This is a genomic window from Enterobacter sp. (assembly GCF_977039595.1).
Genome location: NZ_CDRQYH010000015.1, coordinates 1 through 57,143 on the forward strand (window position 1 = coordinate 1; position 57,143 = coordinate 57,143).

General features: G+C 58.3%; 53 protein-coding genes (1 of these 53 running past the window's edge). 31 read left to right on the forward strand and 22 right to left on the reverse strand.

Going from position 1 to position 57,143, the window contains the following annotated elements:
• The 13 genes from ACWYRJ_RS06920 to ACWYRJ_RS06980 all read right to left on the reverse strand — a co-directional run.
• Window positions 1-1,143: protein-disulfide reductase DsbD domain-containing protein (locus ACWYRJ_RS06920; protein WP_455507607.1), on the reverse strand; the 1,143-nt coding region annotated here is incomplete at its 3' end.
• 48 nt (window positions 1,144-1,191) lie between these two features.
• A complete protein-coding gene (locus ACWYRJ_RS06925; RefSeq protein WP_111963594.1) occupies window positions 1,192-1,560 on the reverse strand; it encodes a hypothetical protein in 369 nt (122 codons plus the stop codon).
• Between the two features lie 87 nt (window positions 1,561-1,647).
• On the reverse strand, window positions 1,648-2,208 hold the full coding sequence (locus ACWYRJ_RS06930) for an RNA polymerase sigma factor (protein WP_455507639.1): 561 nt from the start codon (window positions 2,206-2,208) through the stop codon (window positions 1,648-1,650).
• 5 nt (window positions 2,209-2,213) lie between these two features.
• A complete protein-coding gene (locus ACWYRJ_RS06935) occupies window positions 2,214-2,633 on the reverse strand; it encodes a hypothetical protein (RefSeq protein ID WP_111963595.1) in 420 nt (139 codons plus the stop codon).
• Between the two features lie 149 nt (window positions 2,634-2,782).
• Window positions 2,783-3,295 (reverse strand): AAA family ATPase, encoded by a 513-nt coding sequence (locus ACWYRJ_RS06940; protein ID WP_455507608.1) that lies wholly within the window; start codon window positions 3,293-3,295, stop codon window positions 2,783-2,785.
• Window positions 3,296-3,412: 117 nt separating this feature from the next.
• Complete coding sequence (locus ACWYRJ_RS06945) at window positions 3,413-4,963, reverse strand: methyl-accepting chemotaxis protein (protein ID WP_455507609.1); 1,551 nt, start codon at window positions 4,961-4,963, stop codon at window positions 3,413-3,415.
• A gap of 89 nt (window positions 4,964-5,052) precedes the next feature.
• On the reverse strand, window positions 5,053-6,069 hold the full coding sequence (locus ACWYRJ_RS06950; protein WP_136194898.1) for a LacI family DNA-binding transcriptional regulator: 1,017 nt from the start codon (window positions 6,067-6,069) through the stop codon (window positions 5,053-5,055).
• A 28-nt stretch (window positions 6,070-6,097) separates the two neighbouring features.
• Entirely contained in the window at window positions 6,098-7,504 is a 1,407-nt protein-coding gene (locus ACWYRJ_RS06955) for a sucrose-6-phosphate hydrolase (protein WP_455507610.1), read from the reverse strand.
• Window positions 7,504-8,874 carry a sucrose-specific PTS transporter subunit IIBC gene (locus tag ACWYRJ_RS06960; protein WP_023619263.1) on the reverse strand — a complete coding sequence of 457 codons (1,371 nt, stop codon included), beginning with the start codon at window positions 8,872-8,874 and terminating at the stop codon, window positions 7,504-7,506. The genes ACWYRJ_RS06955 and ACWYRJ_RS06960 overlap by 1 nt, the downstream gene beginning before the upstream one ends.
• Before the next feature lie 66 nt (window positions 8,875-8,940).
• Window positions 8,941-10,458 (reverse strand): carbohydrate porin, encoded by a 1,518-nt coding sequence (locus tag ACWYRJ_RS06965; protein WP_149366951.1) that lies wholly within the window; start codon window positions 10,456-10,458, stop codon window positions 8,941-8,943.
• A 173-nt stretch (window positions 10,459-10,631) separates the two neighbouring features.
• On the reverse strand, window positions 10,632-11,522 hold the full coding sequence (locus tag ACWYRJ_RS06970) for an aminoimidazole riboside kinase (protein WP_455507611.1): 891 nt from the start codon (window positions 11,520-11,522) through the stop codon (window positions 10,632-10,634).
• 88 nt (window positions 11,523-11,610) lie between these two features.
• Window positions 11,611-12,822, reverse strand: coding sequence for a diguanylate phosphodiesterase (locus ACWYRJ_RS06975; protein WP_455507612.1), 1,212 nt, complete (start codon window positions 12,820-12,822; stop codon window positions 11,611-11,613).
• Between the two features lie 95 nt (window positions 12,823-12,917).
• Window positions 12,918-14,399 carry an alpha/beta hydrolase gene (locus ACWYRJ_RS06980; RefSeq protein WP_455507613.1) on the reverse strand — a complete coding sequence of 494 codons (1,482 nt, stop codon included), beginning with the start codon at window positions 14,397-14,399 and terminating at the stop codon, window positions 12,918-12,920.
• Window positions 14,400-14,665: 266 nt separating this feature from the next.
• On the opposite strand from ACWYRJ_RS06980, the gene ACWYRJ_RS06985 reads away from it, so the two are divergent.
• The 7 genes from ACWYRJ_RS06985 to ACWYRJ_RS07015 are packed head-to-tail and all read left to right on the forward strand — an operon-like array spanning window position 14,666 to window position 21,499.
• Window positions 14,666-15,520 (forward strand): MurR/RpiR family transcriptional regulator, encoded by an 855-nt coding sequence (locus ACWYRJ_RS06985; protein ID WP_455507614.1) that lies wholly within the window; start codon window positions 14,666-14,668, stop codon window positions 15,518-15,520.
• A 12-nt stretch (window positions 15,521-15,532) separates the two neighbouring features.
• Window positions 15,533-16,108: a D-alanyl-D-alanine dipeptidase gene (ddpX, locus tag ACWYRJ_RS06990; RefSeq protein WP_111963605.1), complete on the forward strand. Its 576-nt coding sequence runs from the start codon at window positions 15,533-15,535 to the stop codon at window positions 16,106-16,108.
• 15 nt (window positions 16,109-16,123) lie between these two features.
• Complete coding sequence (locus ACWYRJ_RS06995) at window positions 16,124-17,656, forward strand: ABC transporter substrate-binding protein (RefSeq protein ID WP_249576007.1); 1,533 nt, start codon at window positions 16,124-16,126, stop codon at window positions 17,654-17,656.
• Window positions 17,657-17,678: 22 nt separating this feature from the next.
• A complete protein-coding gene (locus ACWYRJ_RS07000; protein WP_149366954.1) occupies window positions 17,679-18,701 on the forward strand; it encodes an ABC transporter permease in 1,023 nt (340 codons plus the stop codon).
• A complete protein-coding gene (gene ddpC / locus ACWYRJ_RS07005) occupies window positions 18,698-19,591 on the forward strand; it encodes a D,D-dipeptide ABC transporter permease (protein WP_149366955.1) in 894 nt (297 codons plus the stop codon). Before ACWYRJ_RS07000 ends, ddpC begins: the two co-directional genes overlap by 4 nt.
• On the forward strand, window positions 19,591-20,577 hold the full coding sequence (locus ACWYRJ_RS07010) for an ABC transporter ATP-binding protein (protein WP_455507615.1): 987 nt from the start codon (window positions 19,591-19,593) through the stop codon (window positions 20,575-20,577). The genes ddpC and ACWYRJ_RS07010 overlap by 1 nt, the downstream gene beginning before the upstream one ends.
• On the forward strand, window positions 20,570-21,499 hold the full coding sequence (locus ACWYRJ_RS07015) for an ABC transporter ATP-binding protein (protein WP_455507616.1): 930 nt from the start codon (window positions 20,570-20,572) through the stop codon (window positions 21,497-21,499). The genes ACWYRJ_RS07010 and ACWYRJ_RS07015 overlap by 8 nt, the downstream gene beginning before the upstream one ends.
• On the opposite strand, the gene ACWYRJ_RS07020 is transcribed toward ACWYRJ_RS07015, so the two are convergent.
• Complete coding sequence (locus ACWYRJ_RS07020) at window positions 21,496-22,245, reverse strand: SDR family NAD(P)-dependent oxidoreductase (protein WP_455507617.1); 750 nt, start codon at window positions 22,243-22,245, stop codon at window positions 21,496-21,498. The two genes, ACWYRJ_RS07015 and ACWYRJ_RS07020, sit on opposite strands and share 4 nt — an antisense overlap.
• A 115-nt stretch (window positions 22,246-22,360) precedes the next feature.
• On the opposite strand from ACWYRJ_RS07020, the gene ACWYRJ_RS07025 reads away from it, so the two are divergent.
• Entirely contained in the window at window positions 22,361-23,266 is a 906-nt protein-coding gene (locus ACWYRJ_RS07025) for a LysR substrate-binding domain-containing protein (protein ID WP_455507618.1), read from the forward strand.
• Window positions 23,267-23,289: 23 nt separating this feature from the next.
• On the opposite strand, the gene ACWYRJ_RS07030 is transcribed toward ACWYRJ_RS07025, so the two are convergent.
• Window positions 23,290-23,718: an OsmC family protein gene (locus tag ACWYRJ_RS07030; RefSeq protein ID WP_023311893.1), complete on the reverse strand. Its 429-nt coding sequence runs from the start codon at window positions 23,716-23,718 to the stop codon at window positions 23,290-23,292.
• Window positions 23,719-23,833: 115 nt separating this feature from the next.
• On the opposite strand from ACWYRJ_RS07030, the gene ACWYRJ_RS07035 reads away from it, so the two are divergent.
• On the forward strand, window positions 23,834-24,793 hold the full coding sequence (locus tag ACWYRJ_RS07035) for a hypothetical protein (RefSeq protein WP_455507619.1): 960 nt from the start codon (window positions 23,834-23,836) through the stop codon (window positions 24,791-24,793).
• Window positions 24,794-24,812: 19 nt separating this feature from the next.
• Here ACWYRJ_RS07035 and ACWYRJ_RS07040 read toward each other — a convergent pair whose 3' ends face one another.
• Entirely contained in the window at window positions 24,813-25,688 is an 876-nt protein-coding gene (locus ACWYRJ_RS07040) for a LysR family transcriptional regulator (protein WP_223578857.1), read from the reverse strand.
• A gap of 110 nt (window positions 25,689-25,798) precedes the next feature.
• Between ACWYRJ_RS07040 and ACWYRJ_RS07045 the strand changes: the two genes are divergently transcribed.
• From ACWYRJ_RS07045 to ACWYRJ_RS07100, 12 genes are all read left to right on the forward strand, one after another.
• Window positions 25,799-26,650, forward strand: a complete 852-nt coding sequence (locus ACWYRJ_RS07045; protein ID WP_455507620.1) for a Vmh family MBL fold metallo-hydrolase — start codon at window positions 25,799-25,801, stop codon at window positions 26,648-26,650.
• A 232-nt stretch (window positions 26,651-26,882) separates the two neighbouring features.
• Window positions 26,883-27,098, forward strand: coding sequence for a biofilm-dependent modulation protein (bdm, locus tag ACWYRJ_RS07050; protein WP_013096534.1), 216 nt, complete (start codon window positions 26,883-26,885; stop codon window positions 27,096-27,098).
• A gap of 95 nt (window positions 27,099-27,193) precedes the next feature.
• On the forward strand, window positions 27,194-27,331 hold the full coding sequence (gene sra / locus ACWYRJ_RS07055) for a stationary-phase-induced ribosome-associated protein (protein WP_008501714.1): 138 nt from the start codon (window positions 27,194-27,196) through the stop codon (window positions 27,329-27,331).
• Between the two features lie 176 nt (window positions 27,332-27,507).
• Entirely contained in the window at window positions 27,508-29,205 is a 1,698-nt protein-coding gene (locus ACWYRJ_RS07060; protein WP_023335794.1) for an NAD-dependent malic enzyme, read from the forward strand.
• A 382-nt stretch (window positions 29,206-29,587) separates the two neighbouring features.
• Window positions 29,588-31,300: an ABC-F family ATP-binding cassette domain-containing protein gene (locus tag ACWYRJ_RS07065; RefSeq protein ID WP_455507621.1), complete on the forward strand. Its 1,713-nt coding sequence runs from the start codon at window positions 29,588-29,590 to the stop codon at window positions 31,298-31,300.
• Window positions 31,301-31,498: 198 nt separating this feature from the next.
• Window positions 31,499-32,509 carry an alcohol dehydrogenase AdhP gene (gene adhP, locus ACWYRJ_RS07070; protein WP_115875167.1) on the forward strand — a complete coding sequence of 337 codons (1,011 nt, stop codon included), beginning with the start codon at window positions 31,499-31,501 and terminating at the stop codon, window positions 32,507-32,509.
• A gap of 149 nt (window positions 32,510-32,658) precedes the next feature.
• Window positions 32,659-34,278, forward strand: coding sequence for a TIGR04028 family ABC transporter substrate-binding protein (locus tag ACWYRJ_RS07075; RefSeq protein ID WP_111963618.1), 1,620 nt, complete (start codon window positions 32,659-32,661; stop codon window positions 34,276-34,278).
• A 10-nt stretch (window positions 34,279-34,288) separates the two neighbouring features.
• Window positions 34,289-35,233 carry an ABC transporter permease gene (locus tag ACWYRJ_RS07080; protein ID WP_455507622.1) on the forward strand — a complete coding sequence of 315 codons (945 nt, stop codon included), beginning with the start codon at window positions 34,289-34,291 and terminating at the stop codon, window positions 35,231-35,233.
• Entirely contained in the window at window positions 35,230-36,081 is an 852-nt protein-coding gene (locus tag ACWYRJ_RS07085) for an ABC transporter permease (RefSeq protein ID WP_149366965.1), read from the forward strand. The genes ACWYRJ_RS07080 and ACWYRJ_RS07085 overlap by 4 nt, the downstream gene beginning before the upstream one ends.
• Window positions 36,078-37,685, forward strand: a complete 1,608-nt coding sequence (locus ACWYRJ_RS07090; RefSeq protein ID WP_455507623.1) for a dipeptide ABC transporter ATP-binding protein — start codon at window positions 36,078-36,080, stop codon at window positions 37,683-37,685. Before ACWYRJ_RS07085 ends, ACWYRJ_RS07090 begins: the two co-directional genes overlap by 4 nt.
• Window positions 37,682-38,671 carry a putative FMN-dependent luciferase-like monooxygenase gene (locus ACWYRJ_RS07095; protein ID WP_455507624.1) on the forward strand — a complete coding sequence of 330 codons (990 nt, stop codon included), beginning with the start codon at window positions 37,682-37,684 and terminating at the stop codon, window positions 38,669-38,671. The genes ACWYRJ_RS07090 and ACWYRJ_RS07095 overlap by 4 nt, the downstream gene beginning before the upstream one ends.
• A 10-nt stretch (window positions 38,672-38,681) precedes the next feature.
• Entirely contained in the window at window positions 38,682-39,773 is a 1,092-nt protein-coding gene (locus ACWYRJ_RS07100; RefSeq protein ID WP_455507625.1) for an alkylhydroperoxidase domain protein, read from the forward strand.
• 6 nt (window positions 39,774-39,779) lie between these two features.
• Here ACWYRJ_RS07100 and araJ read toward each other — a convergent pair whose 3' ends face one another.
• Window positions 39,780-40,955 (reverse strand): MFS transporter AraJ, encoded by a 1,176-nt coding sequence (gene araJ, locus ACWYRJ_RS07105; protein WP_455507626.1) that lies wholly within the window; start codon window positions 40,953-40,955, stop codon window positions 39,780-39,782.
• A gap of 165 nt (window positions 40,956-41,120) precedes the next feature.
• Here araJ and ppk2 point away from each other — a divergent pair, with 165 nt between their 5' ends.
• The gene (ppk2, locus tag ACWYRJ_RS07110; RefSeq protein ID WP_111963626.1) at window positions 41,121-41,939 is read left to right on the forward strand and encodes a polyphosphate kinase 2; all 819 of its coding nucleotides are present in this window, start codon (window positions 41,121-41,123) and stop codon (window positions 41,937-41,939) included.
• A 58-nt stretch (window positions 41,940-41,997) separates the two neighbouring features.
• On the opposite strand, the gene fdnI is transcribed toward ppk2, so the two are convergent.
• From fdnI to fdnG, 3 genes are read right to left on the reverse strand one after another with little or no spacing between them, the layout of a single operon-like run.
• Window positions 41,998-42,654 carry a formate dehydrogenase-N subunit gamma gene (gene fdnI, locus ACWYRJ_RS07115; RefSeq protein WP_455507627.1) on the reverse strand — a complete coding sequence of 219 codons (657 nt, stop codon included), beginning with the start codon at window positions 42,652-42,654 and terminating at the stop codon, window positions 41,998-42,000.
• Window positions 42,647-43,531, reverse strand: a complete 885-nt coding sequence (gene fdxH, locus ACWYRJ_RS07120; protein WP_111963628.1) for a formate dehydrogenase subunit beta — start codon at window positions 43,529-43,531, stop codon at window positions 42,647-42,649. Before fdxH ends, fdnI begins: the two co-directional genes overlap by 8 nt.
• Window positions 43,532-43,542: 11 nt before the next feature.
• Entirely contained in the window at window positions 43,543-46,590 is a 3,048-nt protein-coding gene (gene fdnG / locus ACWYRJ_RS07125) for a formate dehydrogenase-N subunit alpha (protein ID WP_455507628.1), read from the reverse strand.
• 221 nt (window positions 46,591-46,811) lie between these two features.
• On the opposite strand from fdnG, the gene yddG reads away from it, so the two are divergent.
• Entirely contained in the window at window positions 46,812-47,690 is an 879-nt protein-coding gene (yddG, locus tag ACWYRJ_RS07130) for an aromatic amino acid DMT transporter YddG (protein WP_455507629.1), read from the forward strand.
• A gap of 628 nt (window positions 47,691-48,318) precedes the next feature.
• On the forward strand, window positions 48,319-49,428 hold the full coding sequence (locus ACWYRJ_RS07135; RefSeq protein WP_033145646.1) for a porin OmpC: 1,110 nt from the start codon (window positions 48,319-48,321) through the stop codon (window positions 49,426-49,428).
• 54 nt (window positions 49,429-49,482) lie between these two features.
• Here ACWYRJ_RS07135 and ACWYRJ_RS07140 read toward each other — a convergent pair whose 3' ends face one another.
• Window positions 49,483-50,427: a LysR substrate-binding domain-containing protein gene (locus ACWYRJ_RS07140; protein WP_455507630.1), complete on the reverse strand. Its 945-nt coding sequence runs from the start codon at window positions 50,425-50,427 to the stop codon at window positions 49,483-49,485.
• Window positions 50,428-50,597: 170 nt separating this feature from the next.
• On the opposite strand from ACWYRJ_RS07140, the gene ACWYRJ_RS07145 reads away from it, so the two are divergent.
• Genes ACWYRJ_RS07145 through ACWYRJ_RS07175 form a run of 7 tightly spaced genes read left to right on the forward strand, consistent with a single transcriptional unit; the run spans window position 50,598 to window position 57,048 of the window.
• Entirely contained in the window at window positions 50,598-51,548 is a 951-nt protein-coding gene (locus ACWYRJ_RS07145; protein WP_274239454.1) for a branched-chain amino acid ABC transporter permease, read from the forward strand.
• A gap of 8 nt (window positions 51,549-51,556) precedes the next feature.
• Complete coding sequence (locus ACWYRJ_RS07150; protein ID WP_455507631.1) at window positions 51,557-52,663, forward strand: branched-chain amino acid ABC transporter permease; 1,107 nt, start codon at window positions 51,557-51,559, stop codon at window positions 52,661-52,663.
• Complete coding sequence (locus tag ACWYRJ_RS07155) at window positions 52,660-53,427, forward strand: ABC transporter ATP-binding protein (RefSeq protein WP_111963634.1); 768 nt, start codon at window positions 52,660-52,662, stop codon at window positions 53,425-53,427. Before ACWYRJ_RS07150 ends, ACWYRJ_RS07155 begins: the two co-directional genes overlap by 4 nt.
• Window positions 53,420-54,139 carry an ABC transporter ATP-binding protein gene (locus tag ACWYRJ_RS07160; RefSeq protein WP_455507632.1) on the forward strand — a complete coding sequence of 240 codons (720 nt, stop codon included), beginning with the start codon at window positions 53,420-53,422 and terminating at the stop codon, window positions 54,137-54,139. The genes ACWYRJ_RS07155 and ACWYRJ_RS07160 overlap by 8 nt, the downstream gene beginning before the upstream one ends.
• Window positions 54,140-54,167: 28 nt before the next feature.
• Window positions 54,168-55,325 carry a branched-chain amino acid ABC transporter substrate-binding protein gene (locus tag ACWYRJ_RS07165; protein WP_455507633.1) on the forward strand — a complete coding sequence of 386 codons (1,158 nt, stop codon included), beginning with the start codon at window positions 54,168-54,170 and terminating at the stop codon, window positions 55,323-55,325.
• Between the two features lie 17 nt (window positions 55,326-55,342).
• Window positions 55,343-55,825 (forward strand): L-2-amino-thiazoline-4-carboxylic acid hydrolase, encoded by a 483-nt coding sequence (locus ACWYRJ_RS07170; RefSeq protein WP_127731033.1) that lies wholly within the window; start codon window positions 55,343-55,345, stop codon window positions 55,823-55,825.
• Window positions 55,822-57,048, forward strand: a complete 1,227-nt coding sequence (locus ACWYRJ_RS07175) for a Zn-dependent hydrolase (protein WP_455507634.1) — start codon at window positions 55,822-55,824, stop codon at window positions 57,046-57,048. Before ACWYRJ_RS07170 ends, ACWYRJ_RS07175 begins: the two co-directional genes overlap by 4 nt.
• A gap of 16 nt (window positions 57,049-57,064) precedes the next feature.
• Here the strand turns inward: ACWYRJ_RS07175 and ACWYRJ_RS07180 are convergent, their stop codons facing one another.
• Window positions 57,065-57,143 carry the end of a potassium transporter Kup gene (locus ACWYRJ_RS07180; protein WP_455507635.1) on the reverse strand. The gene runs 1,805 nt beyond the window's last position, so the window shows 79 of its 1,884 coding nt (coding positions 1,806-1,884); its start codon lies off the right edge, out of view — the gene reads right to left on this strand; its stop codon occupies window positions 57,065-57,067.

The window sequence follows — 57,143 nt, forward strand, 5'->3', positions numbered from 1 at the left end:
CAGCAGCATTTCAAACGTCCCAAACAGGTTCAGCGCAAACAGGAAGGTCACGGCAACCATCAGGCCGATAAACCACGGGTTCTGGAACTGAATGCCCCACCCCAGCGACGCTCCGGCCAGCTTCAGCGCGGTGACCATCCCGGCCAGCAGCATGAAGGAGGTGAGGATCCCGGCGCTGGTGGCCAGAAAGCGCAGCCGGATGGCACGCCTGTCCGAGCCCGCCTGCAGGATGCTGTTAAGCTTCATGCCCATTACCGGCAGCACGCAGGGCATCAGGTTGAGGATCAGCCCGCCTAATAGCGCAAAGAGCACCATTTTTCCCGTCCCGTCCGGTGCGGAGGTCTCTTCGGGCGTTGTCCCAACGGTCATGGTGGTTTGCTGCGCCCGATCGCCGTTGGTCAGCACAAACGACAGCCTTTTACCTGCCAGCGAGGCGGGTTTATCGCCCCATTCGTCGGTCACGGGCACCGTCACCCGAAGCGCAGTGCCGTCGTGTTTAATGACCGGCTCGCCGGGCAGAATATCGCCCTCCAGCGGGTCAAAGTAGATCCCCGGATTGTCCCATTTCCCGTCCGTGGTGCCGGTAATCACCAGCTTGTCGCCAGAGAGCCAGGCGGAGAGATCCGTGGATACGCCAGACGTGCCCGGAACGGCGCGCATCGCTTGCTCGAAGTCGCTGCGGAAGCCCTCATCCACCGGCTGGTTAAAATCGAGATGCAGCGGGTAGTCCGTCAGCAGGCAGACGTTGCTGCACGTAGAGAGTATCAGCGTCCCGTCGAGCGCGTCGCCCTTCACCCCGTCGAGAACGATCGGGATAGTGACCTTATCGTGATAGCCCTGCGTCGTCATGCCGGAGATATCGAAACGCGACGGAACCGGCCAGGACCAGCTGTCCGTTATGCCGTCCGTCCAGCTGATTTTCGGCGCCACGCCGCCCTCGCCCGGCGATCGCCAGTAGGTTTTCCAGCCGGGCTTTAGCTCAACGGTGAGCAGACCCTTAATGTGCGTTTGTTCCCTCTCCGCCTGAAAGCGGATGCGGGCGTGATCGTTTTGTGGGGAGACCAGCCAGCCGGTGTCCGCCGCATGGGCAATGCCGATGCAGGACAGCCACAGGAAGACGAATCCCCTGAAGAGGTTAACCATGTTGTACTCCGTGAACAGTGAAAAATTATCGTGTGGTGACGATGTTTTTCATTCACGGAAAACGCAGTTTTTCAGGTGTATTCGGGGAGGCGGTGCCTGAACGGACTGTTGCGCAGGAGCCATTGCCCGCCCTTGCGTAAACAGCTGCAGCAGCGCGAAGAAGATAATAATGGCCGGCAGCGCGCCGTCGAAAAACAGCGGCTGGGCGCAGAGAAGCGAGTGCGCGCCTAGCTGACAGGGCGATGGCCCGGACTGCTCGGTGCTGGTTTGCGTTGGGGCATCTGCACTCAGTGAAATCTGCGGTTCCAGTCCCTGTAAAAAATGGTTGAGCATCACCGCACGCTGCACGAGGCAAAGCGCCATCGCGAGACAGGTGATAATCAAAAGCCATTTTCCGAGGAGCTGACGGTTGCGCATAACATTCCAGAGTGACGAGACGCCCCGATCATAAACGATAGTGATGAATCTACAAGTGCCGGAAGTGTAAGGTTTTGTCTGTCGCCGCTATTCGCCCGTCAGCGCGTCATAGACGTCCCGCAGCCGCGTGCGCAGAAACAGCACCGCCTTGTGCTTGCGGGATAACAGCGCCTGCTCGCTGGCGCCGATCTCCTCTGCCAGCATTTTGATGCTGTAGCCGTGGAGCTCGGTCTTTTCAAATACCTCCCGCTGCGGCGGAGGAAGTTCAGACAGCGCCTGCCCCAGTTCTTCCCACAGCAGCGTCTTGAGGTACTCCTCTTCCGGCGTGTGCGGTACGCCGAACAGGGTTTCGGCCAGCTCGTCTTCCGGAAAACCCTCGTCGTCTTCGCCCGTAAAATAGCCGGAGAGCGACACCTCACGCTTTTTGCGCGCCCGGTCGGTCATCTCGTTACGCGCCGCGCGGAACAGCCAGGCGGCGACGTTTTCGACCGGCTGCTCCACTTTCATCAGCTGATACGTCACTTCCTGCAAAATGTCGTCGGCATCATCGCGCACGGAGATCCGTCCGCGAATGAAGGCTTTCAGCCGGGCGCGGCAGGCATTGAGCGCCGACATCAGCATGGATCCGCCCGTCTCCCCGGCTTTCATCTCGCTCACTCTGCATCCGGCGCTTTTGGCGTGGCTTCATCGCGCTTATCGTCACGATGACCGTGCCAGCCGCAGTGCCCACGACCGTGGCGACCAAACCCTTCGCGACGCTGCTGAATAAACGCCTCGCGCTGTTCGGGCGTCATGTTCATCCAGCGCTCGTGCATCCGGCGGTGCGCGCCAAACATCCCGGGGCGGAAACCTAAGCCGCCAAACAGAATGCGGCTCAGCACCAGAATGCCCAGCGCCTGCCAGAATCCGATGGCCTTCACGCCCAGGATCGCCGGGAGCAAGGCGTTCCACAGGGACATCACCAGCAGGCCGAGCACGATGAAAATCACCGCGCCGATGACTAAGCCCTTGCCCATACGGTGACGACCGAATCCGCGCCCGTGACCTCTGCCGTGCATTTCAAAATCTCTCATGGTGTTTACCTCGTTTACAGTAACTGATTATGGCTTGTGATGAGGTAGACGGATGAGGGAGGCAAATATTGCTTGGGGGAATGAATAATTTTGCGGGGAGCGTATTTTCACACGCCCCGTGAAAGCCATTGCTGGCGCTTGTTCACCGTTTAAGGCCGGTTTAGAGCGTTCTTAATTTCCAGGATTTTATCTGCACACTCTGCAGCTGATAACAGGGCGGTATCCAATATGAGATGTTCTCTTTCCCAGGTTTCGTACTCACGGTTTTTAACCTGTTCCCAGTCAGGAGGCGCGAGCCCTGGGATATCAGAGACTCTGTTCTCTACGCGAAAACGATGTTCTTTTTCGTCTGAGCAGACAATTTCAACTTCCAGGAAAGGCACCTTCAACGACAGAGCAATATTGCGGAAAGCATCTCGCACAAGGTTAATATCATTAACGGAATCGGTAACAACGGTGGAGCCCAGCTTAAGATTCTCACTTGCTAAGCCATAGAGGGCAAAATAGCCCTCCGGACCCGTTTTCTGGCCGGGTTCAGAAACTGAACGAATGGCCTGCTCAACGGTATCAACCCGCAGATAAACAGCCCCCAGCCTTTGAGCAACAATTTTTGCAACGGTACTTTTACCGCTGCCGGGTAGCCCACTAAAAATGATTAACATAACTTTCCCTGGTGATAGTTAATATTAGATTTGTGCTGCCTGCAGAGACCTTCTGAATTATACAGTTACGGTTATGCCAGGTACAAAAAGGCTCCTTGCGGAGCCTCCCTCATTCAATCAAGCCTGCACCGGCAACCTAAAACTCGAAATACTCCGTGAAAGCTGCTGCGCCTGCTCTTCCAGCGAGGCTGCTGCGGCGGCGGACTGCTGCACCAGCGCGGCGTTCTGCTGGGTCACGCCGTCCATTTCGGTCACCGCCTGCCCGACCTGGCCGATCCCGCGGCTCTGCTCTTCAGAGGCGACGGAGATCTGCTCCATCAGCGTATTCACTTTATTCACCGACGAAATGATCGAATCAATCACCTCGCCCGAGCGGCTTACCAGCTCCGCACCGTTTTTCACGCTGGAGACCGACTGCGCGATCAGGCTTTCGATATCTTTCGCCGCCACCGCGCTTTTCTGCGCCAGAGTGCGCACTTCGCTGGCTACGACCGCAAAGCCGCGTCCCTGCGTACCGGCGCGCGCCGCTTCAACCGCCGCGTTCAGTGCCAGAATGTTGGTCTGGAAGGCGATGCTGTTAATCACGCTGGTGATGTCTTCAATGCGCTTCGAGTTCGCCGCGATGGTATTCATCGTGTCGATGACTTCGCGGGTTACCGCTTCACCGGTGTGGGCATTTTTCACCGCGTCCTGCACCAGTTTACCGGCCTGATACACATTATCGGTATTGTTCGCCACCGTCGCGCTCAGCTCTTCCATGCTGGCCGCCGTCTGGGTTAACGCCGAAGCCTGCTGCTCGGTGCGTGACGCCAGGTCGATATTCCCGGAGGCAATCTCCTGCGCTGCGTGCGTTACGGTATGGCTCGCATCGCGCACCTGGGCGATGGTCGCCAGCAGCGCCTGACGCATCTGCTCCATCGAGCCCATCAGATGGTCGATTTCGTTGCTTGTACTCCCCTTCACCGGCACCGGAATGTCCAGCTTGCCAGCCGCAATCTGGCTGCAGTGCTCGCGCGCCAGGTTGATCGGCGCAAAGACAAAGCGCTTCATCAGCAGGCTGACGGCGATAATCACCACCACAAACAGGCTGGCGATAGCGGCAACGATCGCCAGTCCAGAGACGAAGTTACTGCTCGCATCTTCGTTCAGGCTTTTGGCGTATTTCTGGTGGACGGAAAGCACCTGGTCGAGAACGATCTCGTACTGGCGGTCAAGGCGGGAGACTTCCGGGATCAGCGCGTTGAATTTAGCCACATCGTGCGCCTCGGCGGCGTCGATCAGCGGCGCCAGCCCCTGGTTGCGGTAGTTTTGCCAGCCGTCCTGATAGGCTGTCACCAGCGGCGCTTCATCCGGCAGACGCGGCGACGCCATAAAGGCCGCAAAGGCGTGGTCCGCTTTGGTCAGCGCCTCTTTCACGGCGGTAAGCTTGGCAGCCTCGCCGGCAGTATTACCCGCTTCCACCATCTTCACATACTCCATAACCCTCACGCGTAGCGTACGGCTGTGGTTGATGGGGTCAATAATGGACAGCACAACCTGGATCTCTTTGTTGACGTTATCCAGCGAATTATTACTTTTAATGATGAGGCCAACGCTGGTGACGGTGCTGACAACAAAGAAGAAAAGCAGCGAGAACAGGACAATCAGGGACGACTTTTTCAACGACATAAACCAATACCTCAAGGAGAATTATTCCTTATGGTTATCGGCGCTTCCAAAACTTAAATTAATTAAAGTTATTGAAGTATCCAGTCGGGCTATTTAGATGACTTATAGCGCCGCTGCAGGGTGGCAGACAGCTTGCGTTGCAACGGTTCCGGGGTCTCCCCCTCGATCAGTTTGCTAATCAAATCAAAGCAGTGCCACGCCAGCTGTCGGTTATCCTGGCGGATGGTATCCACCGGGATCGTCAGCGAATCGTAGAGATAGTGATCGTCAAAACTGGCTAACCTGATATCGCTTTGCAGCAGGTTATGTTGGCCCATATAGCGCAGCACCCCTTCCAGCAGCCCGCAGGCGGCGGCGAACAGCGCTTTCGGCGGACGCCCCAGGCGGGCGCAGAGTTCAGCAAACATCTCGTATCCGGAGCTCGGGTGATAGTTGCCGTGAATGATCCACTCGGGGCGCAGCTCCACGCCGGCCTCACGCAGCCCTTGCTTAAACCCTTCCAGACGGTCGCGCGTCGGGGATAAGCGGGGCTGCCCGCCGAGGAAGTAGAACTCATCAGGATGCTGACGCGCAATGTCGGCCACCAGTTCGGTCGTCGGGGTAATGGAATCGGTAATAACCAGCGGCAGCGCGCTGTCGTTGATGTGACGGTCAAACAGGACCACCGGCAGCTGCTCGCTGAGCTTATGGTAGTCCGCATCGTTGAGCATGCTGGAAGCCACAATCAGCCCGTCCACCTGACGCGCCACCATGTTGTTCACCACTACCGTCTCCTGCCCCGGGTTTTCATCGCTGCAGGAGATCAGCAGCTGAACGCCCGCCTCGCGGCACAGCGTTTCCAGCTCGTGAGAAAAGACGGCAAAACCGTAGTTGGTGATCTCCGGGACCACCAGACCAACGGTGTGGCTGCGGTTATCGCGCAGCGACCGGGCGTGAATGCTGGGCTGATAGTGGTGCTCTTTTGCAATCGCCAGCACGCGCTCGCGCGTCTCTTCCGCCACGCGAAGCTCTTTGCTGCGCCCGTTCAGGACCAGGCTGGCGGTGGCTTTTGACACACCCGCCAGCTCCGCGATGTCTTTAATGGTGACGCGTTTTGTTTTTCTCACAACGACTTAGATCCGGCTGCCAAAACCCTCATTCTATCATGCAGGCGCGCAGCGACCAGTAGCGTAATGTGATATCGGACGCACCTTCGAACCGCACCCGGGCCGGATGGGCAGGAAAATAGCGGCTGCTCATCACTCCTTCACCGTGGTTGATGAAGATTTCAACGCTGGAGCGGTCGCAGAGAACGCGTAAATGACTGACGTCGCCCTGCCAGTAGCGGGTCAGCGTTTCACCGGTTTTGAGGCTCGCGCGTTCAAGACGTATGCCCTGCTCATCAACCATGAGACGCAGCGCGCCGGCAAAATCGACGCTCACGTGCGCGGCGCTAAGCTCAAACTCCAGGCACGTCGCGTCCAGTTCGGGCGCGTCGCTGGCGCGCCCCTGCCAGCGCTGCTCATCTTCACGCAGCGCCGCCAGCTCGCGCGCCGGGATCTGCCAGAGCCTGCCGTCGCGGTACCGTAATTCGCGCGGGCAGGTCATCTGGTGCATCCAGCCGTGCGCCCGGGTTGGCTGAAGCATCTCTTCCCCGTCCGGTACGCCCATCCAGCCGATCAGAATGCGGCGTCCGTCTTCCGCCAGCGTGGTTTGCGGTGCGTAAAACTCAAACCCCGCGTCCAGCTCGTGCAGCTCGCCGTGATCGAATGCGGCGCTGGCGTAATCAAACGCCCCGCTCATCCAGGTAGCCGGATAGGTATTGAGGTAGCGATGCGGCTCGCGCGCAAGCCCCTGCGGGCAGCAGATCAGAACATGCGTTCCGTCGAGGTCAAACAGGTCCGGACACTCCCACATATAGCCCGCGTCCGTCAGGCCGTTAATCCCGTGACCGGCGATCTCCCCGCAGGAAGTCCAGGCGTGCAAATCGGCTGATTTAAAGAGCAGTACCTTGCCGCGCTTTTGCACATCCTGCGCGCCGAGCACCATGTACCACTCCCCTTCGTGCTGCCACACCTTCGGGTCGCGCACGTGTCCGGTGTAGCCTTCCGGCAGCGCCAGCACCGGCCCCAGCTTCGTAAACGTTCCGTCCGGCTGCTCCACGGCCAGGCACTGCCAGGCGGTGCGGCTGCCGTCATCGAACTTGACGTTGCCGGTGTAGCACAGTGTCAAAACGCCCTGGTTGTCCACGGCGCTGCCGGAGTAGCAGCCGTTGCGGTCATACTCTTCGTCGGGCATCAGCGCCAGCGGCTCATGCCGCCAGTGCACGAGGTCCGCAGAGCTCCAGTGCCCCCAGCACTTGAAGCGATGCTCGCAGTCCAGCGGGTTCCACTGATAGAACAGGTGGTAGCGGCCGGCAAACCAGATAAACCCGTTCGGGTCGTTCATCAGCCCCGTCACCGGCGCGGGATGCCACTGCGGATAATGGCTGTCCGCCAGCGCCCGCGGCTGACCTTTCATAACGGCCTGCAGGATCGCAGGCCAGCGGGAAGGTAACGTCATTATTCAGAATCCGTTTTATATTTCAGCAGCAGCGAGACGGTAAACGCCACGCCGAAGGCAATCACCATGCCGATAATATAGTTCAGCAGCGAGCTGGCCTGCACGATGGCCATGCCCGGGATGGCGGTCAGCCCGACGGCAGTCATGTATACATGTACGGAGACCACCCAGGCCCCGCCCACCGCACCGCCGATCAGCGCGGCGATAAACGGCTTAACGAAGCGCAGGTTGATACCAAAAATGGCCGCTTCGGTGATGCCCAGCATCGCAGAGAACGCCGACGGTAAGGTAATGGCTTTGATTTTGGCATCTTTGGTTTTGAACCACACCGCCAGACAGGCGCCGCCCTGCGCCACGTTCGCCATGGCCCAGATCGGCAGCAGGAAGTTAACGCCAATCGACGGGTTACCCAGCAGCCCGGCTTCAATCGCGTGGAAGCTGTGGTGAATACCGGTGATCACAATTACCGAGTAAAGCCCGCCGAACAGTAGCCCGGCCAGCCAGCCCGCGTGGGCGATCAGCGTGCTCAGAATAAAGGAGATACCGTCCCCCAGAGCGCGCCCCGCCGGGCCGATAATCAGCAAGGCGATAAAGCCGGAGATAACGACGGTGAGGAACGGGGTCAGGATCAGGTCTAACGCATCCGGGATCGCGCGGCGCAGGTTTTTCTCGACGATGCTCATAAACCAGACGGCCAGCAGCACCGGGAATACCGTGCCCTGATAGCCAATCATCGCAATCTCTAGGCCGAAGAAGTTCATGGTGTGGAAGCCCGACGCCACGCCCCAGGCGTTGGTCAGCGCCGGGTGGGTCAGAATGCCGCCCAGCGTCGCGCCGAGGTACGGGTTACCGCCAAATTCGCGCGCGGCGGTGAAGCCAATCAGAATAGGCAGGATGATGAACGCCGCGGAGCTGCACATGTCCAGCATGATGTAGATGGCGTTATCCGCATTGACCCAGCCGTAGGTTTTCACCATGCCGAGAAGGCCCATCAGCAGACCGGACGCCACAATCGCGGGGATGATTGGCACAAAGATGTTGGAGAGCAGACGGGCAATGCGCTGGAACGGGTTCAGCTTGCGCGCCGCCAGATCTGCGGCTTCCGACTTGCTGGACTCACTTATCCCGGCCGCCTGAATAAACGCGGCATAAACCTTGTTGACCACGCCCGTACCAAAAATCACCTGCATCTGCCCGGCGTTACGGAAGCAGCCTTTTACGCCGTCGACCTTGCCGATGGCCTGCTGATCCGCCAGCGCGTCATCGACCAGCACCAGACGAAGACGCGTTGCGCAGTGCGCCGCGCTGGCGATATTTTCCTTGCCACCGAGCAGCGGAATAAGCTCGCGGGCGATTTGATTAAAATCCATAGATACCTCTGCCTGACTTCTTTTTATGATGTACGAAACGCTCCCGCCAGGCGGGAGCGTGATGGGTTAAAACCAGGTTTCCATCTGGACCCCAAAGTTCCATTCCCCGCCGGCGTTGAAGCCGCTGCTGCCAAAGGCATCATCGCTGGCGTAATGATCCAGTTTGCTGCTCCAGTCCATCCAGGTGGCAAACAGGCGCAGCTCAGGACGGCTGAAGAAATCGCCGATTTTGCTCGCTTTTAAGGTTGGCGCAAAGGTCAGCTTGTAGAAACTGCCGTTGACGGCGTTGCGATCCTTATAGCCTTCCGGATTTAAATCCATGTACTGATAGCTTCCCTCAAACGCCAGCGCGAAATTCTGGGTGACCTCTTTGATCAGGCGGGTATTGAGCGTTACCCACTCATAGCTATCGCCCTTGACGTAGCGATCTTTACTGCTCTGTGCCAGAACGGCGGGCGCAACGCTCCAGCCACCGCCGATCGGCGTGACACCGTAACTTGCGAAGCGCCAGGTATCCGCCTCAGACAGCAGCGCGCCGTCGGAGCCGATGCTTTTCACCTCCGCACCCAGCCCGTGACCATACAGCAGCGCCGTTTTGGCAGTCCCTTCGCGCAGGCCGTAGAAGCTATCATTATGCAAGCCTACCAGGGCATGAACGCCGTGATTGGCGGCATCCGTTTTAATCAGATCGCCGTTAGTGTCTTTACGGTCGTCGTTATCCTTCGCCCGCAGGCCGCTCACCATCAGCTGGAACGGGCCGGCGAAGTGGTTCATGCTGAGAATATAGTTTTGAACGTTGTTGTCGGTCTGCTCCACGCTGCCGAAGTTGCGGCCGTAAATGGAGAAGTTACTGCGCAGCGAATCGTTCCATTTCACGTCGTAGACGCCGCCGCCGGTACCGGCCAGGAACACCACGTCGGAGTCCAGCCAGTGAATGTCAAAGTTGTCGCGGTCGAAGCGTTTACCTGCCCAGAAGGTGCTGCCCTTCAGCGCGCCGGTAAAATCAGGCAGGTTGCCCAGCTCCGCGAAAGCCTGGCGAATATTGAGATCGCTGGTATCGGCTGACCAGTCGTTATAGGTTCTCTGACCGTCGGCCAGCATCGCCTTGAAGCGCGTGGTCGCCCCGTTATCCAGGGTTTGCTTGTGCTCCAGGTTCAGCTCGACGTAGGTGTCGGCTTCGTTCCCCAGACGCCCTACCGCGCCGCCGGTTTCTCCGGCTGGGGTCAGATAAGGGCCGCTTTTGCTGCTGGAGGCCGCATCGTTCATCAGCAGGCCAGAGCGGGCATAGCCGTGGAACTCAAACCCGCCGGTCTGATCCGCCTTCTTCTCCAGCGCGGTGGTGCGCTGCGCTACCGCCTGAGTTGTCGTTTGCGTCTGCTGCTGAGCGGCAACCAGCTGCTGCGTTTTTTGTTCCGCATCGGCGGCGCGTTTTTCAGCCACCTGCGCACGCGTTTCCGCCGCCTGGAGGCGCTGCTCCATCGCGGCAAGACGCGCTTCGATACTTGTCATATCCGTTTGGGCAAAAACAGAGGTACTTCCGGCCAGCATGCCTATCATCACGGCAAGTCTGCGTTTTTTATACATTTTGTCGCATCCCTAAAAGAAGTCATTAAACGTGCTAAATTGCTAAACCGGCTTAGGTTGCTGATACTAAACCTGTGAATTTTGGATCGGCAATCTTTTTTGCTAAACCGTTTTAGTAAGTGTGATCGAGGCGACAATTCAGGCCGCCGGATGGCGGCCAGTGAAGGGAGGAATTACAGTTCGTGCTGCCACGGCAAGGCGGTCATCGCCCCTTTGGCCGTGGTGGCTAATGCGCCGCAGCGCTGGGCTAAGGCGATGACCGGCGTCAGGTCCTGCCCGGCAGCCAGCCCGTAGAGCAGCCCCGACACAAAGGCATCGCCCGCGCCGGTGGTATCGACACACTCAACAGGCGTTGCCGGATAGTGCTCCACTGCGCCGTCATGCCAGGCGATGACGCCCTCTTTACCCTGAGTGACCAGCACCAGACGCGCCGGGCAGCGCTCAATCAGCACTTCCAGACCGACGTTGACCTCCGCGCTGCCGGTGAAAAAGGCCAGCTCTTCTACCGAAAGTTTCACCACGTCGGCGCTTTGCAGGGCCTGCTCCAGGCAGCCATGCAGTGTGTTCTCATCCGGCCAGAGATCCGGGCGAATATTGGGGTCGAAGCTGACGTAACCGCCCGCTTCACGGATGGCGGCCATCGCCTCAAATGTCGCCGTACGGCTCGGCTCTGCGCTTAGCGCGATGGAGCAGACGTGCAGCCACTCTCCGGCGCTAAACGGTGGCAGATCGGCGGGTTCCAGAAACAGATCGGCGCTCGGGCGCACCATGAACGTAAACGAGCGCTCGCCATGGTCGTCCAGATCGACCACTACCGTTGAGGTGCGGTGCGCCGGGTCAAGGCGCATCCACGTCACGTCAACCCGCTCGTCAGCGAGCGTTTTCGCCATAAAGCGCCCGAAAGGATCGTCGCCAACCCTGCCGATAAAGGCGCTCTGGCCGCCGAGCCGGGCAATTCCGACCGCAACGTTTGCCGGTGCGCCGCCGGGACACTGCAGCAATCTGCCTTCTCCATCGGGCAGCAAATCCACTACCGCATCGCCAAGTACCCAGATTTTCTTCATGTGATCCTCTTAGCTAAACTATGTTAAACCGTTTTAGCTATTTAAGCACAGGCCGGGCAAAGGGGAAATAACGGGAGGGAAAATTGCCTTACCGCACCAGATGCGGCCAGTAGATATCGCCGACGCCATTAAGCTGCGGCCGGGCAAACAGGAAGCCCTGGAAACGACGGATACCGGCGGATTCAAGCCAGCACCACTCTTCTATTTTCTCAATGCCTTCAGCCACCAGGGTGATTTCCAGATCGGAGCAACAGCTGATGATGGAGCGCACGATCGCCTGCTTCGGGCCGCTCAGGTGGATGTTGCTGACAATTTCGCGGTCGATTTTAATTTTGTCAGGCTGGAAGCGGGTCAGCAGCGAAAGCCCGGCATAGCCCGAACCAAAATCATCGATCGCCAGGCCAATCCCCTCGCCGCGAAGCTGCTTAATGGCGCTGTTAAACTGGTTGAACCCGGAGATCATCTCGTTTTCAGTGACTTCAATGACCACCTGCTCCGGCTGAAGGCCATGCTTTTTAATCTGATTGACCAGAAATTCCACCGCGCCAGGGACATTAACCAGCGACATGGGAAGCAGGTTTACCGCGATTTTATGGCTGCCAATGCCCAGCTTTTCCGCCAGCGCAAAGGCATACGCTTTTGTCTGGAGATCGACTTCGTAGACGTTGTCCGGGTTGACAGTGCTGAAGAAATGCTCCGGGCTGCCGCCGTCGTTGCCGCGGATAAGCGCCTCAAGGGAGCTGATCTTCCCTTCCGAGGGCTCGACAATAGGCTGCAGCGCAAACTGGCAGGTTTGCCCGACAATCAGGCCCAGATGCTCACCAAAGGGTAACGTTTCGGTCGAGAGCGTCCATTTGTCCGGGGTGTAGCGTGCCCCCGACGGGGCCGGACGTTTACCGGTTATAAAGGTCTGAATAAATTTGAACACCCGATCGTCGGAGGTCAGATAGCTCTCCAGCTTGCTGTAGCGCAGCACCGACTGCAGCACCTCTTTCGGCGACTGCATTTGCAGATCGAACAGCAGCATGCCGACGTTTTCGAAGCGTCTGCGCGGACCATAGTCCCGCAGCAGTTCAACCACCCCGCTGTGCCGCTTGTCCTCACGGATGGTGTGGAACAGTTTGACCACACTCTCTTCCGACCCTTCGAGGATCTGCAGAACGTCGTCCCCTTTAGCAAGGAGGACGCCGGTGATATTCAGTTTTGCATTGCGGCCCCTGGCGCGCTCCACCAGCTCCCGCAGTTCAGTGGTCGGGGGGGATAAATTCAACTGGCTTCGGTAGATCAGAGTCGTCAGCACAAAAATGGGTTCCGATGAGAAAGAGAGGTGCTTTGAAGCTTCTATTTAACATACTTAATCAATGCGACCTAACTTATTCACACCACAAAGGAACGTTACTTTCCCCCGTCGCCAATCCGGCTGTCGATCCTCTCCTGCATATAGTCGTAGAACGGGTTCGAGGTGACCCGCATCAGCGCTTCTTTTGCGACGCTCAACACGGACGTTTCTCCCCAGAGCGCAATTGTCCCGAGGCTGATGCCGTAGCGGTTTTTCACTGCAGGTTCACGACCATAGAGATCGTCATCCGGCGTGAACGGCACCGCAACGTGCGACAGTGAATAGACATCCTGCGGCCAGGACTGCGCAAGCGGCACGACCGTCTCCTGCGTGCTGCCTGCTGGAGTGATTTTCGCCACCGTCGAGAAACTGTGCTCGCCAGCATTGGTAATAATAGTGACACTGTAACGCCTTTGCGCAACCGGCAGTAGGGCCGAGGTAGCCGTCCACGACGACGGTTTGAACAGCGGGCGGAAGCTCGCCGCCTGGTTGATGTCAAACACCACCAGCTCGCTGCCGTTTGCGGGAAGCTGGTCGAACAGGCCGGTCACCACCGCGCGGGTGCTGACCGTAGAATCCATGACCGACTGGAACGCCAGCACCGGCGGCAATTTCGCCAGCCTGTTTACCCGCGCCTCACGGCCAATCTGCTCCTGCAGGGCCTTCGTCAGCAGCCACGACTGGCGAGCGGCATTAACCGGGAAAGAATTGTATTTATACGGGTTATATTCCGGCGCAATATTCAGCCAGGCTGCTTTAGCAAACGCCGGCAGCAGCGCCGGTAACCCGGCGAAACCGGCAAAGCGCGCAAAGGACGTCACGCCGATCATCGGTGAGAGCAGGATCACCTGCTGGGGTTTACGCAGCGCAGAAGTGTCAAGCGCATCGAGGGTATATTTCATCGCCAGCGCCCCGCCGTTGGAGTAGCCCACCAGATGCAAAGGCACAGCCTCACCCGCCAGGCGCGTGGCTTCCCGCACCGCAAGACGCGTCGCCGCCAGCCACATTTCCCAGTCAACGTCCGTCAGCGCACCGGGCGCGGTGCCGTGCCCGGGTAGACGCGGGACCACGGCCACAAAGCCGTGCTGTTGATAGTTCACGGCAAGGCGTCGGACGCTGTAAGGCGAGTCCGTCAAACCGTGCAGCAGCACCACCGCGCCGCGTGGCTTTCCGGCCGGCATCAGCACAAAGGAGCGGTTGGCATCGGGGGCAAACTGACCGGGCCACACCAGGCTCTGGCGGTAGTAGCGGTTTAACGGGGTTTGTTCCTCGCCCGCTGTTTTCGCCGTCACCGCGTTATCCAGATCGGTGAAAATCGCCTTTTCCCGGGCCTGATACCCGGCAAAGTCGGTGTTGTCCATCTCGCGCGCGGACATCTCATCGGCCCGCCAGGTGTGCCACAGGTGCAGTTCCGGCCCCTGCTGCGAGAGATAGACCCGCACCGCCAGCAGAACGACCAGGACGATCCCCACGATCATTCCTGTTTTCTTTGCAAGCGCGATCAGGCGCACGCTGACTCGCCAGGGCAGATTTGCCATGCCGGGATCCCTTTTATATTCACAGTACATCTATCTTATCAAAAATGTGAACGGACTGACGTATTCACCAAATTCATACCTGCCCGCTCAGCCAGTGCACCAAAAGTGAACTACGCTGCACAAATGTTGATCATTGGTTAACTAAATATTGCATGAAGTTTACTGCGCAGCGGGTTTTCGCCCGCCTGTGAATATGGCACGCGTCATGCATTGTTAATTGGGTAACACAAAATCAGCTTTTGACAGCCTGTTAACAGCGAGGCGGTATGACGACGAAACCTGAGATGTTGAGCCGTATCGAAGCGACCTTCAGCCAGCTCACGCCCAGCGAAAAGCGGGTCGGAAGCTGGCTGCTGGCGCACGCCGCGCAAATCCCGTTTGAAACGGCGGAAAGTGTGGGTCAGGCGAGCGGGACCAGCGGAATTACCGTCGGACGCTTCCTGCGCAAGCTGGGGTACCGCAACCTGGAAGATGCCAAAAAAAGCCTGCGCGATCCGTATCAGCCCTGGGGCATGAACGAGCGGCTCGACTCCTGGCAGCAGCAGCGCCCTCTTTCCAGCCGCCTTCAGCACGCCCTGTCGCTGGAAGTGGACGCCATCACGCAGGTGTACCAGTTGGCGCAAACGGACGCCTTCCGCCAGGTGGTACACCATCTGGCCCACGCGGACGCGGTCTTTGTGCTGGGGATCCAGTCCACGCGCGGGATCGCCAACGCCTTCTTCAGCCACCTTGAATACCTCCGCCCGCGGGTGAGCTACTCCGAAGGGGCATCCGGCAGCTGGGTGGAATCCCTGAACTCGGGGTTCTCGCACCCTTATGTCGTGCTGACAGATACGCGTACCTACTTCGCAATGGCGCGCCAGTACTGCCGCGTCGCGAGCGAGAAAGGCATTCCGCTGGCCTTAATCACCGACATCTGGTGCCCGTGGGCGCGGGATTACCCGATGGATTTGCTGCAGGTGAAAACCGATACCGGTCATTTCTGGGATTCACTTGCCCCCGTAAGCTGCCTGTTCAACCTGCTGCTGTCGGGCGTGGTGGAAGCGCTGGGCGATGCGCTTCCGGCTCGTCTGGCGGTAAACCGACAATTACAACAAGAGTTTGGTCAATTCGAACGCTAAAGGAGCGGAGCTATGCCCGTAGAGAGTGAACTGATTGATGTGGCGAAGACGTTCCCCACGCTGCATATCGATCTGAAATACGCCACCGCCGACAACATCACCGGCCGCCCGATCTATCAGGAGGCGCTGTGCCTGCTTCATACCGATGCCGCTACCGCGCTGGCAAAAGCCATCAGCATTGCCACGCTGGCCGGGCTGAAGCTGGTGGTCTACGACGCCTATCGGCCGCAGCAGGCGCAGGCTCAGCTGTGGGAGGCCTGCCCCAACCCGGAATACGTGGTCGACGTGGCGATTGGCTCCAACCACAGCCGCGGCACGGCCATCGACGTCACCCTGATGGACGAACATAACGCCGTGCTGGATATGGGCGCCGGTTTTGACGAAATGCATGACCGATCGCATCCGTATCACCCCTCCGTACCGCCGCACGCCCAGCGTAACCGTCTGCTGCTGAACGCCATCATGTTCGGCGGCGGTTTTGTGGGTATCAGCAGCGAATGGTGGCACTTCGAACTGCCTAACGCCGCCAGCTACCCGCTGCTTGACGACCGTTTTGCCTGTTTTCCCCTGACGCACACCTCTCTTTGAACCTGGAGCACTGCCATGAAAACATCGCTTCTCTCGACCATCATTGCCGCCACGCTGGCCCTGAGCGCACCGCTGGCGCTGGCTGCCGTCCCGAAAGACATGCTGGCGATCGGGAAAGCCTCCGACCCGCAAACGCTCGATCCAGCTATCACTATCGATAACAACGACTGGACCGTCACCTATCCGTCCTACCAGCGTCTGGTCAAGTACAAGCCAGGCTCTACCGAGGTGGAAGGCGATCTGTCGACGGGCTGGAAAGCTTCCGACGACCAGAAAGAGTGGACCTTCACCCTGGCGGATAACGCCAAATTCTCTGACGGCACGCCGGTTACCGCCAAGGCGGTCAAACTCTCCTTTGAGCGCCTGCTGAAGCTCAGCCAGGGGCCGTCTGAAGCCTTCCCGAAAGATCTGAAAATTGATGCCGTTGATGACCACACGGTGAAGTTCACCCTCAGCCAGCCGTTCGCGCCTTTCCTCTACACCCTGGCAAACGACGGGGCGTCCATCATTAACCCGGCGGTGCTGAAGGCCAATGCCGCAGACGATGCGCGCGGCTTTCTGGCGCAAAACACCGCCGGTTCCGGGCCGTTTATGTTGAAGAGCTGGCAGAAAGGCCAGCAGCTGGTGCTGGTGCCAAACCCGCACTGGTCTGGCGACAAGCCGCACTTTAAGCGCGTCTCGGTAAAAATTATCGGTGAGAGCGCGTCGCGCCGTCTGCAGCTTTCCCGCGGTGACCTGGACATTGCCGACTCCCTGCCGGTCGATCAGCTGGCAGCCCTGAAGCAGGAAGGCAAAGTCGCCGTCGCCGAATACCCGTCCCTGCGCGTGACCTACCTCTACCTCAACAACAGCAAAGCGCCGCTCAATCAGGTGGATTTACGCCGCGCGGTCTCCTGGGCGACGGACTATCAGGGGATGGTGAAAGGCATTCTGAGCGGCAACGGCAAGCAGATGCGCGGCCCGATCCCGGAAGGCATGTGGGGTTTTGACGCCGCGGCTATGCAGTACAGCCTCGACGAGGCCAAAGCTAAAGCAGCCCTGGAGAAGGTCAAAGACAAGCCCGCCAGCCTGACCTTCCTCTACTCGGACAACGATCCAAACTGGGAGCCTATCGCCCTCTCAACCCAGGCCAGCCTTGGCAAGATCGGCATTAACGTCAAGCTGGAGAAACTGGCCAACGCCACCATGCGCGACCGCGTCGGCAAAGGCGATTACGACATCGCCATCGGCAACTGGAGCCCGGACTTTGCCGACCCGTATATGTTCATGAACTACTGGTTCGAATCGGATAAAAAAGGGCTGCCGGGCAACCGCTCGTTCTATGAGAACAAAGAGGTCGATTCCCTGCTGCAGGCCGCGCTGAAAACCACCGACCAGGCTGAACGCACCAAAGATTACCAGCAGGCGCAAAAGGTGGTTATCGACGAAGCGGCATACGTTTATCTGTTCCAGAAGAACTACCAGCTGGCGATGAACAAAGAGGTCAAAGGCTTCACCTTTAATCCGATGCTCGAGCAGGTGTTTAACATCGCCACCATGAGCAAGTAACCGTTTCGCCGGGGGAAAGCGTATGACGTTCTGGAGCATAGTGCGCCAGCGCTGCTGGGGGTTACTCCTGGTGGTGGCCGGTGTCTGTATTATCACCTTTATTATTTCGCACCTGATCCCCGGCGATCCGGCCCGTCTGCTGGCCGGCGATCGCGCCAGCGACGACATCGTGCAGAACATCCGCCAGCAGTTAGGGCTGGACCAGCCCCTGTACGTTCAGTTTGGCCGCTACGTTGACGCCCTGGCCCACGGTGATTTAGGCACGTCCATCCGTACCGGTCGTCCGGTTGCGGAAGACCTGAAGGCCTTTTTCCCCGCCACGCTGGAGCTGGCCTTTTGTTCACTCCTGCTGGCGCTGGTCATCGGCGTGCCGCTGGGGATTTTATCGGCGGTGTACCGCAACCGCTGGCTGGATCACCTGGTACGTTTAATGGCGATGACTGGCATCTCCACCCCGGCCTTCTGGCTTGGGCTGGGCGTCATCGTGCTGTTCTACGGGCACCTGCAAATCCTGCCGGGCGGCGGCAGGCTGGACGACTGGCTCGATCCACCGACGCACATCACCGGCTTTTATCTGCTGGACGCGCTCCTTGAGGGCAACGGCGAGGTCTTTTTCAATGCGCTGCAGCACCTGATTTTACCCTCGCTGACGCTGGCATTTGTCCACCTGGGCATCGTCGCACGCCAGGTCCGTTCGGCGATGCTGGAGCAGCTTAGCGAGGACTACATTCGCACGGCCCGCGCCAGCGGCCTGCCCGGCTGGTATATCGTCCTGCGCTACGCCCTGCCGAATGCGATGATCCCGTCGATTACCGTGCTCGGGCTGGCGCTGGGGGATCTGCTGTACGGCGCCGTACTGACCGAAACCGTCTTTGCCTGGCCGGGCATGGGCGCCTGGGTGGTGACGTCCATTCAGGCGCTCGATTTCCCTGCCGTGATGGGCTTTGCCGTCGTTGTTTCGCTGGCCTACGTGCTGGTTAATCTGGTGGTCGATCTGCTTTACCTGTGGATTGACCCGCGAATCGGGCGCGGAGGTGCCGAATGATGTTAACGCAGGAAACGCCCGTCCCGGTTAAAACCGCCAGACAACGCATCAACTGGGCAAAGCTGTTCTGGATGCTGCGTCAAAGCCCGCTCACGATCGTTGGCGGCATCATTATGCTCGTGATGCTTTTCATTATGGTGGCCGCGCCGTGGATAGTGCCGCACGACCCGAACGCGCTGGATCTGACCGCCCGCCTGCAGGCGCCTTCTGCACAGCACTGGTTTGGCACCGACGAGGTGGGCCGCGATCTGTTCAGCCGCGTGCTGGCGGGCAGCCAGCAGTCCATTACCGCCGGGCTGGCGGTGGTGGTAATTGCGGGCGGCATCGGCTCGCTGCTGGGCTGTCTGTCCGGCGTGCTGGGCGGACGCGGCGACGCCGTCATCATGCGGGTAATGGACATTATGCTCTCCATTCCTTCCCTGGTGCTGACCATGGCGCTGGCCGCCGCGCTGGGGCCGAGCCTGTTTAACGCCATGCTGGCAATTGCGATTGTCCGCATTCCGTTCTACGTCCGCCTGGCGCGCGGCCAAACCCTGGTGGTGCGCCAGTTTACCTACGTGCAGGCCGCCCGCACCTTTGGCGCCTCCCGCTGGCATTTGATCCGCTGGCATATCCTGCGCAACGCCCTGCCGCCGCTGATCGTGCAGGCGTCGCTGGACATCGGCAGCGCCATCCTGATGGCCGCCACGCTGGGGTTTATTGGCCTGGGGGCGCAGCAGCCGACCGCCGAATGGGGCGCGATGGTGGCCGTCGGCCGTAACTACGTTCTGGACCAGTGGTGGTACTGCGCCTTTCCCGGTGCGGCGATTTTGATAACCGCCGTGGGCTTTAACCTGTTTGGAGACGGTATTCGCGATCTGCTGGATCCGAAGTCAGGAGGGAAACAGTGATGACCGACCCGGTACTCAAGATTGAAGACCTGCACCTGAGCTTCCCGATTTTTCGCGGCGAGGTCCACGCGCTTAACCACGTCTCGCTGGAGATCGGCAGGGGTGAAATTGTCGGCGTGGTGGGCGAATCCGGTTCCGGTAAATCGGTGACCGCCATGCTCGCCATGCGTCTGCTGCCGGAAGGCAGCTACCGCATTCATCACGGCCAGGTGAAATTACTCGGCGAAAACGTCCTGACGGCGTCCGAGAAACAGCTTCGCCAGTGGCGCGGCGCAAAGGTGGCGATGATTTTTCAGGAGCCCATGACCGCCCTTAACCCGACGCGGCGGATTGGCAAACAGATGGTGGAGGTAATTCGCCAGCATCAACCGCTTTCCAGGCGTGAGGCGCAGCAGAAGGCGATTACCCTTCTGGAAGAGATGCAAATACCCGACGCGAAGCAGGTCATGGCGCGCTATCCGTTTGAACTGTCCGGCGGCATGCGCCAGCGGGTGATGATCGCCCTTGCCTTCTCCTGCGAGCCGGAGCTGATTATCGCCGACGAACCGACCACCGCGCTGGACGTCACCGTCCAGCTGCAGGTGCTGCGCCTGCTGAAGCACAAGGCGCGGGCCAGCGGCACCTCGGTGCTGTTTATCAGCCACGATATGGCCGTGGTTTCTCAGCTCTGCGACAAGATGTACGTGATGTATGCGGGCAGCGTGATCGAGAGCGGTACCACGCAAACGCTGATCCACCAGCCTGTACATCCCTACTCCATCGGCCTGCTGCAGTGCGCACCGGAAAACGGCCAGCCGCGCGCCCCGCTTCCCGCCATCCCCGGCACGGTCCCCAACCTCAGCCAGCTTCCGCCGGGATGCGCGTTCCGCGAGCGCTGCTTTGCCGCCGGGGCGAAATGCAGCGAAACCCCACGCTTAGCGCCCACTGGCGCAGAAGGCCAACAGGCCGCCTGCTGGTATCCACAACGGGAGAAAGCCCATGTCTGATGTACTGCTGGAACTGGATAGCGTGCACGTCAATTTTGCAGCGCGGAAAAACTGGCTGGGGCGCGTGACGGAAAAGGTCCATGCGCTTAACGGGCTCGACCTTGAGATCCGTCGGGGAGAAACGCTCGGTATCGTCGGGGAATCGGGCTGCGGGAAAAGCACGCTGGCCCAGCTGCTGATGGGCATGCTTAAGCCCAGCACCGGCGCCTGCCAGCGGGCGCACCATGCGGGCGGCATGCAGATGGTGTTTCAGGATCCGCTCTCCTCGCTCGACCCGCGCCTGCCGGTCTGGCGCATCATCACCGAGCCGGTGTGGGTACAAAAGCGCAGCAGCGAGCGCGACCGCCGTCAGCTGGCTGAAAACCTGGCGCTGCAGGTGGGCATTCGCCCGGAGTATCTCGACCGGCTTCCGCACGCCTTCTCCGGCGGGCAGCGTCAGCGCATTGCCATCGCCCGGGCGCTCTCGTCCGATCCGGATATCATCGTGCTTGATGAACCCACCAGCGCGCTGGACATCTCCGTGCAGGCGCAGATCCTCAACCTGCTGGTGACCCTGCAGCAGCAGCGTAATCTGACCTACGTGTTGATCTCGCATAACGTCTCGGTGGTCCGGCACATGAGCGACCGCGTGGCGGTGATGTACCTTGGGCAGATTGTGGAGCTGGGCAGCGCCGCTCAGGTGCTTGGGGAGCCGCGCCATCCTTACACCCGTCTGCTGCTCGATTCGGTTCCCCGCACCGGTGAACCGCTGGATGAGACGCTGGCCTTACGCAAAACGGAGCTTCCCGGCAACCGTCATCTGCCCGAAGGCTGTTTTTTCCGTGACCGATGCCCGATGGCCGCGCAGGGGTGCGAACAGCCCCAGCCGTTACAGCCCTCTCGTGAGGGCCGTGACGTCCGCTGCTGGCGCAGTCTGGGTTAAATTTGCGCCATCCCACCGTCCACGAACAGCTCGGTGGCGTTAATAAAGCTGGCCGCGTCGGAGGCCAGAAACGCCACCGCTTTACCCACCTCACCCGGCGCGCCTAAACGGCCCAGCGGCACCTGAGCGGCCAGCGCGTCGTACAGCCCCTGACGGTGTTCTTCCGGCACCAGATCGCCGAGGCCAGGGGTTTTGATCGGGCCCGGGCTGACCACGTTGACGCGGATCCCACGGCCCTGCAAATCCAGCGCCCAAGAGCGGGCAAAGTTGCGCACGGCGGCCTTGCTGGCGCTGTAGACGCTAAAGTTTGCCGTCCCCTTAATGGAGACCGTCGAGCCGGTCAGAATAATCGAGGATCCGGCGGAGAGCAGAGGCAACGCCTTCTGCACCGTAAACAGCACCCCGCGGACGTTGGTGCCAAAAATCCGGTCAAACTGCTCTTCGGTGATCGCGCCCAGCGGCAGCATATCCCCGCCACCCGCATTGGCGAACAGAATATCGAGGCAGCCTTCTTCTTTGGCTATCCGGGCATAGACCTCGTCCAGATCCGCCAGTTTTGACACGTCTGCGCGAATGCCCACTGCCGTTGAAGCAATTTCTGCGACCGCCGCTTCAAGCTCGGCCTGACGGCGTCCGGTGATATACACCTTCGCGCCCTGCGCCGCCAGCTCCTGCGCCGTGGCAAGACCAATGCCGGTGCTGCCGCCGGTGACCAGTGCGATTTTTCCTGAGAGAGTCGTGTTCATGTCATTTACCTTTTGTTGGGTTTGCGTTGGACAAACTTTAGCCCTTGCAGGATTAGTGAAAAACCGGCAAAAATGAAAATGACTATTCACACACAGAAATAATCAGGGGAGCCTAATGGACCAGCTAATGGCGATGCGCGCTTTTACCCGGGTGGTGGAAACCGGCAGCTTTACCCGCGCGGCGGACTCGCTGAATATGCCGATCGCCACCCTGAGCAAGCTGGTCAAATCGCTTGAGGCGCACCTGGAGATACGCCTTCTGCACCGCACCACTCGACGGGTGGTCGCGACGCCTGAAGGGATGGAATACTATGAAAAAGCGCTCAGGGTCTTGATAGATATTGAAGACATCGACACCGCGTTTCGCATTTCCCGCGCGACGCCAAAAGGGCATCTGCGGGTTGATATAGGCGGATCCACCGCCCGCGACGTGCTTATCCCCCTGCTGCCGGATTTTATGCGGCGCTACCCGGAAATCCGCATCGACCTTGGGGTAGCCGATCGTCCGGTGGATCTCATCAGCGGTAACGTTGACTGCGTCATCCGCGGCGGGCCGCTGAACGACTCTACCCTCATCGCCCGCCATATTGGCAACGCCGAAATGGTCACCTGCGCGACGCCGGGTTACCTGAAAAAACATGGCGTTCCGGCCTATCCCCAGGAGCTGTGCAACGGCCACAAGCTGATCAGCTACCTTTCGCCCGTCACCGGGCGGGCATTTCCGTTTCGCTTCAGAAAGAACGGCGAGGCGCTGGAAATCAATATTCCGCACTATCTGGGCGTCAATGAAAGTAATGCCCATCTGGCGGCTGCCGCAGCGGGATTGGGGATCGTTCAAACCTTTGAGTATTCGGCAAAGTCGTATTTGCAGGCGGGAACGCTGACGGCGATCCTGGGCGACTGGCGCCCTGCCGCCTATCCGTTTCATGTAGTTTACCCGCAGAACCGGCATCTGACGCACCGTCTTAAGGTGTTTATTGCGTGGCTGGCGGAGGTGTTCCCCGCCGCGCTGAAGGGGTAGCCGGGCGCGAACCCGGCTGGGGCTTAGTTAAGCTTATAGTCCAGGGTAATCTCGGCTTTCAGGAGCTGCGATACCGGACAGCCCGCTTTTGCTTTCTGAATAATGCCATCGAACTGCTGGGGGGCGATGCCTGGAACGGTGACCTTGCTTTTCAGGGCAACCTTTGTGATGGCAAAGCCGCCGTCGGTTTTATCCAGAGAGACGTCCGCCGTGGTATCAATAGAGTCAGCGGTATAGCCCGCTTCACCGAGCATCAGCGACAGCGCCATCGAAAAACAGGCCGCATGTGCCGCGCCAATCAGCTCTTCGGGGTTGGTCCCCTTTTCACCCTCAAAGCGGGTATTGAAACCATAAGGCTGTTGATTAAGAACGCCGCTCTCGGTGGAAACCGTTCCTTTACCGCGCTTAATGTCGCCAGACCAGTGTGCCGAACCGTGCTTATGAATAGTCATTCTTGCTCTCCTTTTGGCTTACAAAGGGTTAAGTATAGACTACGCATCTGACCCACTCTGGAACACAGACAATTCCAGGACTTTCACCTGCTGAACCGACAAAAAGGATAATGATATGGCGCTAAAAATCAGCATGGCCGTTGCCCTGACCACACTGGCGGTATCGCTGTCTTCACTGGCGAAAACGCCGGAGAATTTTATCTACACCAGCTCCGGCGAGCTCGACGCGGTGTTTCCGCTCGTTGCGCGAAGCGATGTCGGCGGTGTGCAGATCGTTTACAACTGGCGCTTGCTGGAGCCCGGCAAAGACAACTATGACTTCTCGCGGATAGAACAGGATCTGGCGCGCGTTAAGGCCGCCGGAAAAAACCTCTTTATTCAAATCCAGGATCGTTTCTTTGAGGCGGACGCCCGCTACGTGCCGGACTATCTGATGCACGATAAGCAATACGGTGGGGGGATTGCGCCGCAGTTCGATAACCCCGGCGAAGGCAAGCCTGTCGGTTCAGGATGGGTGGCGCGTCAGTGGGATCCCGCCGTGCGCCAGCGCTACCAGGCTTTGCTGGCCGCCCTCGCGAAACGCTTTGATGGCGAGGTGTATGGCGTAAACCTGCCCGAAACCGCCATCGATCTCGACGAAAAAAATCCGCCCGCCGGGTTTACCTGCGACAGCTATTTCGCTGGAGAAATGGAAAATCTGGCCTTTGCGCGAAAGGCTTTTAAGAAATCACACGTGGTGCAATACGTGAACTTCTGGCCGTGCGAGTGGGATAATGACCACAACTACATGGGGCGTCTGTTTACGTATGCCAGCGCCAATAATGTCGGTCTGGGTGGGCCGGATATTGTTCCCAACCGCAAGGCACACATGAAGAATGCCTATCCCTTCTTCCATAAAAATAAACAGACGCTGCCGCTCATCGCCATGGCGGTTCAGGAACCGACCCTGACCTATAAAAATCCTGAGACCGGCAAGCCCTTCACCAAAGCAGAATTTGATCGGTTCGCGGAAAATTATCTCGGGGCGGATATTATTTTCTGGAGCACATCCTCTCCCTGGCTAAAGGCAAAATAATCACCCGTCAACCCTGCTCTTAAGCCAGGTAGCGGGCCAGTTCGTCGAGGAACACGCGCAGCGCGGCAGGCTGGTATTCCCGTGACTGATAAATGCCATGGATGGCAAGCGGTTTCGGCTCCAGAGCCTCCAGTACCGACACCAGCAATCCCTGATCCAGCGCGGCACGCGCCTCGCGCTCCGGCAGCATGGCAATACCACAGTGCTTGATAGCCGCGTCCATCAACAGCGAAGAGATGCTGGCGCTCAGGTTGCCGCTGACTGCCACGCTCAGGCTTTCTCCTTCCGGCGTCAGGAAGTGCCAGGACTGCCCGGCAAAAAAGCTGTAATGCAGGCAGTTATGCCGGGCTAATTCTTCGGGGCTGACGGGGATACCGTGTTGTGTCAGATACTCCGGCGAGGCGCAAAGCACCGAGCGGCACTCCCCCAGCCGGCGGGCAATCATGCCGGGTTCAGGGTTATCGGTAATACGTACGGCGACATCAATGCGCTCTCCCACCAGGCTAACCGGGTGGTTATTCACGTCCAGCTCGATGCGCAGCTGCGGGTAGCGCGCGAGCAGACCGGGCAGCACCGGCGCAATCAGATGCATGGCGGTAAAGTGCGCGCATGCCACCCGCAGGGTGCCGGACGGCAGATCTTTTTCAGACTGGCCTTCAATTTCCTGAGAGATCTGCGAGAGGGTCCGCGTTTTTTGCAGCACCTTTTCGCCTGCTGCGGTCAGCGTCAGCTTGCGCGTGGAGCGGTTTACCAGCCGCGTGCCCGCCCACTTCTCCATTTGTTCAAGGTACCGGCTGACCATCGGTCGGGAAATACCCAGCGCGCGGGCTGCAGCGCTCAAACTCCCCAGCTCGCATATCCGGTTGTAAACCTGAGCGGCAATAACGCGATCCATATAAGCTCCATTTGCTCGATTTATGAAACTAAGCATGTCTTGTTTCAGGAATTCTGGCAAATGCGAATTTCCGTACAATAGAGACATTCCTGAACAACAGAGACAACAGCATGAAATTAACTCACCTTGCCCTGCTTTCCACCCTTTTCACACCCGCTGTTTTTGCCGCGCCGTTGACCATTGACACCTATAACCCGCAGGAGAAAGACATTTTCGCTGTCTCCTCCACCCTGGTTTCCGGCCCGAAAGAAGCCGTACTGTTTGACGCGCAGTTCAGCGTGAAGGATGGCGAAGCGCTGGTAGAGAAAATTCGCCGCAGCGGTAAAACCCTGAATAAGATTGTGATCACCTCCGGCGATCCGGATTTCTATTTTGGCCTGCAGCCGCTGGTTAAAGCCTTCCCGAACGCCAAAGTCGTGGCCACGCAGCACGTGGTTGACCACATCAAGGCCACCAAAGACGCCAAGCTCGCCTTCTGGGGTCCACAAATGAAAGACGGCGCACCGACCGAGCTGGTCGTCCCACAGGTGCTCGCCTCCACCACGTTTATGGTTGACGGTGAGAAGATCGACATCGAACAGCCTGACAGCTACGCGGCCTATGTGTGGATCCCGTCAGCGAAAACCATCCTCGGCGGCACCGGGGTAGCCTGGGGCATTCACGTCTGGACGGCAGACACCCAGACGGCGGAAAGCCGTAAGCAGTGGCAGGAAACGCTGGTGAACATGGCAGCGCATAAACCCGAGCGCGTGATTCCGGGTCACTATCTGGGTACCCCGCCAGCCGGGACAGGGGCGATTGATTTTACCCGCGACTATCTGCAGCATTTTGAACAGGCGTTATCGGCACATAAAGATTCTGCGGGCGTCATCAGCACCCTGAAAAAACAGTATCCAAACCTGGCCGAAGAGAGCTCGCTGGAATTAAGCGCTAAGGTGAATACCGGCGAAATGAAGTGGTAATTTAAATTCTGCTCCTGCTATATTTTCGTGATAGCAGGAGCACCGTTATAATATCCTCTCAACAGCACTTCGATTAACCCCCACATTTCAAAAGCGCATAAAAGCATGCACTTATGTCATTTTTATTTCTAAGATGAATCTGAACCACAACCGGGAAAATATTTGCCATTCTGTTTATGAATTAAATTTTTTGCGAGCCGTACCATTAAACAGAAAACGACACGGAGGCAGCATGTTTACTTATTACCCGGCTAATACCGCAGCAGCACAACCTGAACTCGTTAACGCGATTGCGCAGGGTCTTCACGCCGAGCACGGTGCTGTGACTGAAGATGACATTTTGATGGAACTGACCAAGTGGGTGGAATCCACAGATAATGACATCCTCAGTGACATCTACCAGCAGACCATTAACTACGTCGTCAGCGGGCAAAACGCACCCTTGTAAAAACCTGCTAAGCTGGATCTGCAACCTAAGGGGTTACATTTCGTTTGCGTCAGCAAACTGGTCCTTAAAACTATCAACAGGATTGAGGAGTTAACATGAAATCGAACCGTCAGGCACGCCATATTCTGGGACTGAACTACAAGCTTTCGAATCAGCGTAAAGTGGTGATTGAAGGCGACCACGAAACGCAAGTCACGCACGCCACCGGCAGAAAACGCCACGCCGGCAAGTAAGTTCCAGACTGAGATCCAGAACACCATCGGTAATCCCGGTGGTGTTTTTGTTTATGTGTTGCGGTAATTAATATTTAGCTCCTTTATAATACCGTCGGACCGCACCCCATCGCACAGGCCAGAAAGATGACAAACAGCAGTGTCAGGGACGGATCTTCATAAAAAGAGTGAGTGACATGGACAACAAACTGAAAAAACATCGTTCCTTATACATCCCATACGCCGGACCGGTTTTACTCGAATTCCCCCTGCTCAACAAAGGCAGCGCCTTCAGTATGGAAGAGCGCAGCAGCTTTAACCTGCTGGGTTTACTGCCAGAAGTGGTTGAAACCATCGAAGAACAGGCAGAGCGCGCGTGGATCCAGTACCAGGGTTTCAAAACTGAAATCGACAAACACATTTACCTGCGCAACATTCAGGACACCAACGAAACCCTCTTCTATCGCCTGGTGCAGAACCATCTCGAAGAGATGATGCCGGTGATCTACACCCCTACGGTGGGTGCGGCCTGCGAGCGCTTCTCAGAGATCTACCGTCGCTCCCGCGGGGTATTCATCTCCTATCAGAACCGTCACAACATGGACGATATTCTGCAGAACGTGCCGAACCACAATATCAAAGTCATTGTGGTGACCGACGGCGAACGTATTCTCGGCCTCGGCGACCAGGGCATTGGCGGGATGGGGATCCCAATCGGTAAACTCTCTCTCTATACTGCCTGCGGCGGCATCAGCCCGGCTTATACCCTGCCGGTCGTGCTGGACGTCGGCACCAACAACCAGCAGTTGCTAAACGACCCGCTCTATATGGGCTGGCGCCATCCGCGTATTACCGACGACGAGTACTATCAGTTTGTCGACGACTTCATCCAGGCAGTGAAGCACCGCTGGCCGGACGTTCTGCTGCAGTTTGAAGACTTCGCGCAGAAAAACGCGATGCCGCTGCTGAACCGCTATCGCGATGAGATCTGCTCCTTTAACGACGATATCCAGGGCACCGCAGCCGTGACGGTGGGTACGCTTATCGCCGCCAGCCGCGCAGCCGGCAGCCAGCTGAGCTACCAGAAAATCGTCTTCCTGGGCGCAGGCTCTGCGGGCTGCGGTATTGCCGAGCAGATTATCGCCCAGACGCAGCGCGAAGGCTTAAGCGAAGAGCTGGCCCGCTCCCGCGTCTTTATGGTTGACCGTTTCGGCCTGCTGACCGACGGCATGCCGAACCTGCTGCCGTTCCAGACGAAGCTGGTGCAGAAACGCGAAAACCTGAAAAACTGGGATACCGACAACGAAGTCCTTTCCCTGCTGGACGTGGTGCGCAACGTGAAGCCGGATATTCTGATCGGCGTTTCCGGGCAAACCGGTCTCTTCACCGAAGAGATTATTCGCGAGATGCACAAGCACTGCGAGCGCCCTATCGTGATGCCACTTTCCAACCCGACCTCCCGCGTGGAAGCAACGCCGCAGGACATCATTGCCTGGACCGAAGGTAACGCGCTGGTTGCGACCGGCAGTCCGTTCGACCCGGTGGTGTGGAAGGATAAAACCTATCCGATTGCGCAGTGCAACAACTCCTATATCTTCCCGGGCATTGGACTGGGCGTCATCGCCTCCGGCGCGTCCCGCATTACCGATGAGATGCTGATGTCGGCGAGCGAAACCCTCGCGGGCTACTCTCCGCTGGTCAACAACGGTGAAGGGCTGGTGCTGCCGGAGCTGAAGGACATACATAAGGTGTCGCGTGCAATCGCCTTCGCGGTAGGTAAAATGGCGCAGCAGCAGGGCGTGGCGGTGAAAACCTCTGCTGACGCGCTGCAGCAGGCCATCGACGACAACTTCTGGAAGCCTGAATACCGCAGCTATCGCCGTACGTCGATTTAATCCGCTCCGCCCGGTGGCGCTTCGCTTACCGGGCCTACGGGCCGGGTGTTTTCCCTCTCCCTGTGGGAGAGGGTCAGGGTGAGGGCAACAGACCGCACCATCGAATACCCACTAGCCAAACCACTTTTCCCCCGCTACACTCCATTCATCCATTAACCCACTGAATATATAAGGAGGCCAATTATGCTGTATCGTGAAATTTTCAATGTTTCACATACATTTGGTGATCGCACCAGCTCAAGCGTTATCGGTATCGTGCTGCGATAACTTCTGCTTGAGCGAAGACACCAACCCCTGAAATCCCTTCTCTCGGGCTTACTGAGTTATCGTCAGCGATGTTTGACGAGGCATAAACATGCCTGTAACTCTTGGGTAAGCAACAATGAGCACTTTACTCACTGCACAATCTTTACGCGTTGATACGGCGTTTGGCACGCTCTTCGACTCACTCTCCTTTACGCTGAAAAAAGGCGACCGCATTGGTCTGCTGGGCGACAACGGCTGCGGTAAAAGTACGCTGCTGAAGGTGCTGGACGGCACGGACTCCCCTGCGGCCGGAACGGTAGCGTTGGCCGGGCACTGCCTTATGGCGCGCGTGGAGCAACATCTCCCGGACGCTATTTTTCCGCTGACCATGCTGGATGCAGTCCTGGCCCAGTTGCCCTCAACTGAACGGGACAGCCTGCGCTGGAAAGCCGAAACGCTGCTGGCAGGCATGGGCTTTACGCCGCAGGATATGATGCTGCACTCCGCCACGCTGAGCGGCGGACAGCACACCCGCCTGCTGCTGGCGCGGGCGTTGATTCACGAGCCAGACCTGCTTCTGCTCGATGAACCCAGCAACCACCTTGATTTGCCGACCATGCTCTGGCTGGAATATTTTCTACAGAACTGGTCGGGTAGCTTTGTGCTGGTCTCGCATGACAGACAGCTGCTGGATGCCGTCACCAACGGTAGCTGGATCCTGCGCGATAAAACGCTGCACTACTTTGCCCTTCCCTGTACGGCAGCACGCCAGGCTCTTGACGCCAAAGATGAAAGCGACGCGCAGCGCCACAAGGCGGAGCAAAAGGAGATCGACCGCGTAACCGCAAGCGCCAAACGTCTGGCGACCTGGGGCAAGGTTTACGACAACGAAGACCTGGCCCGCAAAGCCAAACAGATGGAAAAACAGGTCGAACGGCTCAAAGAGAGCCAGACCGCGCTCACGGCGGGCAGCCCGTGGACGTTAACTCTGCGCGGCGACGCGCTGCGGGCGGACCGTCTACTGGAGATGGAAAACCTCGGCGTCCCGCCCGCGCCTGGGCTACCGCCGCTGTTTAACATCGAAACGGCGCGGCTGAAAAGCGGCGATCGCGTGGCGATTGTTGGTCGTAACGGCTGCGGCAAATCGTCACTGATGAAGCTTATCTGGCGACATTTTACGGATGAACCGGCGGAAAGCGGGCTGAAAATCCATCCGCGCGTGTCGCCTGGCTACTACGACCAGACGCTTCATCAGCTTACAGACAACGCCACGCTTCTCGACGCGCTGGAGCCTTTCGCACCGGATCCGCAGAATCGCAAAATGGCCCTGATAAGCGCCGGGTTCCCGTGGTCCCGCCACGGGCAGAAAGTCAGCACGCTCAGCGGCGGCGAGCGTTCGCGCCTGCTGTTCGTGGGCCTGACGCTTGCCCGCTACAGCCTGCTGATGCTGGATGAGCCAACTAACCACCTTGACATGGAAGGCAAAGAGGCGCTGGCGCAAACCCTTCAGCAGTTTGAAGGCGGCGTTCTGCTGGTCAGCCATGACCGACAGTTAATTAGCCAAAGCTGCAACCGTTTCTGGCTGATTGAAGAGGAAAAGCTGAGCGAGTGGCACGATGCAGAAGCGGTCTTTGTGCGTCTGCGTGAAAGCGCGGGGCTGGTGACATCCACCGCACCTGCTATCACCGCTTCGGCGGTTCAATCCTCGCCGTATGACGATCTGCTCGAACGGTTGGTCGCACTGGAAACGCTGCTGGAAGACGATCTGGCGCGTAAGCCTAAGCATCAAAAGCCGCAGCTGCAGGCTCAATGGCGTAAAGAGATTAAGGAGATAGAAGCACAGCTGTAAGTCTGCGCCCGGCGAGTCTCTCTCGCCGGGCCAGTATTTTCCCCCTAAATTATTAGAGGAACGCCGTATTCTTATTCTGAAAATGGATTAAATAATGACATTATGTTGCCGTTGCCTTGCATTACAGCGCCAAACCACTAATCCTTGAGGAGTATTACACCTGCTATGCAGATACTCATCATGAACAAGGAGATACACATGAAGGCTGCTGTTGTCACTCAGGATCATCAGGTTAATGTCACCGAAAAAACCTTGCGCCCGCTAAAGCACGGGGAAGCTCTGCTGAAGATGGAGTGCTGTGGCGTATGCCATACCGACCTCCACGTGAAGAACGGTGATTTTGGCGATAAAACCGGGGTTATCCTGGGCCATGAAGGGATTGGTATCGTAAAAGAAGTCGGCCCAGGCGTGAAATCGCTGAAAGTCGGCGACCGCGCAAGCGTGGCCTGGTTCTTTGAAGGCTGCGGGCACTGCGAATATTGTAATACCGGCAACGAAACCCTGTGCCGTGACGTGAAAAACGCCGGTTACTCCGTTGACGGCGGCATGGCGGAAGAGTGCATCGTCACCGCGGATTACGCGGTAAAAGTGCCGGACGGTCTGGATTCGGCGGCGGCCAGCAGCATCACCTGCGCCGGGGTCACCACCTACAAAGCGGTGAAGGTGTCCGAAATCAAACCAGGCCAGTGGATTGCGATTTACGGTCTGGGCGGTCTGGGCAACCTCGCGCTGCAGTACGCCAAAAACGTCTTTAACGCCAAAGTCATCGCCCTTGACGTTAACGACGAACAGCTGAAGCTTGCGGCCAGCATGGGTGCGGATCTCACCATCAACTCCCGCAGCGAAGATGCCGCTAAAATTGTGCAGGAGAAAACCGGCGGCGCGCATGCTGCAGTCGTCACTGCCGTCGCAAAAGCCGCCTTCAACTCGGCGGTAGATGCCGTACGTGCCGGTGGCCGCGTGGTCGCGGTTGGCCTGCCGCCGGAAGCGATGAGCCTGGATATTCCGCGTCTGGTGCTGGACGGTATTCAGGTGGTGGGTTCGCTGGTTGGCACCCGTCAGGATCTGCAGGAAGCGTTCCAGTTCGCCGCTGAAGGCAAGGTCGTGCCGAAAGTCACGATGCGTCCTATCGAGGACATCAACGCCATCTTTAAAGAGATGGAACAGGGCCAGATCCGTGGCCGAATGGTGATTGACCTGCGTTCATAATCACCACCGTTCAATTACCGCTCCTGACAGGGGCGGTTTTTTTATAGCCATTTTCCGGCAATCCTTATCTTAATTCCTTTGTTCCCTTGTTTTCCCCCGCGCCCGATGATGAATCCGACGCTAACAAGAAGATAACAAAGGAATTCACCATGCAAACCCCATTTCGTCTGCCGCTGCTGACGGCGCTGATTCTGGCGACAACCGCAGCGTGGGCAGCAGATGCGCCCGTCAAAGGCGGCACGCTGATTTATCTGGAGCAACAGGCGCATACCAACCTTTACCCGCCTGCCGGCGGCTTCTACCCGAACGGCGGCATTCTGAACCAGATCACCGACAAACTGACGTGGCAGAACCCGAAAACGTTACAGGTGGAGCCCTGGGTAGCCGAAAGCTGGACCACCAACGCCGATAAAACCGAATACACCTTTAAGCTGCGTCCCGGCATCACCTTCTCCGACGGCACGCCGCTGGACGCCAACGCCGTAGCGAAGAACTTTGATACCTACGGCTTAGGCAACAAAGCGCAGCGTCTGCCGGTGTCAGAAGTGATCAATAACTACGATCGCAGCGAAGTGGTCGACCCGCTGACCGTGAAGTTCTACTTCAAAAAACCGTCGCCGGGGTTCCTGCAGGGCACCGCCACGATTGGCTCGGGCCTGGTTTCGCTCAGCACGCTGAAGCGCAACTTTGAAGAGCTTGGTGACGCCCGGCATATCATTGGCTCCGGCCCGTTTGTGGTGAAGGATGAGAAGCTGGGTCGCGAAGTGACGCTGGAAGCGCGTAAGGACTACCAGTGGGGACCGAAAAACCTGACGCAGCAGGGGCCGGCCAATCTGGACGGCATCAAGTTTATCGTGACCCAGGAAGACAGCGTGCGCGTCGGCGCCCTGCTGGCCGGTCAGGCCGACTTTATTCGCCAGGTACAGGCGTATGACGAAAAGCAGGCGACAGACCAGGGCTATAAAATCTACGCCGCCCCGACCCGCGGGGTGAACGACAGCATCAGCTTCCGCCCGGATAACCCGCTGGTCTCCGATATTCGCGTCCGCCAGGCGCTGCTGCATGCCACCAACGCAAAACAGGTGGTCGAGACCCTCTTCTCGGCCAACTATCCGCAGGCGAAGTCGGTGATTGCCGATTCCGCCGCCGGCTTTGTCGATCTCAGCGACAAATTGACCTTTGACCCGGCAAAAGCCAACCAGCTGCTGGACGAAGCGGGCTGGAAAGCGGGCAGCGACGGGATCCGCGCCAAAGACGGCCAGCGGCTGGCGCTGACGGTATATGAGTCATTGCCGCAGCCGCAAAATAAAGAGGTGCTGCAGCTGGTTGCCCAGCAGTGGCGCCAGGTGGGCGTGGCGCTGAGCGTGAAAGCCGGCGACGCTGGCAGCCGCACGCTGGATAACCTTGATCCGCTGAAAACCCCGTTAACCGTCTCCGAAGTGGGCCGCGCCGATCCTGACGTGGTGAAAAGCATGTTTTACCCCGCTAACCGCGACGCGCTGCTGCAAAAAGGCGGCTCCAGCGACAAGGTCAAAAGCTTCCGTGACGACAAGCTGAATGCGCTGCTGGTAAATATCTCCTCAGAGGTCGATCCGCAAAAACGCCTGCAGCTGACCGGCGATGCCCAGCGCTACCTGCTGGATAACGCCTACGTCATTCCAATTTTCGAGGAGCCGCAGGTCTTTGCCGGTGCGCCGTGGCTAAAAGGCGTCAATTTTGAAGCGGTTGGCCGCCCGTCGTTCTACGGCGCGTGGATTGAGAAACACTGAGGAGCTGACGATGCGCCACGCACTTCTTCAACGCTTTGGGCACGGGCTGCTGGTACTATGGGCCGCCTTTACCCTCTCGTTCGTGTTGCTCCAGGTGCTGCCGGGCGACGCGGTGCTGATTAAATTTCAGAACCCGGACCTGGGCTTAAGCCCGGCGCAAATTGAGGAGATGCGCGTGGCCTACGGCGCGGACAGCCCGCTGTGGCATCAATACGGCCATACGCTGCTGGCGATGCTGCGCGGTGATTTCGGCTATTCGTTACAGGCCGGGGTGCCGGTCAGCGAGCTGATTGCCAGCAATCTGCCGGATACCCTGAGCCTCGCCCTGCCCGCCTTTTTACTCGCGGTTCTGCTGGCGTTTGCGCTGGCCTTTGCGTCGCGTCTGCCGGGTCTGCGCTGGCTGAGCAATACCCTCCAGTCTCTGCCGGTCCTGTTTATCTCCTTACCCACGTTCTGGCTGGGGATTGCCCTCATCCAGCTCTTTTCTTTTCAGCTGCGGCTGATCCCGGTGATTAACCCGACGCCGCTGCAGGGGCTGATCCTGCCGATCGTGACCGTCGCGATCCCGATCTCCGCCCCGCTGGCACAAATCCTGATGCGCAGCCTCGACCAGGTGGCGACGCAGCCGTTTGTTGCCGTAGCCCGGGCCAAAGGGCTGAGTGAAACCGCCGTGCTGTGGCGTCACGTCACCGGCAATGCCCTGCTGCCTGTCCTGAACATTGCCGGGCTGCTGCTGGGCGAGCTGATTGCCGGGGCGCTGATCACGGAAACCGTTTTTGGCCGCAGCGGGCTCGGGCAGCTGACCCAGCAGGCGGTGAATAACCAGGATATTGCCGTACTTCAGGCGGTAGTGATGATTTCCGCCCTCGGCTTTGTCCTGATCAACCTGCTGGTGGACCTGCTTATGCCGCTGCTGGATCCCCGTCTGCAAACCGTTACCGGAGGTGCATCATGAGCCTGGTCGATTACGCTGCCGCCGCGCGAAAACGCGTTCCCGGCTGGCAGGGCGTCGCGTGGCAGCCCGGACTGTGGCTGGCATGGGCGGTAATTATCATTGCGATTTTCGCCGCCGTGGCGCCCGGCCTGTTAACCCACTACAGCCCGATTGAGGGCATCGCCGGAGCGCAACGTCTTGCGCCGCAGGCGGGACACTGGCTCGGCACCGATCAGCTTGGCCGCGATGTTTACACCCGTATTGTGTACGGTGCGTCCCACTCCCTGAGCGCGGCGCTAGCTGCCGTCACGATGGGGCTGGTGGTCGGCACAGGTCTGGGGGTCATAGCCGGAGCGTTCGCCGGACGCGTCGAGTCTTTCCTGATGCGTTTTGTCGACGTGCTGTTGTCCATTCCGTCACTGCTGCTCTCCCTGACGGTTATTATTCTGCTCGGGTTTGGCACCGTTAACGCCGCCATTGCCGTCGGCGTGGCCTCTATTGCCAGCTTCGCCCGCCTCGCGCGCGGTGAAGTGGTGCGCATCCGCCATACGGATTACGTCGAAGCGGCGTTTGGCAGCGGCGGGACGTTTTTCGCCGTGCTGTGGCGACACATCCTGCCCAACGCGTTAACCGCCGTTCTTGCCTTTGCCACGCTGCAGTTTGGTCAGGCTATCCTGGCCCTTTCAACGCTGAGCTTTCTCGGCTACGGCACCCCGCCGCCCGTGCCGGAATGGGGCTTATTGATCGCCGAAGGCCGTAACTATCTCTCTACCGCCTGGTGGTTAACCACCTTCCCCGGCGTGGTCGTCATCGCCGTCGTGCTTGCCACCAACCGTATCAGCCAGCAGTTCAGCGGAGGCCTGAAATGACCGTACTCTCGGTAGAAAACCTGACCATCAGCTACCGTACCGCGCGCCAGTGGCGCGAGGTGGTGCATAACGTCAGCTTTACCCTCAGGCGAGGGGAAATGCTGGCGTTTGTCGGCGAATCCGGATCCGGCAAAACGACCACGGCACAGGCGATTATTGGCCTGCTGGCGGATAACGCCCGTCGCGATGCGGGGAAAATCGTGCTCAACGGCGAGGAGATTAGCCGGTGGTCAGCGAAGCGTCTCGATACCCTGCGCGGGGCGCGAATCAGCCTGGTTCCGCAGGATCCGGGTAATTCACTCAACCCGGTAAAGACGATCGGTGGTCAGGTCGGGGAAATTATTCAGCTGCACCAGAAGGTAACTCGCGCCAAGCGCGACGAGCTGGTGCTTGCCCTGCTGACAAAGGTCGGCCTGAGCCACCCCGAACAGCGCATGAAGCAGTATCCGCACCAGCTCTCCGGCGGAATGAAACAGCGCGTGTTGATTGCCATCGCGATAGCGCTGCGTCCGGACGTCATCATTGCCGATGAGCCCACCAGCGCGCTGGACGTGACGGTGCAAAAACGCATTCTCGATCTGCTGGATATCCTGCGCCGGGAATCGGGTACTGCCGTTCTGTTTGTCACCCACGATCTGGCGCTGGCCGCCCAGCGCGCGGACAGGCTGCTGGTTTTTCGCAATGGTGAGGTTCAGGAGCACGGCGACACCGCCGACATCGTTCGCACGCCGCAGCACGCCTACACCCGCCAGCTGCTGAGCGATCTCCAGGGCCAGCGCCTGACCATCGCCCCAGTAGCTGGCCTGCCGCTCGCGTCACCGGCCATTCGCGCCCGCGCCATCAGCAAACGGTTCTCGCTGGGTAAAGGTCATCAGCTGCAGGCGCTGGATCGGGTGACGTTTGACGTCAGGCGCGGCAGCACGCATGCGCTGGTCGGTGAATCCGGCTCCGGGAAAACCACCCTCGCCCGTATTTTGCTGGGTTTTGAACAGGCGGACAGCGGACAGGTCATTATTGATGATATTGATGCCACCGCGCTCAGCCGCGAGGCCCGTCGTCAGCTGCGCCAGAAGATCCAGTTTGTTTACCAGAACCCGTTCGCCTCTCTCGACCCGCGTCAGACGCTGCTTGACATCATCGAAGAGCCCCTGAAGAACTTTTCCCGCCTCGCGAAGGCTGAGCGAAAGGTGCTAGTGGAAACCGTGGCGCAGCGGGTTGCGCTGCCCGTCGAACTCCTGACCCGCACCGCCAGGGAGCTATCAGGCGGTCAGCGCCAGCGCGTGGCCATCGCCCGGGCGCTGATTCTGGAGCCGACTATTCTGGTGCTGGACGAAGCCACCTCCGCGCTGGACGTCACCGTGCAGGCGCAGATCCTGGCACTGCTTCAGCAGTTACAGCAGCAGCTGGGATTAACCTACCTGTTCATCACGCACGATCTCTCCACCGTTCGCCGGATCGCCCACAGCGTCACGGTGCTGCGCAGCGGTCAGGTGGTCGAACAGGGCGACGTCGAAACCTTATTCACGTCGCCACAGAACGACTATACCCGCGAGCTGATTGCTGCCATTCCCCATTTTTCACCCGCTACGGAGGAGTTCGCATGACGCGAAAACGCCTGGGATTTTTCACCCGCCTGCTTGACGACGCCACGCCGAAGGAGCGCTATCGTCTGGCAACCGAACAGATCCGCCACGCCGAACGCCACGGTTTTGACAGCGCCTGGATTGCTCAGCACCACTTCCATGAAAGTGAAGGCGGCCTGCCGTCGCCGCTGCTATTTCTGGCACACGTAGCCGCACATACCGAAACCATTCGACTCGGCACGGCCATCATTACGCTGCCGATGGAAAACCCGCTGCGCGTCGCAGAAGATGCCGCGGTGCTGGATTTACTCGCCGATGGACGTCTCGAAGTCGGTTTTGGTTCGGGCGGCACGCCGACCTCTTTCCTGCCGTTCGGACTGACGTTCGAACAGCGCGGCGCGGCCTTTGCTGACCATCTACATGTGATCCAGAGCGCCTGGCGCGGGGATTCGCTCACCCATCCGGATAACCACCTGTACCCGCCAGCGCCACAGCTGGCTGACCGGATCTGGATTGCCACCTTTTCCGTCGACGGTGCCGTTCGCGCCGCGCGGGCCGGACACGGTTTGATGCTCTCCCGCACGCAGCCGCGCCCGGCAGACCAGTTGGATTTAACGCTCGACGCGATCCAGAACCCGATTGTGGATGCCTACCTTGAGGCGCTGCCTGCGGGCATCGCACCGCGCATTCTGGCTTCCCGTACCGCGTTCGTCGCCGACAGCGATGACTATGCGCTGAAGGTTGCGACGCCGGGCCTCACGAAACAGGCAAAGCAGCATCGCGCTGCCGGACACGCGGTTAAAGGTGACACCGTCACAGATTTTCGTCACCAGTTCGACGCCCACATCGGTTCGCCCGAGACGGTGCTGCGTTCGCTGCAGGCCGATTCCGTTCTCCGGCGCGCCACGGACATCTCATTCCAGGTCCATTCGGTCGAGCCCACCCATCGCGACACGCTGCGCTCTATCGAACTGATCGCCGAACATATTGCCCCCCACATCCTTTGAGGAGACACCTATGTCATTAAGTCACGACATTCTCGCCGAGCTGGCGGAAATTAAACCCGGTTCCCCTCTGGCAGAGGCGCGCGCCACGCGGGACGCCGCCACGAGACACGCGCAGGGCAGCTACGAAATCTTATTTACCCAGCAGGACAGCGATTTTGCGCTGGACGAACGCTTCGCCGTCGCGGCAAAAGTCGCGAGGTGGCACAACGCGGAGGCGCTGGCCGCGCACTATGCGGGGTTTGGCCTGGCAGACCCAACCTCCGACCGTCTGACCCCGGCGCTGAACTTCGCGCGCCTGCTGACCTTCTCCCCCGTCGAAGCCACGCCCGCATCGTTAAAGGCGCTGTCCCAGGCGGGATGGAGCAAAGAAGGTATCGTGACCCTGGCGCAGCTGATCGCCTTTGTCAGCTTCCAGAGCCGACTGATTGCCGGGCTGCGGCTGCTGAACGACAGGCCAGTCGCCACAAGCGATGCCCCGGTGGCGGCAGGCGTCTGGCACACGACCGCAACCACGGCCACCGGCAAGGCGGCTCCCGTCGCCTTCACCCAGCAGGAACTGGGCTGGGAACCGTGGATCGCCGCCAAACTGCTGGCGGATTTTCGTGATGACGAGGTTGCGATCCTGGCGAAGTTTGGCCACACCGATTCCGACTATTTCCGCCTGCTGGGCCGCAACCTGCCGGTGCTTGAACAGCGCACGCTAACGGATAAAGGGATTTTTTATACGCCGGGGGGATTGCCGCGCGCCGAGCGCGAGCTGGCCGCAACGGTCGCCAGTAAAATTAACGGCTGCATCTACTGCGCATCTGTCCATGCGCGGAAAGCGAGCCAACTGTCAAAGGATGACGCTGCGGTAGAGGCCCTGCTGGCCGTGCGTCCAGGACAATCCCTGAGCGAGGGACAATCTGCGCGCTGGCAGGCGGAGATAAATTTTGCGGCGGCGCTATCGGTTACTCCGCCTGCCGCCACGCCGCTGCACCTTGCCGCGCTTGAAAAAGAGGGGCTGGACACCTTAGCCCAGCTTGACCTGGTGCAGTCCGCCGCGTTCTTCGCCTGGGCGAACCGACTGATGCTGACTCTGGGTGAGCCCTGGCTTGCCTGAATTCGATCAGGCTAGCGCGCGAGCGTTAGCCTGAGCCCGTCTGGCCCGCAGGTAACCGTAGATCAACAGCGCGCTCATGGCCGAGAACGAGAGTATCGCCGCAGGCAGCGTGACGCAGCGCCAGCTAAAGCCGAGGGTAATCATCATCCCGCCAAAATATGCCCCGATCGCGCTGCCGAGATTAAACGCCATCTGCCCGCCCGCAGCACCCAGCATCTCACCGCCCTTCGCATTTTGCAGAAGCAGAATTTGTAGCGGCGCAGAGAGCGCAAACAGCCCGGCACAGCAGATAAAACCCATGACCAGCGAGGCCGTTTTCAATTCGCCACAGGCGAAAAGCAACAGAAGCGAGGCGACAATCACCATGTCGGTGGTCGCCGCAATGCGCAGCGGGCTAAAGCGTCCCGAGAGCTTGCCGCTCAGCAAATTGCCCAACACCATGCCAAGCCCCATTAGCATCATGATGGCCGTCATCACCCCTTCTGAAAAACCGGAGACGTTGACCATAAACGGCTTAACGAAGCTGAACCACGCGAACACACCGGCATTGCCAAACATGGTGGCGGCAAAAATCAGCCAGGGTTCTGGCTTTTTCAGAAAGTGGAACTGCTCGGTTAATTTAATTTCCGATGTGTCGCGGATGTTCGGCACCCAGATCAGCACCGAGAGGATCACCAGCGCATCGAACAGGGCTATCAGGAAAAAGGTATAACGCCAGCTGAACTGATGCCCCAGCCAGGTGCCGAGCGGCACACCCACCAGGTTGGCGACGGTCATTCCGGCGATCATCCCGGCCACCGCGACCGTCACCTTACCCGGCGGCGCGATTTTAGACAGAATAATCGCCCCGACGCCGAAAATGGCGCCGTGCGGGAAACCGGAAATCAGGCGCCCGGTCGCCAGCCAGAAATATGACGTAGAAAACGTAAACAGAGCGTTCCCAACCGCGCACATCGCAACCAGAAACAGCAGCGTAGTTTTTAAGGAGAACCTGCCTGAGAAAAGCGCCACAATCGGGGCGCCAATCACCACGCCGAAGGCGTAAAACGAGATCATATTCCCGGCGGAGGGAATCGAAATACCGGTGTCATGCGCCAGCTCGGTTAACACGCCCATAATGCCAAATTCGGCCATGCCCAGGCCAAATGTGCCAAGCGCCAGCGAAAATATTGTCTTTTTCATGCCTCAACCACGGGTTAATCACTCGCAGCGGGCATTATTGAATAATCTTGTATGGTGAGCCAGTTCAAATCAGATGGCTGACAGGTTAATCCATTAATTCAGGTGGATTACACTTCATAGTGCGGCCTCGCTTTTTCCACGCCGGACAACCTGAGGATGACAATTATGGGAAGCAAAAAGAAAGCCCCTGTCGCTGTTGATGTCGTATCGAATGCACCGCTTAAGACCAAAGAGTATGAAAAAGAGCTCCGCCGCCTGCACGTCGAACTGGTTAAGCTCCAGCAGTGGGTCGTCGCCAAAGGGTTAAAAGTGTGTATTGTTTTTGAAGGACGCGATGGTGCAGGCAAAGGCGGCACCATTAAAGCGATCACCGAGCGCGTCAGCCCGCGCGTGTTTCGCGTTGTTGCGCTCCCTGCCCCGACGGAAAAGGAAAAAAGCCAGCTCTACTTCCAGCGCTATGTGCCGCATCTGCCTTCGGCTGGCGAAATCGTGATCTTCGATCGCAGCTGGTATAACCGCGCGGGCGTGGAACGGGTGATGGGGTTCTGCACGGAGGAACAGGCGGAGAAATTTTTGGACGGCGCGCCGGTTATGGAAAAAGCGATGGTCGATGCCGGAATTATCCTGCTGAAGTACTGGCTGGAGGTGACGCCGAAAGAGCAGGAGCGGCGCCTGCGCGACCGTATTAACGATGGTCGTAAAATCTGGAAGCTATCACCGATGGATATTAAATCCTTTAACCTGTGGGATGAGTATACCCTTGCGCGCGACGCCATGTTTGAAGCCACCGATACCGCCTGGGCGCCGTGGTTTGTGGCACGTTCAGAGGATAAAAAACGCGTGCGCCTGAATATTATTTCGCATCTGCTTTCGCAGATACCGTATAAAGAAATTCACGTCGACAAGGTGGATTTACCGAAGCGCAAAATCGGCAAAGTCAAACCCACAAAATACCCGTTCCGCTATGTGGAAGAGCGGTTCTGATTTGAAGAGTAGGCCCGCGCAAGCGCAGCGCCGCCGGGCAGAGCCGACGGCGCAGGTCTTACTTGATCCCTTCCGTACTTTCCTGTTTCGCTTCCAGCCGTTCCACGTCACGATACCAGCGCGGATGGTGTTTCTGCGCCCAGCGGCCGCTCACCTTCCCTTCAATCATCCCTTTAATCGATCCTTTCACCCAGAACGCCATATACATATGGATCAGGATGGCGTGAATCAGAATGATGGCCGACGTCGCGTGGATCAGCAGCGCGTAGCGAATCACCTGTATCGGGAAGTAGTGTGCAAAATACGGACGCCAGATAATCACCCCGGTCACCAGCAGCACAAAAATCATGCTCATGATGGTCCAGAACATCATCTTTTGCCCAGCATTGTATTTCCCCACCTTAGCCACTTTGTGCTCGTTGCCCTTCAGGACTTCGACGATCCCTTTCACCCACGGGATATCCTGCTTGTCCGGGATGTTATGATGGACGAAGCGCACGAACATAAACATCAGCACCACGAAAATCAGCACGCCGAAGAACGGGTGCAGAATGCGCCCCATCTGCGGCGTACCGAAGGTTTCGGTCAACCACTGCAGCGTCGGGAAGAAGAACGAAATTCCCGACACCGCCACCAGGAAGAAGCAGATAACTACCGTCCAGTGACAGGCGCGGTCGACAAACTTTGTGCGCACTATCATTTTCGACTTACTCATGATGCTCCTCCTCGTCGTCATCCACCTCTTTGTTTGGCCCGATACCGATGTAGTGATAAATCAGCCCAGCGAAGGTGGCGATAAAGCCCGCCGCGGAGAGAGGCTTGAGCGCCCCTTTCCACAGGTTAATGGAGGTATCGATCGCCGGATCCTTCGGCAGGTTGTGGTACAGCTCCGGCTGGTCGCTATGGTGCAGCACATACATCACGTGCGTGCCGCCCACGCCCTGCGGGTTGTAAATGCCCGCATTCTGATAACCACGTGCTTTCAGCTTGTCGACCCGCGCCTGCGCCACGTCCAGCATCTCTTTTTTGGTGCCGAAGTGGATTGCCCCGGTCGGACAGGTCTTCACACAGGCAGGCTCCTGCCCGACGCTGACGCGGTCCACGCACAGGGTACATTTGTATACCCGGTTATCCTCTTTATTGAGGCGCGGGACATTAAACGGACACCCCGCAATGCAGTACCCGCAGCCGATGCAGTTGTCCTGCTGGAAATCGACTATCCCGTTGGCGTACTGAATAATCGCGCCAGCAGACGGGCACGCCTTCAGGCAGCCCGGATCCTCGCAGTGCATGCAGCCGTCTTTGCGGATGAGCCACTCCAGCCTGCCGTTCTGGTCGGTTTCGCTAAAACGCATCACCGTCCAGGATTTAGCGCTCAGATCCGCCGGATTATCGTAGACCCCAACGCAGTGCCCCACCTCGTCGCGGATGTCGTTCCACTCCGAGCACGCCACCTGGCAGGCCTTACAGCCCACGCAGGAGGAGACGTCGATAAGCTTGGCGACCTCTGCCTTGTAGTCCCGCGCGCGGGGCGCGGGAGTTATCGGGTTGGTCGCGGAGCGTTTGATAACGTCTTGTGTTTCCATCGCCATTGAATCGCTCCTTACGCTTTCTCGATGTTGACCAGAAACGCCTTGTACTCCGGCGTTTGCGAGTTGGAATCCCCGACGTTTGGCGTCAGGGTATTGGCGATGTAGCCTTTCTGCGCAACGCCTTCAAAGCCCCAGTGAAGCGGGATACCGACGGTTTCCACCTGCTGACCATGCACGTTCAGCGACTGCAAACGACGGGTCACCACCGCCACCGCGCGAATAAAGCCGCGCTTGCTGCTCACCTTCACGCGATCGCCGTTGGCAATGCCTTTCGCCTTCGCCAGCGTCTCGCTTATCTCCACAAACTGTTCCGGCTGCGCGATAGCGTTAAGCCGCGCGTGCTTGGTCCAGGTATGGAAATGCTCGGTCAGGCGGTAGGTCGTTCCCACATACGGGAATTTGTCCTTTTTGCCCAGGCGCAGGACGTCGTCTTCGTAGATACGCACCACCGGGCTGGAGACCACGTTCGGGTGCAGTGGGTTCGTGCCCAGCGGCGTTTCCATCGGCTCGTAGTGCTCCGGGAACGGCCCTTCCGCCAGCTTGTTGAGAGCAAACAGACGTCCCAGCCCTTCCGGCTGCATAATAAACGGCCCGGTGCTGCTGCCCGGCGCGGCGGTGTTGTAGTCAGGGATATCGTTCCCCGTCCATTTCGCCCCGTTCCACTGGATCAGCATGCGTTTCGGATCCCACGGCTTGCCGTTAATATCCGCCGATGCACGGTTGTACAGCACGCGACGATTCAGCGGCCACGCCCATGCCCAGCCCAGGGTGTTGCCCAGCCCGGACGGGTCGGCGTTGTCGCGGTTGGCCATCTGGTTGCCCTGCTCCGTCCAGCTGCCGGTGTAGATCCAGCACGACGATGCCGTGGTGCCGTCATCGCGCAGCAGCGCAAAGCTGTTCAGCAGCTGGCCCTTTTTCGCCACCAGGTTGCCGCTCGGGTCATACAGATCCGCCAGCGCCACGCCGTTGTTCTCTTTGGCGACTTCCTCTGACTCAGGACGATCGGGCTGCTTGTAGCTCCAGCTCATCTTCAGCAGCGGCTCCGCGCCTTTACCGCCTTCGGTGCGGTACATCTCGCGCAGGCGGTGGTAAATCCCGGCGAGGATCTCGCCGTCGTTACGCGCTTCGCCAGGGGCATCCTGGCCTTTCCAGTGCCACTGCAGCCAGCGGCCGGAGTTGGCAATGGAGCCGTCCTCTTCCGCAAAGCAGGTGGACGGCAGGCGGAACACTTCGGTCTGAATCGACGCCGGATCGACATCGTTTGATTCCCCGTGGTTCTGCCAGAAGGTGGAGGTCTCGGTCACCAGCGGATCGATAACGACCATGTACTTCAGCTTGCTCAGGCTGCGAACGACTTTGTTTTTGTCCGGGAAAGAGGCTACCGGGTTAAAGCCCTGGCAGATATACCCCGTGACGTCGCCCTTATCCATCATGTTGAAATACTTGATGACGTCATAAGCCTGATCCCACTTCGGCAGCCATTCAAAGCCCCAGTCGTTCTCTTTCTGCGCCGCATCGCCGTAGAAGGATTTCATCAGGCTGACGTAGAACTTCGGATAGTTGCTCCAGTAGTTCACCTGGTCCGGCAGCGTCGCTTTTGGCGTATTGGCCTCAAGATACGTTTGCAGATCGGCCTGTTTTTCAGACGGCAGCGTCAGGTAGCCCGGGAGGCTGGTCGAGAGCAGGCCAAGGTCGGTTAAGCCCTGAATATTGGAGTGACCGCGAAGCGCGTTCACGCCGCCACCGGCCATCCCCATATTGCCGAGCAGCAGCTGGATCATCGCCATGGTGCGGATGTTCTGCGCGCCGACGGTGTGCTGCGTCCAGCCCAGCGCGTACAGAAACGTCGTGGTTCTGTCGGCGGCGCTGGTGGAGGCCAGTACCTCACACACCTTCAGGAAGTCCGCTTTCGGCGTGCCGCAGATGTTTTCCACGACGTCCGGCGTATAGCGGGAGACGTGCTGCTTTAGCAGGTTCCACACGCAGCGCGGATGCGTGAGCGTTTCATCGCGCATCGCGTAGCCGTTTTCATCGAATTGATAGTTCCAGGACGTTTTATCGTACTGGCGCTTTTCGGCGTCATAGCCGCTAAACAGCCCGTCATCGAAGGCAAAATCATCCCGCACCAGCAGGTTCGCGTTGGTGTAGTGCTTAACGTATTCCGCGTTGATTTTGTTGTTTTCGATCAGGTACAGCAGCACGCCGGACAAGAACGTAATGTCCGTGCCGGAGCGGATTGGCGCATAGATATCGGCCACCGATGCCGTACGCGTAAATCGCGGATCGACGACGATAAGCGTCGCATCGTTGTTGTTTTTCGCTTCCATCGCCCAGCGGAACCCCACCGGATGGGCTTCAGCGGCGTTACCGCCCATCACCATCACGACGTTAGCGTTTTTGATATCAACCCAGTGGTTGGTCATCGCACCGCGACCAAATGTTGGAGCAAGACTTGCTACCGTTGGTCCGTGTCAGACGCGCGCCTGGTTGTCTACCGCCAGCATGCCGAGCGAGCGCACAAACTTTTGCGTCAGCATGCCGGTTTCATTACTGGCCGCAGAGGCACACAGCATCCCGGTGGAAAGCCAGCGGTTGACCGTTACGCCCTGCGCGTTCTTTTCAATAAAGTTGGCATCGCGGTCGGCTTTCATTAACGCTGCTATACGGGAGAAGGCCTCATCCCAGGAGATACGCTGCCATTTATCAGAACCCGGCGCGCGGTATTCCGGGTAGCGCAGGCGGTTTTCGCTGTGAACGTAGTCCAGCAGCCCCGCCCCTTTCGGGCATAACGCCCCGCGGCTCACCGGATGATCCGGATCCCCTTCAATGTGGTAAATCGCTTCTCTGGCGTTCTTCGCACCATCGCCCAGGCTATACATTAAAAGCCCACAACCCACGGAGCAGTATGTGCAGGTGTTACGGATCTCTTTCGCGCGCAGCAGCTTATAGTTGCGTGCCTGAGCCAGCGCCATTTTGGGGGCAAATCCCAGCATGGCTGCCGTTGTTCCGGCCATACCGCCCGCGCAGATTTTAAAAAATTGTCTGCGGCTGACGTCCATTGTTGTCCTCGTTATCTGAAAACATTTCGCGCCGCAAACTAACAGCAAAGCCCCTGATTTTTTTGCGTCAAATCAAGGTCATCTGCCTTCCCCCCCTTAATAGTCACCCCCGGAACATTTCATTACCCCTTTTTGATTAACGGTTTAAGAGAATAATTCACGACAGCAACAGGCGTAATACGATACATTTTTCCTTTGATTTTTATTGCGATGACCAAGTAATGGACAGAAAGAGAGCAACGCTTATTGGGCTGGCGGCGATATTGTTATGGAGCACCATGGTCGGCCTTATTCGCAGCGTGAGTGAGGGACTGGGCCCGGTAGGCGGTGCAGCAATGATCTACACCCTCAGCGGATTACTGTGTCTGGTGACGGTAGGATTTCCTGATATCAGGCGGTTTTCACTCCGCTATCTTATTGCCGGCAGCGTTTTATTTGTCAGCTACGAAATATGTCTGGCGCTGTCGCTAGGCTATGCCGCGACGCGCGCTCAGGCGATTGAAGTCGGTATGGTGAATTACCTTTGGCCAAGCCTGACGATCGTATTTGCGATTTTGTTCAACGGGCAAAAGTCTACCCTGTGGGTGATCCCCGGCCTGGTCATTTCACTGCTGGGCGTCTGCTGGGTATTGGGCGGTGAAGAAGGATTACACCTTGAGGAAATAACCCGCAATGTTGTATCCAGCCCCCTGAGCTACACGCTGGCGTTCGCCGGGGCCTTTATCTGGGCTGCCTACTGCACGGTAACCAGCAAATTTGCGAAAGGACAAAACGGTATTACCCTGTTTGTTTTGCTGACCGCGCTGAGCCTGTGGGTGAAATATTTTCTGAGCGATCAGCCCGAGATGGTGTTCACGCTTCCGGTGGTGGTGAAGCTCGTCATGTGCGGGATCGCGCTTGGGTTTGGTTACGCCGCATGGAATATTGGCATTCTGCACGGGAACGTCACGGTTCTGGCTGCCGTATCCTATTTTACCCCCGTGCTCTCTGCCGCGCTTGCCGCCGCGGTGCTAAGCTCTCCCCTTTCATTCTCGTTCTGGCAAGGGGCGCTGATGGTCTGCGCCGGGTCGTTGCTCTGCTGGTACGCAACAAGACAATAGCGCCTCTCCAACGGCCGGGTTAATTTCAACCCGGCAACATAATTAACATAAATTTAAAATGTGATCGCACCTCAGAATATTTATCATAATAATAGAGCGTCTGTTTAAGTTCGGTTTATATTGAGCGCCTTCTGTAAAGCCACCTGAAGCGAGTTGACGTAAACTGACAACCCAGTGAAATTAGTCAGTAATAAACATTAACGCTCTGCATAGCATTACATGCAATAATTCAGCCCTGGCAGCTTTAATGGAATATACGAAATAGACGTTGAAAAATTAAATCAACCCATTGTTTTTAAGGAGAAACAGGCGATACCCCCTGCCAAACCATCGGAAATTGCGAAATATAACGCAATAGACTAAAACCATCAGAAATTATCTTAAAAGCAATAATCCCACTGACTAAATAACCATTAATCGTATAAATTCCGGCCATATTGTTTGAATAATCGCCTTCTCGCACGATCGTGATCACACTAATTAAAATTATCTCTAATATTTTGAAACTTATTATTGAAATAAGACTACGAGATTCTTAAAAATAGCATGCCATTGACGAACAGCCTCGTTTAGAAATCGTTCACAGTGGTTCAGGAAATACTGAAAAAAATTATAAGGAATATTTAAGATGAAACTTAAATTAGTTGCAGTGGCAGTCACTTCCATGCTGGCAGCAGGCGTTGTTAACGCTGCCGAAATTTACAACAAAGACGGTAACAAGCTGGATCTGTACGGTAAAGTAACAGGTCTGCACTATTTCTCTGATGACGCTGGCGCAGATGGCGATAAAACCTACATGCGTATCGGCTTCAAGGGCGAAACCCAGGTTAACGATCAGCTGTCCGGCTACGGCCAGTGGGAATACCAGATTCAGGGTAACAAAGACGAAGGCGACAACCAGTCCTGGACCCGTGTGGCGTTTGCAGGTCTGAAGTTCGCGGAAGCAGGCTCCTTTGATTACGGTCGTAACTACGGCGTAATTTACGACGTGACTTCCTGGACCGACGTTCTGCCAGAATTCGGCGGTGACACCTATGGTGCCGACAACTTCCTGCAGTCTCGTGCTAACGGCGTTGCGACCTACCGTAACCAGGACTTCTTTGGTCTGGTTGACGGCCTGAACTTTGCTCTGCAGTACCAGGGCAAAAACGGCAGCGTAAGCGGTGAAAACACCAGCGGCCGCAGCCTGCTGAACCAGAACGGTGACGGCTACGGCGCGTCCCTGACTTACGATCTGGGCGAAGGCTTCAGCGTAGGTGGTGCAATGTCCTCTTCCCGTCGTACCGCTGACCAGAATGCGGCTGGCGTATACGGTGAAGGCGACCGCGCAGAAGTATACAGCGGTGGTGTGAAATACGACGCGAACAACATTTACCTCGCGGCACAGTACTCTCAGACCTATAACGCAACCCGCTTCGGTACCTCTAACGGTAATCGCAGCGACATCTACGGCTTTGCAAACAAGGCGCAAAACTTCGAAGTTGTGGCTCAGTATCAGTTCGACTTTGGCCTGCGTCCATCCATCGCCTACCTGCAGTCTAAAGGTAAAGACATCGAAAACTTCGGCGACCAGGATCTGGTTAAATACATCGATGTTGGCACGACCTACTATTTTAACAAAAACATGTCCACCTACGTGGATTACAAAATCAACCTGCTCGACGACAACCAGTTCACTCGCCAGGCAGGCATCGGTACCGACAACATCGTTGCGCTGGGTCTGACCTACCAGTTCTAAATCTTGTCTGTACAAAAGCCAGCTGCACAAGCTGGCTTTTTTTATCTCCCTCTTTTACCCGCCAGACGACTCCCCACCCGCCGCCCGACGCAGCCAGTTTTGCAGCAGCTTGCCGTCTTCAGTCATCTCTGAGTCAGTACGCACGCAGAGGTAATAGTCGCGCCCGTCATCAATCGGCAGGTCAAATATCTTCACCAGTTCGCCGCTCTCAAGATAAGGCGCAATCAGCGGCTCACGCATTAACGCACACCCCAGACCAGCCTGAACGCCCGCCAGCGTCAGCAGACCATCCTCAAACATCGGACCGCTGCGGCGCACGGGGCGCTTCACCCCCTGTTGTACAAACCACTGCGCCCATGTGCTGCGCTCCTCATCGTGCAGCAGCGGCATTTGCAGCAGTTGCTCGGGCGTGTCGATATGGCCGTGAATGCGCAAAAACGCGCGGCTGCACACCGGGACCATCTGACCGGAAATCAGCTTTTCGCTTTGATAGCCCGCCCACTGCCCGTTGCCAAAACGAATCGACATATCCGACGCGTCGCTCAGATAGTTACGATGGTTGGCATACACCACGTTGATCTCGGTTTGCGGATTGGCGCGCATAAACGCAGGCAAACGTGGGATAAACCACCCCATACCAAAAAGTGGGATCAGGCTGATGGTAACCTGACGCGTTTGCGCCTGCTGCGCCAGGTGCTCCGTCGCCTGGCGCAGCACGTTAAACGCCGCGCGGATAGAGCGGTAATATTCCCGCCCGTGCTGGCTCAGCACCAGCCTGCGCCCCTGACGCTCCGTGAGCGGCATTTGCAGATACCCTTCAAGCACCCTGAGCTGATGGCTAACGGCCGACGGAGAGATGTCCAGCTCCTGCGCGGCCAGCGTGACGCTGCCCAGCCGGGCGATGGCCTCGAACGCACGTACGGCCCGAAGCGGCGGATCGTTTGCCAGTCGGTTTTCTGCATACGCCGTCAGGCTCGCCAATTGTTCTGTTTTATTCATATGTTGATTTCTTTAGGCTTTTCACCCAAAAACAGGAATTAACTATCTTCATATAAATCATAAAGATAAAACAATATTTATTTATCATAAGAAATAATAGATGCGTATTTTACAATTTAATTCATTTATTGGATGGTAGCCGCAGAACGAGCACTTTGCGGGTACAGACGTTGGATACACTCATACAACAACTGATCAACGGTGTGATGCTGGGCAGCATCTACGCGCTGATCGCGCTGGGCTATACCATGGTGTATGGCATCTTGCGCATTATTAACTTTGCTCACGGCGATATTCTGATGGTCGGTGCGCTCACCACGCTCTCCGCCATAAACGCCCTGAATACCACCTTTCCACAAATGCCGCTGCTGTTGCAGCTTGGCGTTGCCCTGGTGATTGCCATGGCCGTTTGCGCCGTGCTGGCAATGGCCGTTGAACGCTTTGCCTACCGTCGACTGCGCAACGCACCGCGCCTGGCGCCACTGATCTCGGGTATCGGCGTCTCCGTCCTGCTGCAAACCGTGGCGATGATTATCTGGACGCGCAACCCGCTGATGTTCCCGCAGATCCTGCCGATGGACCCTATCGCCGTCACGTCCGGCAGCGAAGCGCACCCGCCCGCCATCGTGACCGTTACCGGAATTGTCACCGTGGCGCTGGCACTGGCTGTGATGACCGGGCTGTGGCTGCTGGTGGAATACACCCGTCTGGGGCGCGGCATGCGCGCCGTGGCGGAAAACCCGCGCGTGGCCACGCTGATGGGGGTTAACCCAAACGCCATTATCACCCTGACGTTTGCCATTGGCGGCGTGTTCGCCGCGCTGGCAGGCGTAATGATGGCGAGCAACTACGGCAACGCCAGCTTCTCGATGGGCTTTTTGCCCGGGATCAAGGCCTTTACCGCCGCCGTGCTGGGGGGCATTGGCAACATTCGTGGCGCCATGATCGGCGGGATACTGCTCGGCATTATCGAAGCGCTGGGCGCGGGCTACCTGGGTGAACTGACCCACGGCGTATTTGGCAGCAACTATCAGGATGTCTTTGCCTTTATGGTGCTGATTCTGGTGCTGGTCTTCCGTCCGGCTGGCCTGCTGGGCGAGCGCGTGGCGCAAAGGGCGTAAGGAATACCATGACAACACTTCAACTCCAGACTCCGGCGACGACGCGCAAATTCTGGTCAGGCATGAGCCTGTTCTGCCTCGCGCTGCTGGTTGCTCCCGTGGTGGCCACGCAGCTTGGCGGCAACTACTGGGTGCGCGTTATCGACTTCGCCCTGCTCTACATCATGCTGGCTCTGGGGCTCAATATTGTGGTGGGCTATACCGGCCTGCTGGACATGGGCTTTATCGCCTTTTACGCGGTTGGCGCTTATCTCGCTGCGCTGATGGCCTCCCCACACCTGCTGGAGGTGTTTCCTGTTCTCGGCGTCTGGTTCCCGGACGGGCTGCACACGTCATATCTGCTGATTATTCCTTTGGCTGCGCTCGTCGCTGCCGTCTGCGGCATTTTACTGGGAGCGCCCACGCTGAAGCTACGCGGAGACTACCTGGCGATAGTGACCCTCGGCTTTGGCGAAATCATCCGCATCCTGATGCGCAACCTCGACCGTCCGGTGAACATCACCAACGGCGCAAAGGGCATAACCGGAGTGGATACGCTGAACCTGTTCGGCCTGAAGTTTAGCGGCGTATACCACTGGTTTGGTTTCAAAGTGCCTGCCCTGTGGCTGTGGTACTACCTGCTGATGCTGGTGATTGTGACGATTATTTTTGTCTGCCTGCGCCTGCAGCATTCCCGTATTGGCCGCGCCTGGCACGCCATCCGCGAGGATGAAGATGTGGCCCGCGCGATGGGCATCAACGTGCGTAACTATAAGCTGCTCGCCTTTGCGATGGGGGCCTCCTTTGGCGGCGTAGCGGGTGCGCTTTTCGGCGCGTTTCAGGGATTTGTCTCGCCGGAATCCTTCACGTTACAGGAATCCATTGCCGTACTGGCGATGGTGGTGCTGGGCGGTATGGGGCACATTCCGGGGGTGATCCTCGGCGCGGTACTGCTTACCGCCCTGCCGGAACTGCTGCGCAGCCAGGCAGCGCCGGTTCAGCAGGCGCTGTTCGGTACGGTGCTGATTGACCCGGAAGTACTGCGTCAGCTGTTTTACGGTCTGGCACTGGTGCTGGTGATGCTGGTGCGCCCGTCCGGGATCTGGCCGGTACGCCACAAGGAGGCGAAAGCATGAGCCTGTTAACCGTACGCAACATGACAAAACGCTTCGGCGGCCTTACCGCCGTGGATGACGTTTCCATTACCGTGAACAAGGGCGAGATCTACGGCCTGATTGGTCCTAACGGGGCGGGAAAAACCACCTGTTTTAACCTGATCACCGGGCTTTATCCGGCGGACAGCGGCGAATTTTCCATTGCCGATAAGCCCTATTTTCCAAAACACATTGAGAAAGTCACCGCCGCAGGAATTGCGCGCACCTTCCAGAACGTTCGCCTCTTCAACGAGATGTCGGTGCTGGAAAACGTGATGGTGGGCCGCCACGTGCGCACCCGTAACGGTCTGTGGGCCGCGCTGAGCCGCCACAAACGCGCTCGCGAGGAAGAAAAGCAGACCCGCGAACTGGCCTGGCACTGGCTGGAGTACACCGGCATTGCGCAGTTCGCCCACTATCGCGCCTGCGATCTGGCCTATGGTCATCAGCGTCGCCTTGAAATCGCCCGCGCGCTGGCAACGGATCCGCTGCTGCTGGCGCTGGACGAGCCCGCCGCCGGGATGAACGCGGCGGAAAAAGTGGCGCTCGGCGAACTGCTCATCCGCATCCGCGATGACGGCAAAACCCTGCTGATGATTGAACATGACGTCAAGCTGGTGATGGGCATCTGCGATCGACTGACGGTGCTTGATTACGGCAAAACGCTCGCCAGCGGCACGCCGGAAAGCGTGCGGCGCGACCCGGCGGTAATCGCAGCCTGGCTTGGAGGCAACGCACATGTCTGAATTGCTGAAGGTGGAACGTCTGGACGTGCATTACGGCGGAATTCAGGCCGTACGCGATGTCTCCTTTACCCTGCGCGAGGGCGAACAGGCTACGCTGATCGGTGCGAACGGCGCGGGGAAAAGCTCCACCGTGCGCGCCATTACCGGGCTGGAAAGCTTTATCGGCAGTATTGAATTCAGCGGTAAAGCGGTGCGTAAACAGAGCCCGGAGACCCTGCTTCGCGACGGACTGGTGATGGTCCCGGAGGGCCGCGGGATCTTCTCCCGCATGACGGTACTGGAAAACCTGCAGATGGGCGCCTGGCTCAGGCGTGACACTGTCACCGTTAAGCGTGAGATGAACGAGGTGTTCGAGCGCTTCCCGCGCCTGGGCGAACGCCAGCATCAGCTTGCCGGTCTGCTGTCCGGCGGTGAGCAACAGCTGCTGGCCCTTAACCGCGCCCTGCTCAGCCGCCCGCGCCTGCTGATCCTCGACGAACCGTCGATGGGCCTTGCCCCGAAGATGGTCGAGAACATTTTTGCCGTCATCGCCGGGCTGCGCGAGCGCGGAGTCGCCCTGCTGCTCATCGAACAAAACGCCCGTCTCGCGCTGGAAGTCACCGACAGCGCGTGGGTGATGGACAGCGGTAGCATTGTTCATCATGGCGAATCGACAGCGCTGCTCGATGACGACCAGATTGCACAGATTTATTTGGGCGAAATGCCCGTTTAACAACACCAGCCAACATCAGGGACATACCATGAAAACAGTAAAAATCAGTGCGCTCAGCGCCGCTATTCTGCTCGGTAGTTTTGCCTCCACGTCCGCGTGGGCCGCCGACGGTGAAACCGTGGTCATCGGTCTGGCGGGGCCGCTGACCGGCCCGTCTGCCCGTATCGGTAAAGATCTGGAGAACGGCGCGCAGCTGGCAATTGACGACATTAACAAGCAGCACCCGACCATCGGTGGCAAAGCTGTGACCTTCAAGCTGCAGTCCGAAGACGATCAGTCCGACCCGCGCAACGCCGTAGCCGTCGCACAGCGTCTGGTGGACAGCGGCGTGGCGGGCGTGGTCGGTCACTGGAACACCGGCACCAGCATTCCAGCGGCCCGCGTTTATCACGATGCGGGCATCGCACAGGTGGCACCGGTCGCGACCGGTCACGCCTATACCAAACAGGGTTTTGACACCAGCTTCCGCGTGATGGGCCACGACGATGACGGCGGCCAGCTCGCCGGCCAGTACGCGGTAAATACCCTGAAAGCCAAACGCATTGCGGTGATCGACGACCGTACCGCATTCGGTCAGGGTCTGGCAGACCAGTTTATAAAATCGCTTGAAGCGCAGGGCGTGAAAATTGTCGATCGTCAGTACGTGGATGACAAAACGGTTGATTTCAGCGCCGTGCTGACCGCCATCCGCAGTAAAAACGCCGATCTGATCTTCTTCGGCGGCGTCGACAGCCAGGCCGCTCCGCTGGCCCGTCGCATCAAACAGCTGGGCATGAATGCCACGCTGATGGGCGCAGGCGGATTCGTCAGCCAGACGTTCCTGCAGCTGGCACAGAAAGAAGGAGAAGGCGTGGTCGCTCTGGAGCCGGGCCTGCCCGTTGACCAGATGCCGGGTGGCAAAGCGTTTGAACAGGCCTATCAGGCGCGCTACCACACCCATATCGAACTGCACGCCCCATTCGCCTATGACGCCACCCGCGTGCTGGTTGCGGCGATGGAAAAAGCAAACTCCGTTGAGCCCTCAGACTATCTGCCAGCCCTGCGCGCCATCAGCTATTCCGGCGTCACCGGACAGATCGCATTTGATAAAGAAGGTAACCTGAAATCGCCGTCGTTCACGGTCTATAAGGTTGTCGACGGCAAATGGCAGCCGCAGACCGTGCTGGGTGGCACAAAAGCGAAGTAACGCAGCGAGGCAATGTGATGAGTGATAATAACGAGCTGGGCATTCTCGCCCGCCGCAAAATTGAAGCCGAAATTATTAAGCCAATTTATGAAATCCTGGTGCGCGAGATAGGGAAAGCCCGCGCCCAGGCGGTGATTGGCGAGGCTATTGAGCAGGCCGCAATTGACGCAGGCAAAGCGTTTGCCAGCAAAGAACCCAACGGCGCGGACGTAAAAAGCTTTATCGCCCTGCAGTATCTGTGGGAGAAAGATAATGCCCTGGAGGTCAAGGTGATCGACGCCGACGACCAGCAGTACAACTACAACGTCACCCGCTGTCGCTACGCGGAGATGTATCACGAGATGGGGCTGGGCGAGATTGGTCACCTGCTCTCCTGCGCGCGCGATGAAAAATTTATCGTTGGCTATGCGCCCGACGTAGAGCTAACCCGCACCACCACCATTATGCAGGGCGGCGCGTGCTGTGATTTCCGCTACCGCAGCAGTAAGGACAAGACATGATCCGCGTCAACGCCGAAAGGCTGTGGTCAACGCTTGAGATGATGGCGCAGATCGGCGGCACGCCCGCCGGTGGCGTCACCCGTCTGGCATTGAGCGAGGAAGATCGTATTGCGCGCAACCTGCTGCGCGACTGGGCGCTGGATGCCGGTTTTACCTGTGACGTCGACAGCATGGGCAATATGTTTATCCGCCGCGCCGGGAAAAAACCGCAGCTTGCCCCAGTCATGACCGGTTCGCACGTGGATACCCAACCGCTGGGAGGGAACTACGACGGTGTTTACGGCGTGCTGGCCGGGCTGGAGCTGCTGCGAACCCTTAACGATAATAACGTTGAGACCGAGCGTGACGTTGTGCTGGTGAACTGGACTAACGAAGAAGGCGCGCGCTTTACGCCAGCCATGCTCTCATCAGGGGTCTGGACGGGGCAATTTAGCGAAGCCTACGCCCATGCCCGCGCGGATATCGACGGTATCACCGTAGGTGAAGCCCTGAATAACATCGGCTACCGGGGTGAAGCCCCTGCCCGCGCGTTTCCGGTTCACGCCTGCTACGAGCTGCACATCGAACAGGGCCCGATTCTGGAAGACGAAGGTCTGGATATCGGGCTCGTCCGCGCGGCCATGGGCCAGCGCTGGTTTACTCTGACGCTGGACGGATTTGCCGCCCATGCAGGAACGACGCCGATGCACAGCCGCCGCGACGCGCTGACCGCCTTCGCGGAGCTGGCGTTGAAGGTGGAAGATATCGGCTATCGGCATGCGCCGGACGGACGTGCGACGATCGGTATGGCGCAGGTTACGCCAAACTCGCGCAACGTCGTGCCGTCTCGCGTGGTATGCAGCGTGGAGTTTCGCCATCCGGCGCAGGCGGCGCTGGAAGCCATGGAGGCGGCGCTGCATAAGGTGGCTGAAAGCCTGAGCCTGCGCGGCGTGTCGGCTCTCGTTGAACGCATTTTTGACTACGCGCCCATCGCGTTTGATGCCGAATGCCTGGCGCGTTCGGAGAAGGCCGTGGCGGAACTGGGCTATTCGTCGGAACCGATGGTCTCGGGTGCGGGACACGACACCTGCTATGTCAGCAAAATTGCGCCCGCCAGCATGATCTTTATCCCCTGCGTGAAAGGCGTCAGCCATAACGAAGCGGAGAGGATCCTCCCTGAGTGGTCCGAGAAAGGGGCGAACGTGCTGTTGCACAGCGTCCTGTCCGCGGCCCAGGAGAGCTAGAACGGCGCGAGCGACACTAGACGGCAACGCGTCGGCTAATTTCAACCACCCGATCGCTGGGAAGATGGTAGTGGTTGATGACGTGCGTGCAGTTG

Bases quoted from the DNA above. Each gene is read 5' to 3' on its own strand.
- ACWYRJ_RS06955 (WP_455507610.1), bottom strand. From the start codon at position 7,504: ATGACGTTACCTTCCCGCTGGCCTGCGATCCTGCAGGCCGTTATGAAA.
- ACWYRJ_RS07100 (WP_455507625.1), top strand. From the start codon at position 38,682: ATGTCATTAAGTCACGACATTCTCGCCGAGCTGGCGGAAATTAAACCC.
- ACWYRJ_RS07170 (WP_127731033.1), top strand. From the start codon at position 55,343: ATGAGTGATAATAACGAGCTGGGCATTCTCGCCCGCCGCAAAATTGAA.
- adhP (WP_115875167.1), top strand. From the start codon at position 31,499: ATGAAGGCTGCTGTTGTCACTCAGGATCATCAGGTTAATGTCACCGAA.
- ACWYRJ_RS07135 (WP_033145646.1), top strand. From the start codon at position 48,319: ATGAAACTTAAATTAGTTGCAGTGGCAGTCACTTCCATGCTGGCAGCA.
- ACWYRJ_RS07075 (WP_111963618.1), top strand. From the start codon at position 32,659: ATGCAAACCCCATTTCGTCTGCCGCTGCTGACGGCGCTGATTCTGGCG.
- ACWYRJ_RS06980 (WP_455507613.1), bottom strand. From the start codon at position 14,399: ATGGCAAATCTGCCCTGGCGAGTCAGCGTGCGCCTGATCGCGCTTGCA.
- ACWYRJ_RS07155 (WP_111963634.1), top strand. From the start codon at position 52,660: ATGAGCCTGTTAACCGTACGCAACATGACAAAACGCTTCGGCGGCCTT.
- ACWYRJ_RS07040 (WP_223578857.1), bottom strand. From the start codon at position 25,688: ATGGATCGCGTTATTGCCGCTCAGGTTTACAACCGGATATGCGAGCTG.
- ACWYRJ_RS07175 (WP_455507634.1), top strand. From the start codon at position 55,822: ATGATCCGCGTCAACGCCGAAAGGCTGTGGTCAACGCTTGAGATGATG.
- ACWYRJ_RS06995 (WP_249576007.1), top strand. From the start codon at position 16,124: ATGAAAACATCGCTTCTCTCGACCATCATTGCCGCCACGCTGGCCCTG.
- ACWYRJ_RS06940 (WP_455507608.1), bottom strand. From the start codon at position 3,295: ATGTTAATCATTTTTAGTGGGCTACCCGGCAGCGGTAAAAGTACCGTT.
- ACWYRJ_RS07030 (WP_023311893.1), bottom strand. From the start codon at position 23,718: ATGACTATTCATAAGCACGGTTCGGCACACTGGTCTGGCGACATTAAG.
- ACWYRJ_RS06985 (WP_455507614.1), top strand. From the start codon at position 14,666: ATGACGACGAAACCTGAGATGTTGAGCCGTATCGAAGCGACCTTCAGC.
- ACWYRJ_RS06965 (WP_149366951.1), bottom strand. From the start codon at position 10,458: ATGTATAAAAAACGCAGACTTGCCGTGATGATAGGCATGCTGGCCGGA.
- ACWYRJ_RS07140 (WP_455507630.1), bottom strand. From the start codon at position 50,427: ATGAATAAAACAGAACAATTGGCGAGCCTGACGGCGTATGCAGAAAAC.
- fdnI (WP_455507627.1), bottom strand. From the start codon at position 42,654: ATGAGTAAGTCGAAAATGATAGTGCGCACAAAGTTTGTCGACCGCGCC.
- ACWYRJ_RS06935 (WP_111963595.1), bottom strand. From the start codon at position 2,633: ATGAGAGATTTTGAAATGCACGGCAGAGGTCACGGGCGCGGATTCGGT.
- ACWYRJ_RS06945 (WP_455507609.1), bottom strand. From the start codon at position 4,963: ATGTCGTTGAAAAAGTCGTCCCTGATTGTCCTGTTCTCGCTGCTTTTC.
- ACWYRJ_RS07020 (WP_455507617.1), bottom strand. From the start codon at position 22,245: ATGAACACGACTCTCTCAGGAAAAATCGCACTGGTCACCGGCGGCAGC.
- araJ (WP_455507626.1), bottom strand. From the start codon at position 40,955: ATGAAAAAGACAATATTTTCGCTGGCGCTTGGCACATTTGGCCTGGGC.
- ACWYRJ_RS06970 (WP_455507611.1), bottom strand. From the start codon at position 11,522: ATGAAGAAAATCTGGGTACTTGGCGATGCGGTAGTGGATTTGCTGCCC.
- ACWYRJ_RS07015 (WP_455507616.1), top strand. From the start codon at position 20,570: ATGTCTGATGTACTGCTGGAACTGGATAGCGTGCACGTCAATTTTGCA.
- ACWYRJ_RS06930 (WP_455507639.1), bottom strand. From the start codon at position 2,208: ATGAAAGCCGGGGAGACGGGCGGATCCATGCTGATGTCGGCGCTCAAT.
- ACWYRJ_RS07010 (WP_455507615.1), top strand. From the start codon at position 19,591: ATGACCGACCCGGTACTCAAGATTGAAGACCTGCACCTGAGCTTCCCG.
- ACWYRJ_RS07160 (WP_455507632.1), top strand. From the start codon at position 53,420: ATGTCTGAATTGCTGAAGGTGGAACGTCTGGACGTGCATTACGGCGGA.
- ACWYRJ_RS07035 (WP_455507619.1), top strand. From the start codon at position 23,834: ATGGCGCTAAAAATCAGCATGGCCGTTGCCCTGACCACACTGGCGGTA.
- ACWYRJ_RS07000 (WP_149366954.1), top strand. From the start codon at position 17,679: ATGACGTTCTGGAGCATAGTGCGCCAGCGCTGCTGGGGGTTACTCCTG.
- yddG (WP_455507629.1), top strand. From the start codon at position 46,812: ATGGACAGAAAGAGAGCAACGCTTATTGGGCTGGCGGCGATATTGTTA.
- fdxH (WP_111963628.1), bottom strand. From the start codon at position 43,531: ATGGCGATGGAAACACAAGACGTTATCAAACGCTCCGCGACCAACCCG.
- sra (WP_008501714.1), top strand. From the start codon at position 27,194: ATGAAATCGAACCGTCAGGCACGCCATATTCTGGGACTGAACTACAAG.
- ACWYRJ_RS07165 (WP_455507633.1), top strand. From the start codon at position 54,168: ATGAAAACAGTAAAAATCAGTGCGCTCAGCGCCGCTATTCTGCTCGGT.
- ppk2 (WP_111963626.1), top strand. From the start codon at position 41,121: ATGGGAAGCAAAAAGAAAGCCCCTGTCGCTGTTGATGTCGTATCGAAT.
- ACWYRJ_RS07060 (WP_023335794.1), top strand. From the start codon at position 27,508: ATGGACAACAAACTGAAAAAACATCGTTCCTTATACATCCCATACGCC.
- ddpX (WP_111963605.1), top strand. From the start codon at position 15,533: ATGCCCGTAGAGAGTGAACTGATTGATGTGGCGAAGACGTTCCCCACG.
- ACWYRJ_RS06960 (WP_023619263.1), bottom strand. From the start codon at position 8,874: ATGGATTTTAATCAAATCGCCCGCGAGCTTATTCCGCTGCTCGGTGGC.
- ACWYRJ_RS07045 (WP_455507620.1), top strand. From the start codon at position 25,799: ATGAAATTAACTCACCTTGCCCTGCTTTCCACCCTTTTCACACCCGCT.
- ACWYRJ_RS07025 (WP_455507618.1), top strand. From the start codon at position 22,361: ATGGACCAGCTAATGGCGATGCGCGCTTTTACCCGGGTGGTGGAAACC.
- ACWYRJ_RS07150 (WP_455507631.1), top strand. From the start codon at position 51,557: ATGACAACACTTCAACTCCAGACTCCGGCGACGACGCGCAAATTCTGG.
- ACWYRJ_RS07095 (WP_455507624.1), top strand. From the start codon at position 37,682: ATGACGCGAAAACGCCTGGGATTTTTCACCCGCCTGCTTGACGACGCC.
- ACWYRJ_RS07065 (WP_455507621.1), top strand. From the start codon at position 29,588: ATGAGCACTTTACTCACTGCACAATCTTTACGCGTTGATACGGCGTTT.
- bdm (WP_013096534.1), top strand. From the start codon at position 26,883: ATGTTTACTTATTACCCGGCTAATACCGCAGCAGCACAACCTGAACTC.
- ACWYRJ_RS07080 (WP_455507622.1), top strand. From the start codon at position 34,289: ATGCGCCACGCACTTCTTCAACGCTTTGGGCACGGGCTGCTGGTACTA.
- ACWYRJ_RS07090 (WP_455507623.1), top strand. From the start codon at position 36,078: ATGACCGTACTCTCGGTAGAAAACCTGACCATCAGCTACCGTACCGCG.
- ACWYRJ_RS07085 (WP_149366965.1), top strand. From the start codon at position 35,230: ATGAGCCTGGTCGATTACGCTGCCGCCGCGCGAAAACGCGTTCCCGGC.
- ddpC (WP_149366955.1), top strand. From the start codon at position 18,698: ATGATGTTAACGCAGGAAACGCCCGTCCCGGTTAAAACCGCCAGACAA.
- ACWYRJ_RS06925 (WP_111963594.1), bottom strand. From the start codon at position 1,560: ATGCGCAACCGTCAGCTCCTCGGAAAATGGCTTTTGATTATCACCTGT.